At 60.1% G+C, this 55,354-nt stretch carries 61 protein-coding genes and 1 pseudogene (1 of these 62 cut by a window edge); 28 read left to right on the top strand and 34 right to left on the bottom strand.

All coding sequences use genetic code 11. The features are described from left to right. A protein-coding gene (locus F624_RS0128550; protein WP_019577805.1) for a GntR family transcriptional regulator crosses the window boundary here: on the bottom strand, nucleotides 1-331 show its 5' end (the start). It extends 353 nt beyond the left edge of the window; the window shows 331 of its 684 coding nt (coding positions 1-331); the start codon lies at nucleotides 329-331; its stop codon lies beyond the left edge, outside the window. Between the two features lie 126 nt (nucleotides 332-457). Between F624_RS0128550 and F624_RS0128545 the strand changes: the two genes are divergently transcribed. From F624_RS0128545 to F624_RS0128520, 6 genes are all read left to right on the top strand, one after another. Beyond that, nucleotides 458-1,426 carry a Bug family tripartite tricarboxylate transporter substrate binding protein gene (locus F624_RS0128545; RefSeq protein ID WP_031256601.1) on the top strand — a complete coding sequence of 323 codons (969 nt, stop codon included), beginning with the start codon at nucleotides 458-460 and terminating at the stop codon, nucleotides 1,424-1,426. Next, entirely contained in the window at nucleotides 1,423-2,271 is an 849-nt protein-coding gene (locus F624_RS0128540) for an alpha/beta hydrolase family protein (protein WP_019577803.1), read from the top strand. Before F624_RS0128545 ends, F624_RS0128540 begins: the two co-directional genes overlap by 4 nt. A 311-nt stretch (nucleotides 2,272-2,582) precedes the next feature. Further along, on the top strand, nucleotides 2,583-3,653 hold the full coding sequence (locus F624_RS0128535) for an alkene reductase (protein ID WP_019577802.1): 1,071 nt from the start codon (nucleotides 2,583-2,585) through the stop codon (nucleotides 3,651-3,653). Nucleotides 3,654-3,664: 11 nt separating this feature from the next. Continuing rightward, nucleotides 3,665-4,489, top strand: coding sequence for a pirin family protein (locus tag F624_RS0128530; protein WP_019577801.1), 825 nt, complete (start codon nucleotides 3,665-3,667; stop codon nucleotides 4,487-4,489). A gap of 63 nt (nucleotides 4,490-4,552) precedes the next feature. Next, entirely contained in the window at nucleotides 4,553-5,158 is a 606-nt protein-coding gene (locus tag F624_RS0128525) for an isochorismatase family protein (protein ID WP_031256598.1), read from the top strand. A 67-nt stretch (nucleotides 5,159-5,225) separates the two neighbouring features. Then, a complete protein-coding gene (locus F624_RS0128520; RefSeq protein ID WP_031256597.1) occupies nucleotides 5,226-6,371 on the top strand; it encodes an FAD-dependent monooxygenase in 1,146 nt (381 codons plus the stop codon). A gap of 63 nt (nucleotides 6,372-6,434) precedes the next feature. Here the strand turns inward: F624_RS0128520 and F624_RS0128515 are convergent, their stop codons facing one another. Beyond that, a complete protein-coding gene (locus tag F624_RS0128515) occupies nucleotides 6,435-7,322 on the bottom strand; it encodes a LysR family transcriptional regulator (RefSeq protein ID WP_019577798.1) in 888 nt (295 codons plus the stop codon). 159 nt (nucleotides 7,323-7,481) lie between these two features. Here F624_RS0128515 and F624_RS0128510 point away from each other — a divergent pair, with 159 nt between their 5' ends. From F624_RS0128510 to F624_RS0128485, 6 genes are all read left to right on the top strand, one after another. Continuing rightward, entirely contained in the window at nucleotides 7,482-8,066 is a 585-nt protein-coding gene (locus F624_RS0128510) for an isochorismatase family protein (RefSeq protein ID WP_019577797.1), read from the top strand. 187 nt (nucleotides 8,067-8,253) lie between these two features. Further along, nucleotides 8,254-9,828: an efflux transporter outer membrane subunit gene (locus F624_RS32935; protein ID WP_019577796.1), complete on the top strand. Its 1,575-nt coding sequence runs from the start codon at nucleotides 8,254-8,256 to the stop codon at nucleotides 9,826-9,828. Nucleotides 9,829-9,926: 98 nt separating this feature from the next. Then, on the top strand, nucleotides 9,927-11,393 hold the full coding sequence (locus F624_RS0128500; RefSeq protein ID WP_031256595.1) for an MFS transporter: 1,467 nt from the start codon (nucleotides 9,927-9,929) through the stop codon (nucleotides 11,391-11,393). A gap of 39 nt (nucleotides 11,394-11,432) precedes the next feature. Then, on the top strand, nucleotides 11,433-12,530 hold the full coding sequence (locus tag F624_RS0128495) for an HlyD family secretion protein (RefSeq protein ID WP_019577794.1): 1,098 nt from the start codon (nucleotides 11,433-11,435) through the stop codon (nucleotides 12,528-12,530). A 32-nt stretch (nucleotides 12,531-12,562) separates the two neighbouring features. Beyond that, the gene (locus F624_RS0128490; protein WP_051107571.1) at nucleotides 12,563-12,913 is read left to right on the top strand and encodes a DUF190 domain-containing protein; all 351 of its coding nucleotides are present in this window, start codon (nucleotides 12,563-12,565) and stop codon (nucleotides 12,911-12,913) included. After that, entirely contained in the window at nucleotides 12,910-13,437 is a 528-nt protein-coding gene (locus F624_RS0128485; protein ID WP_019577792.1) for a hypothetical protein, read from the top strand. Before F624_RS0128490 ends, F624_RS0128485 begins: the two co-directional genes overlap by 4 nt. A 181-nt stretch (nucleotides 13,438-13,618) precedes the next feature. Here F624_RS0128485 and F624_RS0128480 read toward each other — a convergent pair whose 3' ends face one another. Then, nucleotides 13,619-14,476 (bottom strand): helix-turn-helix transcriptional regulator, encoded by an 858-nt coding sequence (locus tag F624_RS0128480; RefSeq protein WP_019577791.1) that lies wholly within the window; start codon nucleotides 14,474-14,476, stop codon nucleotides 13,619-13,621. Nucleotides 14,477-14,697: 221 nt separating this feature from the next. On the opposite strand from F624_RS0128480, the gene F624_RS0128475 reads away from it, so the two are divergent. The 3 genes from F624_RS0128475 (at nucleotide 14,698) to F624_RS0128465 (ending at nucleotide 17,768) form a co-directional block, all read left to right on the top strand. Beyond that, nucleotides 14,698-15,567: a fumarylacetoacetate hydrolase family protein gene (locus F624_RS0128475; protein ID WP_031256589.1), complete on the top strand. Its 870-nt coding sequence runs from the start codon at nucleotides 14,698-14,700 to the stop codon at nucleotides 15,565-15,567. A 10-nt stretch (nucleotides 15,568-15,577) separates the two neighbouring features. Beyond that, nucleotides 15,578-16,360: an alpha/beta fold hydrolase gene (locus F624_RS0128470; RefSeq protein WP_019577789.1), complete on the top strand. Its 783-nt coding sequence runs from the start codon at nucleotides 15,578-15,580 to the stop codon at nucleotides 16,358-16,360. 64 nt (nucleotides 16,361-16,424) lie between these two features. Then, nucleotides 16,425-17,768, top strand: coding sequence for a metal-dependent hydrolase family protein (locus F624_RS0128465; protein WP_019577788.1), 1,344 nt, complete (start codon nucleotides 16,425-16,427; stop codon nucleotides 17,766-17,768). A gap of 343 nt (nucleotides 17,769-18,111) precedes the next feature. Here F624_RS0128465 and F624_RS35145 read toward each other — a convergent pair whose 3' ends face one another. The 8 genes and pseudogenes from F624_RS35145 to F624_RS36310 all read right to left on the bottom strand — a co-directional run bounded on the left by F624_RS35145 (nucleotide 18,112) and on the right by F624_RS36310 (nucleotide 23,756). Continuing rightward, nucleotides 18,112-18,666, bottom strand: a complete 555-nt coding sequence (locus F624_RS35145; protein ID WP_157443672.1) for a hypothetical protein — start codon at nucleotides 18,664-18,666, stop codon at nucleotides 18,112-18,114. Continuing rightward, nucleotides 18,656-19,024 carry a hypothetical protein gene (locus F624_RS0128460; RefSeq protein ID WP_019577787.1) on the bottom strand — a complete coding sequence of 123 codons (369 nt, stop codon included), beginning with the start codon at nucleotides 19,022-19,024 and terminating at the stop codon, nucleotides 18,656-18,658. Before F624_RS0128460 ends, F624_RS35145 begins: the two co-directional genes overlap by 11 nt. Nucleotides 19,025-19,238: 214 nt before the next feature. Beyond that, on the bottom strand, nucleotides 19,239-20,192 hold the full coding sequence (locus tag F624_RS0128455; protein WP_019577786.1) for a recombination directionality factor: 954 nt from the start codon (nucleotides 20,190-20,192) through the stop codon (nucleotides 19,239-19,241). A gap of 39 nt (nucleotides 20,193-20,231) precedes the next feature. Then, complete coding sequence (locus F624_RS0128450) at nucleotides 20,232-21,278, bottom strand: YqaJ viral recombinase family nuclease (protein ID WP_019577785.1); 1,047 nt, start codon at nucleotides 21,276-21,278, stop codon at nucleotides 20,232-20,234. 247 nt (nucleotides 21,279-21,525) lie between these two features. Further along, nucleotides 21,526-22,521, bottom strand: coding sequence for a DUF932 domain-containing protein (locus F624_RS0128445; RefSeq protein WP_031256587.1), 996 nt, complete (start codon nucleotides 22,519-22,521; stop codon nucleotides 21,526-21,528). A 44-nt stretch (nucleotides 22,522-22,565) separates the two neighbouring features. Continuing rightward, nucleotides 22,566-23,012: pseudogene (locus F624_RS32930) on the bottom strand (JAB domain-containing protein). 284 nt (nucleotides 23,013-23,296) lie between these two features. Further along, the gene (locus F624_RS0128435) at nucleotides 23,297-23,635 is read right to left on the bottom strand and encodes a hypothetical protein (protein WP_019577781.1); all 339 of its coding nucleotides are present in this window, start codon (nucleotides 23,633-23,635) and stop codon (nucleotides 23,297-23,299) included. Beyond that, complete coding sequence (locus F624_RS36310) at nucleotides 23,625-23,756, bottom strand: hypothetical protein (RefSeq protein WP_273425367.1); 132 nt, start codon at nucleotides 23,754-23,756, stop codon at nucleotides 23,625-23,627. The genes F624_RS0128435 and F624_RS36310 overlap by 11 nt, the downstream gene beginning before the upstream one ends. A 278-nt stretch (nucleotides 23,757-24,034) precedes the next feature. Here F624_RS36310 and F624_RS32925 point away from each other — a divergent pair, with 278 nt between their 5' ends. Both F624_RS32925 and F624_RS36085 read left to right on the top strand, forming a co-directional pair. Then, entirely contained in the window at nucleotides 24,035-24,430 is a 396-nt protein-coding gene (locus F624_RS32925; protein WP_245573757.1) for an acyl-CoA dehydrogenase family protein, read from the top strand. Beyond that, nucleotides 24,351-24,524, top strand: a complete 174-nt coding sequence (locus F624_RS36085; RefSeq protein ID WP_245573758.1) for a hypothetical protein — start codon at nucleotides 24,351-24,353, stop codon at nucleotides 24,522-24,524. The genes F624_RS32925 and F624_RS36085 overlap by 80 nt, the downstream gene beginning before the upstream one ends. Nucleotides 24,525-25,025: 501 nt before the next feature. Here the strand turns inward: F624_RS36085 and F624_RS35565 are convergent. Continuing rightward, complete coding sequence (locus tag F624_RS35565; RefSeq protein ID WP_211224186.1) at nucleotides 25,026-25,166, bottom strand: hypothetical protein; 141 nt, start codon at nucleotides 25,164-25,166, stop codon at nucleotides 25,026-25,028. Nucleotides 25,167-25,216: 50 nt separating this feature from the next. On the opposite strand from F624_RS35565, the gene F624_RS36305 reads away from it, so the two are divergent. The 8 genes from F624_RS36305 (at nucleotide 25,217) to F624_RS0128380 (ending at nucleotide 30,481) form a co-directional block, all read left to right on the top strand. Then, complete coding sequence (locus F624_RS36305; RefSeq protein WP_084679752.1) at nucleotides 25,217-25,444, top strand: DUF1302 family protein; 228 nt, start codon at nucleotides 25,217-25,219, stop codon at nucleotides 25,442-25,444. A gap of 13 nt (nucleotides 25,445-25,457) precedes the next feature. Then, nucleotides 25,458-25,922: a DUF1329 domain-containing protein gene (locus tag F624_RS0128410; protein WP_019577778.1), complete on the top strand. Its 465-nt coding sequence runs from the start codon at nucleotides 25,458-25,460 to the stop codon at nucleotides 25,920-25,922. Between the two features lie 84 nt (nucleotides 25,923-26,006). Continuing rightward, nucleotides 26,007-26,969, top strand: a complete 963-nt coding sequence (locus F624_RS0128405) for a chromate resistance protein ChrB domain-containing protein (protein ID WP_031256586.1) — start codon at nucleotides 26,007-26,009, stop codon at nucleotides 26,967-26,969. Between the two features lie 24 nt (nucleotides 26,970-26,993). Further along, nucleotides 26,994-28,196 (top strand): chromate transporter, encoded by a 1,203-nt coding sequence (locus F624_RS0128400; RefSeq protein ID WP_031256584.1) that lies wholly within the window; start codon nucleotides 26,994-26,996, stop codon nucleotides 28,194-28,196. A gap of 27 nt (nucleotides 28,197-28,223) precedes the next feature. Then, complete coding sequence (locus tag F624_RS0128395; protein ID WP_019577775.1) at nucleotides 28,224-29,132, top strand: Fe-Mn family superoxide dismutase; 909 nt, start codon at nucleotides 28,224-28,226, stop codon at nucleotides 29,130-29,132. A 4-nt stretch (nucleotides 29,133-29,136) separates the two neighbouring features. After that, on the top strand, nucleotides 29,137-29,595 hold the full coding sequence (locus F624_RS0128390) for a chromate resistance protein ChrB domain-containing protein (RefSeq protein WP_019577774.1): 459 nt from the start codon (nucleotides 29,137-29,139) through the stop codon (nucleotides 29,593-29,595). Between the two features lie 8 nt (nucleotides 29,596-29,603). Beyond that, nucleotides 29,604-29,984, top strand: coding sequence for a hypothetical protein (locus F624_RS0128385; protein ID WP_031256582.1), 381 nt, complete (start codon nucleotides 29,604-29,606; stop codon nucleotides 29,982-29,984). 98 nt (nucleotides 29,985-30,082) lie between these two features. Continuing rightward, nucleotides 30,083-30,481 carry a hypothetical protein gene (locus F624_RS0128380; RefSeq protein ID WP_019577772.1) on the top strand — a complete coding sequence of 133 codons (399 nt, stop codon included), beginning with the start codon at nucleotides 30,083-30,085 and terminating at the stop codon, nucleotides 30,479-30,481. A gap of 90 nt (nucleotides 30,482-30,571) precedes the next feature. Here the strand turns inward: F624_RS0128380 and F624_RS0128375 are convergent, their stop codons facing one another. The 18 genes from F624_RS0128375 to F624_RS0128300 form a co-directional block, all read right to left on the bottom strand. Further along, the gene (locus F624_RS0128375) at nucleotides 30,572-31,615 is read right to left on the bottom strand and encodes an EamA family transporter (RefSeq protein ID WP_019577771.1); all 1,044 of its coding nucleotides are present in this window, start codon (nucleotides 31,613-31,615) and stop codon (nucleotides 30,572-30,574) included. Nucleotides 31,616-31,739: 124 nt separating this feature from the next. Beyond that, nucleotides 31,740-32,237: a TPM domain-containing protein gene (locus F624_RS34435; protein ID WP_084679762.1), complete on the bottom strand. Its 498-nt coding sequence runs from the start codon at nucleotides 32,235-32,237 to the stop codon at nucleotides 31,740-31,742. A 2-nt stretch (nucleotides 32,238-32,239) separates the two neighbouring features. After that, nucleotides 32,240-33,067 carry a TPM domain-containing protein gene (locus F624_RS0128365; protein WP_051107569.1) on the bottom strand — a complete coding sequence of 276 codons (828 nt, stop codon included), beginning with the start codon at nucleotides 33,065-33,067 and terminating at the stop codon, nucleotides 32,240-32,242. A gap of 35 nt (nucleotides 33,068-33,102) precedes the next feature. Further along, entirely contained in the window at nucleotides 33,103-33,720 is a 618-nt protein-coding gene (locus F624_RS0128360; protein ID WP_031256576.1) for a LemA family protein, read from the bottom strand. Nucleotides 33,721-33,916: 196 nt separating this feature from the next. Further along, a complete protein-coding gene (locus F624_RS35140) occupies nucleotides 33,917-34,192 on the bottom strand; it encodes a hypothetical protein (RefSeq protein WP_157443670.1) in 276 nt (91 codons plus the stop codon). A gap of 102 nt (nucleotides 34,193-34,294) precedes the next feature. Beyond that, nucleotides 34,295-37,450, bottom strand: a complete 3,156-nt coding sequence (locus tag F624_RS0128355) for an efflux RND transporter permease subunit (protein WP_019577767.1) — start codon at nucleotides 37,448-37,450, stop codon at nucleotides 34,295-34,297. A gap of 15 nt (nucleotides 37,451-37,465) precedes the next feature. Next, nucleotides 37,466-39,076 (bottom strand): efflux RND transporter periplasmic adaptor subunit, encoded by a 1,611-nt coding sequence (locus tag F624_RS0128350; RefSeq protein WP_019577766.1) that lies wholly within the window; start codon nucleotides 39,074-39,076, stop codon nucleotides 37,466-37,468. Further along, on the bottom strand, nucleotides 39,073-40,338 hold the full coding sequence (locus F624_RS0128345; RefSeq protein WP_031256574.1) for a TolC family protein: 1,266 nt from the start codon (nucleotides 40,336-40,338) through the stop codon (nucleotides 39,073-39,075). The genes F624_RS0128350 and F624_RS0128345 overlap by 4 nt, the downstream gene beginning before the upstream one ends. A gap of 8 nt (nucleotides 40,339-40,346) precedes the next feature. Next, on the bottom strand, nucleotides 40,347-40,592 hold the full coding sequence (locus F624_RS0128340) for a DUF2789 domain-containing protein (protein ID WP_019577764.1): 246 nt from the start codon (nucleotides 40,590-40,592) through the stop codon (nucleotides 40,347-40,349). A gap of 94 nt (nucleotides 40,593-40,686) precedes the next feature. Then, nucleotides 40,687-43,092, bottom strand: a complete 2,406-nt coding sequence (locus tag F624_RS0128335) for a heavy metal translocating P-type ATPase (protein ID WP_031256572.1) — start codon at nucleotides 43,090-43,092, stop codon at nucleotides 40,687-40,689. Between the two features lie 5 nt (nucleotides 43,093-43,097). Continuing rightward, entirely contained in the window at nucleotides 43,098-43,754 is a 657-nt protein-coding gene (locus F624_RS0128330; RefSeq protein ID WP_019577761.1) for a methyltransferase family protein, read from the bottom strand. Beyond that, a complete protein-coding gene (locus tag F624_RS34430) occupies nucleotides 43,751-44,026 on the bottom strand; it encodes a DUF2933 domain-containing protein (RefSeq protein WP_084679749.1) in 276 nt (91 codons plus the stop codon). The genes F624_RS0128330 and F624_RS34430 overlap by 4 nt, the downstream gene beginning before the upstream one ends. Nucleotides 44,027-44,056: 30 nt before the next feature. Further along, nucleotides 44,057-44,521, bottom strand: coding sequence for a hypothetical protein (locus F624_RS0128325; protein ID WP_031256570.1), 465 nt, complete (start codon nucleotides 44,519-44,521; stop codon nucleotides 44,057-44,059). Nucleotides 44,522-44,605: 84 nt separating this feature from the next. After that, a complete protein-coding gene (locus tag F624_RS0128320; RefSeq protein ID WP_019577759.1) occupies nucleotides 44,606-44,953 on the bottom strand; it encodes a copper-binding protein in 348 nt (115 codons plus the stop codon). 7 nt (nucleotides 44,954-44,960) lie between these two features. Further along, nucleotides 44,961-45,443, bottom strand: coding sequence for a DUF411 domain-containing protein (locus tag F624_RS0128315; RefSeq protein WP_019577758.1), 483 nt, complete (start codon nucleotides 45,441-45,443; stop codon nucleotides 44,961-44,963). A 29-nt stretch (nucleotides 45,444-45,472) separates the two neighbouring features. Beyond that, complete coding sequence (locus F624_RS0128310; RefSeq protein ID WP_031256568.1) at nucleotides 45,473-45,964, bottom strand: cupredoxin domain-containing protein; 492 nt, start codon at nucleotides 45,962-45,964, stop codon at nucleotides 45,473-45,475. 29 nt (nucleotides 45,965-45,993) lie between these two features. After that, a complete protein-coding gene (locus tag F624_RS0128305) occupies nucleotides 45,994-47,406 on the bottom strand; it encodes a multicopper oxidase family protein (RefSeq protein WP_031256565.1) in 1,413 nt (470 codons plus the stop codon). 17 nt (nucleotides 47,407-47,423) lie between these two features. Then, nucleotides 47,424-48,857: a TolC family protein gene (locus tag F624_RS0128300; RefSeq protein WP_031256563.1), complete on the bottom strand. Its 1,434-nt coding sequence runs from the start codon at nucleotides 48,855-48,857 to the stop codon at nucleotides 47,424-47,426. Between the two features lie 475 nt (nucleotides 48,858-49,332). Here F624_RS0128300 and F624_RS0128290 point away from each other — a divergent pair, with 475 nt between their 5' ends. From F624_RS0128290 to F624_RS0128280, 3 genes are all read left to right on the top strand, one after another. Further along, nucleotides 49,333-50,016 carry a heavy metal response regulator transcription factor gene (locus F624_RS0128290; RefSeq protein ID WP_019577753.1) on the top strand — a complete coding sequence of 228 codons (684 nt, stop codon included), beginning with the start codon at nucleotides 49,333-49,335 and terminating at the stop codon, nucleotides 50,014-50,016. Nucleotides 50,017-50,019: 3 nt separating this feature from the next. Further along, on the top strand, nucleotides 50,020-51,405 hold the full coding sequence (locus F624_RS0128285) for a heavy metal sensor histidine kinase (protein ID WP_019577752.1): 1,386 nt from the start codon (nucleotides 50,020-50,022) through the stop codon (nucleotides 51,403-51,405). A gap of 242 nt (nucleotides 51,406-51,647) precedes the next feature. Beyond that, a complete protein-coding gene (locus F624_RS0128280) occupies nucleotides 51,648-52,670 on the top strand; it encodes an IS30 family transposase (protein ID WP_031256559.1) in 1,023 nt (340 codons plus the stop codon). A gap of 416 nt (nucleotides 52,671-53,086) precedes the next feature. On the opposite strand, the gene F624_RS0128275 is transcribed toward F624_RS0128280, so the two are convergent. The 4 genes from F624_RS0128275 to F624_RS0128255 all read right to left on the bottom strand — a co-directional run bounded on the left by F624_RS0128275 (nucleotide 53,087) and on the right by F624_RS0128255 (nucleotide 55,125). Beyond that, nucleotides 53,087-53,398: an HU family DNA-binding protein gene (locus tag F624_RS0128275; RefSeq protein WP_019577750.1), complete on the bottom strand. Its 312-nt coding sequence runs from the start codon at nucleotides 53,396-53,398 to the stop codon at nucleotides 53,087-53,089. Between the two features lie 177 nt (nucleotides 53,399-53,575). After that, complete coding sequence (locus F624_RS0128270) at nucleotides 53,576-54,349, bottom strand: hypothetical protein (RefSeq protein ID WP_245573752.1); 774 nt, start codon at nucleotides 54,347-54,349, stop codon at nucleotides 53,576-53,578. 50 nt (nucleotides 54,350-54,399) lie between these two features. Then, nucleotides 54,400-54,696, bottom strand: a complete 297-nt coding sequence (locus F624_RS0128265; protein WP_019577748.1) for a hypothetical protein — start codon at nucleotides 54,694-54,696, stop codon at nucleotides 54,400-54,402. A gap of 216 nt (nucleotides 54,697-54,912) precedes the next feature. Then, nucleotides 54,913-55,125, bottom strand: a complete 213-nt coding sequence (locus F624_RS0128255; protein ID WP_019573927.1) for a hypothetical protein — start codon at nucleotides 55,123-55,125, stop codon at nucleotides 54,913-54,915. Nucleotides 55,126-55,354 lie beyond the last annotated feature (229 nt).

Here is a 55,354-nt window from a genome sequence, read left to right as displayed (position 1 = left end):
AGGCCTGCAAGGCCGCATCGCTGGCCTGCTCCACGATGGCTTCCGCCACCAGACTATGCAAGGCAACGCGCAACGCATACAGCTCGCGGATGGCCTTGGCCGACACCGGCGTCACCTGGGGGCGCCTGCGCGCCGCCATGCTCACCAGGCCATAGCGGCTGAGCAGCAACAAGGCCTCGCGCACGGGCGTGCGACTGGTTCCGAAACGGCCCGCAATATCAACCGAGTTGATCACCTGGCCCGGGGCGATATCGCCCGCCAGGATGCGGTCTCGGATCGAGTCGAAGATTTTGGTGACGGTGATGTCGTCGGCGGCGCTGGGCTCGGTCATGGCGCCATTGTCGGGCTGTGGGGGGGCCGATGCTGTCGGCACTTGATCTCGTTTACCCGCATTTCATGGCCTGCCCAGGGTGAAATAAACTGAAAGTGTCGACACTAAAATCAATTGGAGACTTTCATGACATCACGCACCCTGTGCCGCCGCAGTGCCCTCTCGGTCTTGCTGGGCTCAATGAGCATGGCCGTTCTGGCCCAATCCGAGCGGGCCATCCGCGTTGTGGTACCGGGCCCGGCGGGCTCAGCCATGGATGCCTACATGCGCGTAGTGTCGACACCTTTTGCCCAACGCAGCGGCCACCCGGTGGTGGTCGAGAACCTGCCCGGCGCCGGCGGCACCCTGGCTTCGGCCCAGGTGGCACGGGCCACGCCCGATGGGTTCACCTTGCAGATCGTGTCCTCCAACCACGTGGTCAACCCCAGCCTGTTCAAAAGCCTGCCTTACGACGCGATTGGCTGTTTCACCCCCATCACCATCATCGGCGTGGTGCCACTGGTGCTGGTGGCGTCGCCCACGCTGAGTGCCAGAACCGTTCCGGAGTTGATCGCCGACATCAAGGCCAAGCCCCCCGGCACCTACAACTATGGTTCGCTGGGCATTGGCACGGTGTTGCACCTGGCGGGGGAGCTGTTTGACAGCGAGGCGGGCGTCAAGACCACCCACATTCCCTACAAAGATGCCAGCACCCTGATTGCGGATCTGGTCAGCGGCCAGGTTCAGATGGCCTACCTGGCCTTGCCCTCGGTGGCCCAGTTTGTGAAAGCCGGCAAGCTGCGCGCCCTGGGGTTGACGACCAGCAAGCGGTCGCCCGCGCTGCCGGATGTGCCCAGCGTGTCGGACACCCTGCCACGCTACAACTTCGATGCCTGGCTGGCCTTGCTGGGCCCCAAGGGCTTGCCACCGGCGCTGGTCCAAAAATACTACGGCGATCTGAAGGCCTCGATGGACGAGCCCGCGGTGAAAGAGGCCATTGCCTTGCAAGGCCTGACCCCGGTCATGTCAACACCTGAGCAGGCGCGGGCGTATTTGATCAGCGAACTGGACAAGCATGCCGTCCTGGTCAAGCGCTCTGGCGCCACCCCGCAATGAGCCCGACGCCACCCCTGTTCCAGATCGGCCAGCCGACAGGCTATTTCGCCTTTCAGGCCTGCAAGGCTGATCGGCGCTTTTCTTACTGTGCCTACGTGCCCGCGCACTACACGGCGGCCACAGCCCACACCTTCCGCCTGCTGGTGGTGGTGCATGGCTCGGAGCGCGCACCCGAGGCGGCCAGGCAGCTGTTTGCGCCGCTCGCCGATGCCACCAACTGCGTGGTGCTGGCCCCCTTGTTCCCGATGGCCGTCACCGACGACGAGGAGCTGCACAACTACCTGTTTCTCAAGTACCGCGACATACGGTACGACCTCCTGCTGCTGGCCATGGTGGACGAGATGCAGCGGCGCTTCGCGCTGCCGGTGCAGAAATTCTGGCTGGCAGGCTTTTCTGGCGGCGGGCAGTTTGCGCACCGCTTCATGTACCTGCATGCCGCACGCTTGAGTGCGGTGTCCGTCGGGGCACCGGGCATGGTCAATGGCCTGGATCCTCAGCGACCCTGGTTTGTCGGGGTGAAGGATGTGCAGGCCCGGTTTGGCCAAGGCGTAGACCGTGCCGCCATGCACGGTCTGCCGGTGCAGGTGGTGGTTGGAGGTGCCGACACGGACACGGACATCCAAGTCGCGCCAGGGCACCCCTTGTATGTCGAGGGCGTCAACGACACGGGCCTGACGCGAGTGCGGCGCGCGGCCTACCTGCACCAGGTGCTGCTTGGCGCCGGGGCGGCCAGCCAGTGGGATGTGGTGCCCGATGCGAGGCATTCTGCCCACGAGATCCATGCCTCAGTCGAGGCCTTTTTTGTTCACCAACATGAGCAGGCCGCGGCCTGCCATCCCGCTTGAGAAGCGCCAAGGCTGGGTCACAGTTTCCTCATCCTGGGTGAGGCCTTGGCGAACGTAGGCGAGTCCCGGGCAAGGGCACCGCACCAGGGGTTCGCCTCGGGGTCATAAGCAGCCCAGATCTTCACGCTGGCCCACGCCCCCCAGCGCCAAGCCCTTCCCCGCTGACAAAGGCCCCACACAGCCCTCCGTGACCGGATGGGCTGCGTCTTATTGCGCCATTTTTGGATCAGTCAATGCCATTCAGACCACTTTATCTCTAGTGGAAGTTAATCAAAGATGACGCCATCGCACTCAACAAGGAAGTTTTCACCATGTCTACACTCTTCGATCCCGTCCGCATCGGTCGTTACATCGCTCCGAACCGCCTGGTCATGGCGCCCATGACACGCTCACGCTCCGATGCCCAGGGCGTGCCCAGTGATTTGACTGTGACCTACTACGCCCAGCGCGCCAGTGCCGGCTTGATCATCTCGGAAGGGGTGTTCCCGTCCGCCATGGGCAAGGGGTACATCAACACGCCCGGCATCGAGACGCCAGAGCAAGTTGCAGCTTGGAAGAAGGTGACCGAGGCCGTGCATGCCCGCGGTGGCCGGATTTTCATGCAGGTCATGCACTGCGGACGTGTGTCCCATCCCTCGCTGCTGAATGACGCAACCCCGGTGGCTCCGTCGGCCATTCAACCTGCTGGCAAGGCTTGGACACCGGTCGGCCAGGTGGATTTCGTCACCCCCCGTGAACTCAGTACCGCAGAAATCGCTGGCGTGATCAACGAATACCGCCAGGCAACGCGCCGTGCCATCGACGCAGGTTTTGATGGCGTCGAGCTTCACACCGCCTCGGGCTATCTGCCGGAGCAATTCCTGTCCTCTGGCAGCAATCAACGCACGGATGCCTATGGCGGCTCCGTCGAGAACCGCGCTCGCTTTGTGTTGGAAGTTCTCGACGCGATGGTTTCAGAGGCAGGAGCTGATCGTGTCGGCATCAAGATCTCCCCGGAGATGAACTACAACAGCATCGTCGACGCCACACCTCAAGCGACCTACACCTACCTGGTGGACCAAATCCGCGGCAAAGGCCTCGCCTACCTGCATGTGGCGCTCTTCAATGCAGCGTTTGATTACCACGCTCTGTTGCGCCCACGTTTCGACGGGGCCTACTTGATGGGTGGCGGGTTGACACAGGACAGTGCAGAGCAGGCGCTGTCGGAGGGCAAAGCGGATGCCACCGTGTTTGGCAGCGCCTTCCTCGCCAACCCAGACCTGCCGGAACGTTTTCGCGTGGGGGCTGCGCTCAACACAGTGGACCACAGCACCTTCTTTGCCCCGCCTACTGCTAAGGGGTATATCGACTACCCCACCTTGGCAGCTGTTCAGACCGACTGAGGAATTGCATCATGACCACCATCGCCCGCATGCAGCGTGCCAACCGGGGCAGCCAATTCAGCGCCTACCGTTTGCACGGTGCCGATCCGTCGCTGTTGGACCCGTTCATGGGTATTGACCATGCCTGGATGAGCGCGCCGACTTTCCCCCCGCATCCTCATGCGGGTTTCTCCGCCGTCACCTACCTCTTTCTGGATTCGGAAACGGGCATTGCCAATCGGGACTCGAATGGCAACCGGACCTTGATTCAGCCGGGTGGCCTGCATTGGTTGGCAGCCGGGCGCGGGGTGGTTCATGAAGAAAACCCGGCCGTCACGGGCCTGACCACGCACCTGCTGCAGATCTTCATCAACCTACCTCAGGATCGGCAAACTGCCCCTCCATTTGCACTGACCCTGAGCCCTCAAGAGGTGCCCATCGTGCAGCGCCCAGGCGTCCGTATCCGAGTGCCCCTGGGTAGTTTTGACGGAGTGTCTTCGCCCCTGACGCCACCGACCCCGGTGACGCTGTTGGACATCACCCTGGAAGCCGGTGCCGAGTTGGAAGTGCCGGTGCCAGCAGGTCAAAAAGCCTTCTTCATGCCCGTTCACGGCAGCGTCGAACTCAATGGCGAGACCTTTGGTCTTGAAAACCTGGGCGCACCGATCCTGCCAATGGTCAGTGACGCCAGCGCGCACCGATTGGTTGGTAAGGCGGGGGGCGCCAAAGTGGCCGTCTTCATGGGTGAGCCCTTGCAGCAAACCATTTATTCAAACGGGCCGATGGCTTTTGCGAGCCAGGAGAACCTGATGGCGGCCACTGCCGCATACCAGCGTGGCGAGATGGGGGACCTGTAAAGGTAGCCACGCAAACACTGGCGGGTGATTCATCCGCTCTTATCAATGAAAGGAAACATCATCATGAAAATCGAACGATTCACCGCCGAGAACTCGGCACTGCTGCTGATCGACCACCAAGTCGGCACGATGAAGCTGATCAAGAACATCGACAAGGATCTGGCTGCGAAACAGTCGATTGCACTGGCCAAGATGGCGAAGATTTTGAACATGCCGGTCGTGATCACCTCCAGCCAGGAAGAAAACGCCCAAGGCCCGATCCTGCCGGAGATCGCAGAGATCCTCCCGCAGGCATACGAAGCGCGCGTCAAGCGCCCTGGGGTCGTGAATGCCTGGGCCTATGCCGACTTCCGCAATGCCGTGCTGGCCACGGGGCGCAAGAACCTCATCATGGCAGGCGTGACCACGGACGTTTGCTTGATCTTCCCGGCCATCGATGCCGCTGTTGAAGGCTTCAATGTGCAAGCCGTGATGGATGCCTCGGGCTCACCCAGCGATCTGTCCGAGGAGTTCTCGCGTCAACGCATGCACGATGCGGGCGTCGTGCTGACGGCGACCAACACACTCATGGCGGAAATCGCTCAAGACTGGTCTACGCCGGCAGGCCAACAGTTGATCACGTTGTTGTTCACTGATGTGTTCCCGGCCCTGGGTGCCAGCATCGTCTAAATGCCTGGCACAACCCATCGGCATAGGCGGCAGTCAGCTTGTCGTCTTGGTCGGTGGGTGATCTCTGATGAACAACTCAAAGACCTCGATTGCCATCGTCGGCGGCTCCTTAGCAGGTTTGACACTCGCGCTTGCCTGTTCTGCGCGCGGCTTGGCGGTCCATGTGATCGAACGCTCGCAGGCCCGCGTGCAAGGGGGCGATAGCCTCGGTGTGGACCTAGCCGCCATCGCACTCACCACTGGGCACGATCCACGACAGCAACCCGCACTGCCAGTGGTTCCGGCCTATCGGGATCGTCATTTGACGACTTGGCCTGCCCTGTACGCTTGGCTGCATGAACGGGCATCAAAGGCGACAGGCGTCACGTTCCAGCAGGGAGCCAACGTGAGTTCGGTGACCGATCTGGGCGACCAGGTGCAGCTCCAACTCTCTAACGGAGCACAGCACTTCGCTGACGTGGCGATCGGGGCCGATGGTTACAACAGTGTGGTTCGTCGCGCCATAGTGCCTGCAGACCCGCTGGCCCGTTATGCGGGCTACTTGGTCTGGCGAGGCCTGATTGAGGAGCGAATGCTTACGCGACCGGTAGCTTGGCCTTCGCAAGGAGGCTTATGGATCGACTTTGCCGAAGGCTATCGTCTGGTCGCAGCCGTCTTGCCTGGCCGCGATGGATCACTGGCACCCGGTCAGCGGCAAGTCACGTTTGCCTGGTTCGACGCCCACCAGGATGATTTGCTTCGCCGTACAGGCTGCCTGACGGAGGATGGATTCATTGTCGGCACCCTCGGTCGCCACAAGATCACCCCGTTGATTCGAATCGAGTTGCTGCGCCGCGTCGCAGAGCAATGGCCTGATCCATGGGCTGAGGCAGTCAGTGCTGGTGTTCAATCCCTCGATGCGCTAAGCGGAGCGCCCATCGCAGAATACATGCCTAAACGTCTTGCCTCAGGGCGATTAGCGCTCATCGGGGATGCAGCCCATGTCGTCTCACCCATGACCGGGCGAGGGTTTGTGACGGGGGTCGAAGATGCGGCCATGTTGGCGCAAGCGCTGGCCGACCGCCAGACACAGGAGCCCGCGGCCTTGGCGCTGGCACGCTATGAAGAGGCCCGCTTGCCGTTTGTTCAAGGACTGGTGCGCCAATCACGACAGATCAGCGCCGAGTATCTGCACCTTGCCGTATCGCGACGCCGGTTAGAGCATCACTTTTGAAGGAGCGGTGGCCGTCACGCGTCTTCGTATCAGTGCCAAGCAGCACTGGCCACCATCAAACACTTAACCGGGATGCAAGCGCTCCCGCAGAAACTCAATGAAGCGCTGTGTCTTGGCAGGCAGCAAACGGGTTTCGGTCATGGCGTAGACCGGCACTGGTGGGCCTTGCCAAGCCGGCAGAACACGGACCAATCGGCCCTGCTGAACATCTCGGGCCGCCAGCGCATCGACCGACAACACAAAGCCCAGATCAAGGGTTGCCATGCGGCGCAGCATCCCCACGCTGTTGAGCTGAAAACGCCCACCGACCTCCACGCTTTCGACGGCCCCGGAGTCTTCGCGCGTCAGCGTCCAGACCATGGCTTTGGCAGCCTTGAAGCCCAGACATTCATGGTTCACCAGGTCTGCGGGTGCTTGGGGCTCGCCGGCACGTTCCAGGTAGGTTGGCGAAGCGTAGAGGTGAGTGGGGAGCTGAGCCAACAGTCGGGCGATCAGGTTCGAGTCCTGCGATTCGCCCATGCGGATGGCCACATCGAACGGCTCGCTGACCAAGTCCACGCGCCTCGGCGTCAGATCAAATTCGAAACGGATCCCCGGGTAGATCGCCGCAAATTCTGCAATCAACGGCGCCAGTGTGCTGGTCGCAAAGTCCACCGGCAATGACGCGCGCAGCACGCCACTGGGCTGGGCCAGCAACTCACCCAATTGCTCATGGGCCAGCTTGGCCTCGTCCACGATGCGTTTGCAACGCTCGAAGTAAATCTGGCCGGCCTCGGTCAGTTCCAGTCTGCGGGTCGTTCGGTGCATCAGGCGCAGGCCAATGGCCTTTTCCAGCGCACTGACGCGGCGCGACAGCGTTGAATTGGGCACCCCGATCGCATCGGCCGCACGGCGAAAACTCATCGCCTTTACGACCTCCACAAACAGCGCCATGTCGTTCAGCAGTTCCATGTTTTATTGCTGCAATTTTGAAGCACTCAAATCCATTTTGCCATCTTTATCCCGAAAGTAGATTGCCAGAAGATAGCGTCCATGCACCGAGCACAGCGAGTGATCCGAGAAATCCATCCGCTGAATCGGAGTTCAACAACCCTATCAAGGAACCTCATCATGACTTTCAAGAAATTCAACGCCGAAGACACCGCCCTGCTGATGATCGACCACCAGGTCGGCACCATGGGCTGGGTCAAGTCCATCTCGTTCGAGGCCATGAAGCGCAACGCCATCATGCTGGCAGAGACCGCCCGCATCCTGAAGATCCCCGCCGTGCTGACCTCCAGCATGGAGGAGTACACCCAGGGCCCGCTGCTCAGCGAACTGCAGACCAGCCTGCCCGCCGCCTTCGAGCAGCGCGTCAAGCGCATGGGCATCGTGAACGCCATGGACGACGCCAACTTTGCTGCAGCGGTGCAGGCCACGGGCCGCAAGAAGCTGGTCGTTGCCGGCGTGACCAACGACGTGTGCACGGTGTACCCGGTGCTGACCCTGCTGAGCCAGGGCTACGAAGTGCAAGTGGTGGCAGACGCCGGTGGCTCGCCCACCCAGGTGGCCGACGACATCTCGCTGCGCCGCATGGAACGCGCGGGTGCCACGCTGACCACCACCAACCAGCTGATCGCCGAATTGGCCGGTACCTGGGCCACGCCTGAAGGCGGTGAACTGGTGCAACTGATCATCGGCGCATTGCAGGCCTGAACGCCTGACAGGAGACTGGTGTGCATCGGTTGACCGATCACACGGGCCTCGATCAAGGCGACCTGGCCCCATCGGCCAGGCCAAGCCATGACCCATGTGTTCTGTGCCCACCAGGCCTCACCCAGGCCTGGACAGCGGCACTTCATGGCGCTTGACGCGCCAGAGCTGGCAGGGAGCGATTGCGCCAATGAAACCAACACCCCACCCATCCCACAACGGCCTGTGGCCTTCCGAGCTGCGGCTGTCCAGCCTGGCGGCGCTTTGTCTCGTCGGGCTCACAGGTTGTGCCACGCTGGCCTCCGGACCGGAACTCAACCTGACCACGGCCGTACAGCCCCAAGCCGCCAGCTGGTCTTTCAAGGCATCGGCCCAAGACTCCGGCCTGCTGAACCCCGCCCGGTCTGCCGCTGGCCTCTCGTTGAGCGCGGACAACGCGCCCTCCCAATGGTGGACCTTGTTTGAAGACCCCCTGCTGACAACTCTGCAGGCCGAGGCCGTGGGCGGCAATCTGGACTTGCAGACCGCGCTGCTGCGCATTCAAGAAAGCCAGGCCCGCCTGGGCCTGACCCAAGCCAGTGCCTTGCCAGTGCTGAACTTTGACGCAGGCTATGCCCGTGCCGGTCTCAGCGCCGACTCGCCGCTGGCCAAACTGGGGGTCCCGACCAAGCCTTACGACCAATGGCAGTGGGGCCTGCAGGCCAGCTGGGAGCTGGACCTTTGGGGCCACCATGAACGCCTGACCGAATCCGCCCGAGCCCAACTGGCGGCTACCCACTGGGCGCTGAGTGCGGCCCGTGTGACGCTGGCGGCTGATGTGGCTCGCAGCTACCTGCTGCTGCGCGGTGTGCAGGCCCAACAGCGCCTCATCAACGAACATCGGACGATTGCCACCGAGCTGCTGCGCCTGACCGAGAGCCGCGAACGCCATGGCGTCGCCACGCAATTTGATTCAGCAGCGGCTCGCGCTGAACTGGCCACCGTTCAAGCCCGCACCGTGCAACTGGAGCAACAACAGGATGCCCTGCTGAGCCAGCTGGCACTGCTGCTGGGACAGGCTCCACACGATCTGGACACGCGCCTCATGGGCAGCACCCACCCGGTGCCCACGCCGATCAAGCTGCCTGTCGGTGTGCCCAGCGACCTCGTTCGCCAGCGCCCCGACATCCTGCAGGCGGAAGCCCTGCTGCGAGCCGCCACGGCCGACAAGGGTGCCGCCCAGGCCGATTTCTACCCCCGAGTCAGCCTGAACGCCGGCTGGAGCCTGCTGACCTCCCATTCGGGCGAGGTGACCAACTGGGACATGCGCCAGTTCAGCGTCGGCCCGGTGGTGCACCTGCCCATTTTTGATGGTGGTCGCCTCAAGCGCAGCCTGGACCTGACCGATGCGCGTCAGCGTGGCGCAGCCCTGCACTGGCGGCAGACCGTGCTGAAGGCCTGGCACGAGGTGGCGTCAGCACTGGACAGCAGTGCCAACGAGCAAGCCCGCCAGGAGCAGCTGGCACAAGCCGTTCACTTCAACACCGAAGCGCTGAACAGCGCCCGCCATGCCTGGAAAGCAGGCAGCGCGGAATTCACCACGGTGCTGGTGGCGCAACGCACCTTGCTCAATGCCCAGGCCACGCTGGTGGACAGCCAAACGGCCTCGGGGTTGGCTGTGGTGGCTTTGTACCGTGCGCTGGGACAAGGGGCGGCAGAGGTGCGTCCTGAACAGCTCGCCCAAGTCACCACGCGCATGACCCCCAGTGCAGAGGTGCCGAGATGAGCGCGGCAACCCCCGCTTTGGCGGGCCCTGTATCTGCGCCACCGCCAGCACCCCCAGCTGCTGCGGCCCCGGTGTTCGGGGCCCGGTTGGCCACGGGCATGGCAGGCATTCTGCTGGCCGCCATGGTGGCCGGTCTGAACGCACGCGTGCCGAGCCTGGCCTTGCCCGATGTGCGCGGTGCGCTGGGTTGGGGGCTGGATGAAGCTTCCTGGATCAGCACCGCATACACCGCCGGTGAGCTGACTGTGATGCCCTTTGCCACCTGGTTTGCGGTGACGTTCTCGCTGCGACGGTTTCACGGCGGGATGCTGGCGGCGGTGCTGCTGCTCGCGGCACTGGTGCCCGAGGTGCACAACCTGGAGGCCCTGATCGCCTTGCGGTATGTGCACGGCCTGTTGTCTGGGGCCTTGATTCCGCTGCTGATGATGGCAGCGCTGCGCTTCCTGCCGCCCCCCATCCGCCTGCATGGCCTGGCCTTGTATGCCCTGACGGCCACCTTTGCCCCCAACGTGGCGCTGTGGATCACCTCCTTGTGGGTGGATCGGGTCGAGGATTGGCGCTGGGCCTACTGGCACCTGATCCCCCTGGGCGCCCTGGCCTGGAGTCTGGTGATGTGGGGCATCCCCAAAATGCCGCCCGCACTGCCCCGACTTCGGCAGGGCAACTGGCCTGGCATGGTGCTGGGCATCCCGGGGCTGAGCCTGCTGGCCGCCGGGCTGGACCAAGGTCAGCGCCTGGACTGGTTTCATTCGCCCCTGATCGTGTCCATGCTGGCGGCGGGTGCCGTGCTGACGGCCTTGTTCCTGCTCAGCGAATGGTTTCACCCTGGGCCCTTCATCAAGCTGCAATTGCTGGCCCGACGCAACCTGGGGCTGGGCTTCGTGGTGTTCTTCCTGCTGCTGGTGGCCATGGCATCGGGTGTGGCGCTGCCTTCGTTGGACCTCAGCGTGCAACACGGCTTCAGGGTAGAGCAGCAGTTGCCTCTCGGGCTGGTGGTGGGCTTGCCGCAGTTGATCCTGGGCCCGCTGGTGGCCTTGCTGCTGTACCAGAAATGGGTGGATGCCCGCCATGTGTTTGCACTGGGCCTGGTGCTGATCGCCGTGGCCTGTGGCCTGGGTTCGCGGGTGGACGTGGACTGGATGGTGCCGCAATTCATGACCGCCCAAGTGCTGCAGGCCCTGGGTCAGCCCATGGCAGTGGTGTCGCTGCTGTTTCTCAGCACCAGCGTGGTCCAGCCGATGGAGGGCCCTTTTGTGGCCGGCATCGTCAACACGTTGCGGGCTTGCGGCTCGCTGGTGGGCTCGGTGGTGGTGGGACGAGAAGTGAGCGAGCGCAGCAGCTTCCATGCGGAGGTCCTGATGGGTGACCTGGGTCACCACCTGGGCCAGAACCTGGCAGCGACAGACCCTTCGACCCTGGGCCCGGTACTGGCTCACCACGCCTCGGTGCTGGCCGTGGCCGATGTGTACCGGATGCTGGGCCTGTTGGCCTTGCTGTTGATCCCCCTGGTACTGCGACTGCAGCACATTTCCGCCCCAGTGGTTCAGCGCTCTGCGGCTTCTTGAATTGAACCGACACGCCTTATTTTTGAAAGACATACCTCCATGAATTTCTCTCTTCCTGTGCGCCTGGCAGGCGCTGCGGTGCTGGTCGCCCTGGTGGCGGGTGGCGCCTACCTCTACAACCAACAAGGTGCCAATGCACCCACCCAGGCCACCGATGACGCCTATGTGGAAGCCGACTACACCCAGGTGGCGTCTCGGCTGGCAGGGACCGTGTCCAAGGTGCTGGTGGAAGACAACCAGGCGGTCAAGGCAGGTGACCTGCTGGCCGTGCTCGACGAGCGCGACCTGCGCGTGGCACTCGACAGTGCCAAGGCCCAGGTACTCAGCGCCCAGGCCGCACTGAACAGCCTCAAAGCCCAGTTGCTGCGCCAGGAAAGCCTGCGTCAGCAGGCACGTGCCACCTTGTCGGCCGATGACGCCGCCTTGACCCTGGCGGAAGCCAATCGGGCTCGTTTCAACGACATGGCACGCGATGGCTCGGGCACCTTGCAGGCGCAACAACAGGCTGATGCCCAGTTCCGTATCCAGCAGGCCCATCGCGAACGTGACGCGGCGGCTCTGCTGGCCGTGGAACAGCAAAGCACGGTGATCCAGGCCGATGTCGAGAAGGCTCAGGCCAGCGTTCAATCGGCCCAGGCGGCCCTGCGTGCGGCGGAATTGAACCTGTCCTATGCCCGCATCACTGCGCCTGTAGACGGCGTGGTGGCCCAGCGCAGCGTGCGCGTTGGGGCCTATGTGCAGCCCGGCAAGCCCTTGCTGGCCGTGGTTCCGCTCAAGGATGTGTACGTGACTGCCAATTACCGCGAAACCCAGCTGGCCCAGATGCGCCCAGGGCAGGCGGTGCGCCTGAAGGTCGATGCGCTGCCCGGCGTGCAGTTCACGGGGCGGGTGAGCAGCCTGGCGCCGGCCAGCGGGGTGAGTTTCTCGCCGCTGCCTGCGCACAATGCGAGTGGCAATTTCACCAAGATCGTGCAACGCCTGCCGGTGCGCATCGAAATCGACGTCGACCAAGCCCAGCGCGACTTGCTGCGTGTGGGCATGTCAGTGAGACCCGAAGTGGACGTGCGCGGCCCGACCGTGGCACAGAGCACGGGGCAGGCCATGTCGGCCACGGCCACCGCGGATGCCACCCAATGACATCGGATCAACCCCAGATTGCGGAGCGCACCATGCATGGCTATCAACTCACCTTCTACACCCAGCAGGATCGCACCCAGGGTCACGAGCCCCTGGCGCAATGGTTGCTGGCTCAGGCCCAGTCCTTGGGAATTCGCGGAGCAACCTTGAGCGGTTCCTTGGAGGGCCTGGACCACCAGGGGCGCATCCATGCGATCAACATGTTCGATGTTGGGGACCAGCCCGTTCAGCTGACCCTGATCGTGTCGGAGGTGGAAGACCGGCGCCTGTTCAATCACCTCAAGGCCAGCGGGGTGCAGGTGTTCTACACCCGCAGCCCAGTGGAGTTTGGCACCCTGGGCCCGAGTGCCAGTGCGGACAATCCCCAGGAGCCTTCAGCATGATGAACACACCACACCCGAACGGCGGCAGACGCGGCACCGTGGCCCGGCAACTGCTGAGGAGCGCTCTGATGTGCATGTCGCTTTGCGCCGCCCTGGCGAGCGCACAGCCTGCGTCAGTGGGCGACTCCCTCACGCCTGTCACTTGGCAGGATCAGTTCGAGCATGCTGTGCCTCTCACTGACGCTACCCATGTGGTAATTTTTGTATCTGAAAAAACTGTCAGTGAATGGGTCAACACCTGCCTGAGTGTCCTTCCTACGGACACCCTGGATCGAATGAAGGCAGTTTATGTGTCAGACATCAGCGCCATGCCGGTACTTATCACTAAAGCCTTCGCCTTACCCAAGCTGCGAAAACTGCCGTTCCCTATTGCCTTGGCCCGCGACACGTCCGAGGTTTCCTTTTTACCTCGTAGACCTGGTACTGCCACATGGATCCGGATTCAGGGCAGACAGGTGCAATCGATTCAGTATCTTCGCGACGCTGCGGAGTTGAACAAGGCGATTGCAGCTGCACAACCATGATCCGAACATTCCTAGTTGAATGGCAGATCTGAGTCGATTGGCTGAGCTGAATCAGTCGCTACCGCACACCTAGATCACGACGAGCACAATCAGGGTGCAGTCTCGCTTTGACATGCCGCCTACTACGCGACATATTGCTCCCATCAGCAGTCTCCGCGAAAGTAATGCGACATCGTGTGCCCTATCCCCTCGCGACACCGGTCACAGGATGTTGATCTGGTCCAGAAGCTACCCGCCTGAATTTGGAGGGGGTGACCCCCATGTGTTCCCGAAAGAAGCGCGAGAAGTTTCCGGGTGAAGAAAACCCCAGTTCCATGGCGACGGAGGTCAGCGGCTCGTCCTGTAGCACCAGACGCTTGACGGCCTCCTCCACGCGCACCGCGCTCCAGAACACTTGGGGGGTGGTGTGCAACTGATCCCGAAACAGCGAGAAATAGTGCGCGCGTGACAGGCCGACCTTGCCCGCGACGTCTTCCACCGCGATGGGGTCGGCCACGTGCTCCCGCATGTAGGCGATGGCGGCGCGCAAGCGGTGATCCAACATGGGCGAGCGACTGCGTGGTGGCTCGATCACGGGGGCCAGCGTGGCATCGATCGCGGTGATGATTAGCGCTTCGACCTCTTGTTCCAGCCTGTCCAGGGCGTTGGCGTTCACCGAGATGATCAGATCCAGCAAACGCCAGCAGGCTTGGCGCAGCGCCGGACTGATGGGAACCCGAGGCGATGGGAAGAAGAACGGTCGGCCGCTGGCAGCGCGACGCTCGTCCAGCCACGGCTTGCTGATGTAGAGCACCAGGAAGATGGCGGGTTGGGTCTTGTCCAGCAGGCGTGCATCGTGCGATTCGTAGGCGTTGGTTCCCAGTGCGACGTTCTCGCTGTAGGACACAAGTTCTGCCCCCAAATGGGCTTGCACGCGGCCGCCGCCCAGCCAAAAGGCGAACTGGGTTTCAGCGTGTGCATGGGCCACGAGATCGCCGCGCAGGTCGAGCACAACTGCACGCCCGAAGGCGCCTTCGCGCAGGGCATAGGCTTCACTCATATCTTGTTGGGTCTCCTGGGAGTGGACTATCGCCGAGCGATGCTTCGCATGAAAGGCCCGAAATATCCAGTTTAGGGAAAGCACCAAGGACCGGATCAGACTTTGCGATAAGTCAACGGATTGGACGATAAGCGCGCTGGAGCTTGAGTTCCTACAGTCAAGCCATCGTGACCCGCTACTTCAGCAGGTCGTTCCTCAAGGTTCAAACGAAGGAGAACTCAGTGCGCATCGCAACCTATTTTTCTGGTGGGCTACGGCAAGTGGGCACCGTATCAGCCGATGGTCAATCCATCACGCCTTTGGCTCTGACGCCACAACAGGCTGAGCGGGGTGTTTTGGCCATCATTGAGTTGCTGAACGAAGGGCACGCGCTGCCCGAGGCCGGCGGAGCCCCGATTCCAGTCAGCGACGTGACCCTGGACGCCCCTATCCCCACGCCGCGCCGCAACGTCTGGTGTGTGGGACGCAACTACCACGCCCATGCCAAAGAGCTGCAGGCCTCGGTGTTCAAGGACAACGACGCCAACCCCGAGTCCTGGCCCATCGTTTTCACCAAGGTGCCCGACTGTGTGGTGGGCCCGTTCGATGATATTCAATTGCCGGTGGGTGTGTCCGACCAGATTGACTACGAGGCCGAGTTGATGGTGATCATCGGCAAGGGGGGCAAGAACATCAGCCGAGCAGACGCCATGGGCCATGTCTGGGGCTACACCGTCGTCAACGACGTGACCGCTCGGGATGTTCAGATGCGCCACCAACAGTGGGACATGGGCAAGTCGTTCGACACCTTTTGCCCAACCGGCCCCTGGGCCGTGACAGCCGATGAGCTGGACGGTACCCGGACCCGGGTGCGCTGCTGGGTCAATGGCGAGTTGCGCCAGGACGGCCCCACAGAAAACATGATCTTCGACATTCCCGCGTTGATCGAAACCGTCTCGCGTGGCATCACGCTGTTTCCGGGCGACATGATCGCCACCGGCACGCCTGCTGGTGTGGGCATGGGTCTGAAGCCACCGCGTTACCTCCAGGCGGGTGATGTGGTACGGGTCGAGATCGATGGCATCGGCGCCATCGAAAACAAGTTCGTTTGAGGCTGACACCATGAGCACTCAGTTCATTCACGGCCTGGCGGTCGAGGTCGATGGTGACGGCACCCCCGTGCTGTGCATCCACGGCCTGGGCGGATCGTCCAACACCTGGACGCCTCTTTTGGAAGCCTTCAAAGGTTGCAAGGTGATCCGACCCGATCTGCCGGGCAGTGCCCGTTCAGCTCTGACGGTACAACCGTTGTCGATCGATCTGTATGTTGCAGCGCTGACGCAGATGCTGGACGAGATGAAGATCGGCGCCGTGCACCTGGTTGCCCATTCGCTGGGCACCATCGTTGCGCAACACCTCGCGGTGCAGCACCCTGGTCGGGTGAAGTCCTTGGCGCTGTTGGGTCCTTTGGGGGCGCCTCCTGAAGCGGCGCGCCCGAACATCCTTGCGCGTGCCGCCCTGGCGCGTACCGGCATGGATGCGATGCAGGAGATCGCAGATGCCATCGTCAAAGGTGCGACCAGCGCTGAGACGAAGGCTCAGCAGCCCGCTGTGCTGGCCTTGGTACGCGAAAGCTTGATGCGTCAGCCTCCTGAAGGCTACGCACAGAGCTGCCAGGCGCTGGCCGAGGCCCAGTCCGCTGCCATCGAAAGTCTCAACGTGCCCACGCTGCTGCTCACCGGTGACCAAGATGGCGTGGCGCCGGTGGCCAACGTGACGGTGATGCACCAGCGCATCCCCGGCAGCCGAATGACCGTGTTCGGTGCTTGCGGCCATTGGACACCGTTCGAGCAGCCTCAGGCCTGCGTGCAGGCCCTGCAGGCGTTTTACGCCGAAGTTCGCTAGTCCTTTCCGATTTCCTTTTCAACCACAAAAAACGACCCCCTTTGAGGGGCCGTAGGAGACTGTCATGTCCAAAATTGCATTCACCAACGTCAACATCTTCGACGGCAGCGGCGAAGACACCTTCCTGGGCGAGGTGCTGGTCGAAGGCCAGCGCATCGTCAACGTGGTGCGCGCACCGCAGCATGTCAACACCGATTGCGCTCGCGTCATCGATGGCAAGGGGCGATTCCTGATGCCGGGCATGACAGAGGCCCACACGCACTTCTCGTGGAATGACCAACCCTCGCTGGCTGCGATCCAGTTCATGCCGCCAGAAGAGCACATCTTGTGGTGCGTGCGAGTGGCCAAACGCTACCTGGACATGGGCTGGACCTCCGCGATCGGCGCTGCTGCCGCCAAGCCGCGACTGGATGTGGTGCTGCGCAATGCCGTCAACGCCGGCGAGTTTCCCGGCCCACGTTATTTGGCGGGCAGCCAGGAGATCACCACCATCGGGGCATTGGGCGACAACAGCCTGCCGCACATGAAGTTCGACGAACTGAGCTTCGGCAGCGTTTGCGCCGGCCCCGAGGAAATCCGAAAGTCGGCCCGCACCTTCATCAAGTACGGCGTTGACCACCTGAAGATCAACCTCTCGGGCGAGTACATCGCCGGCATTGCCGCCGAGCAATCCCCGTTTGCCGAAGATGAGGTGGCGATGCTGGCTGCTGAGGCCCGCCGGTACGGCAAGCGCATCGCAGCGCATGCCCGCTCGGCCGAATCGGTGAAGCAGTGCGTGCGTCACGGCATCGAGCTGATCTACCACGCCAGCTTTGCGGACGAAGAAGCACTGGATTTGCTGGAAGCCAACAAGGACAAGCATTTCGTCGCACCCGGTATTGCCTGGCTGGTCCGCACCAACTTCAATGCGTCGGAGTACGGTATCAGCCCAGCGGTGGCCGAGGCCATGGGCTACAGGCGCGAACTGGAGATTGCCGCGGAAACCCTGCGCAAGATGCACAAGCGTGGCATCCGCATCCTGCCCGGTGGCGACTACGGCTTTGCCTGGATGCCGCACGGCACGAATGCCAACGATTTGCAATACTTTGTCGACTACATCGGCATGACGCCAGCCGAGGCCCTGCGCTCGGCCACCCAACTGGGCGGCCAGATCATGCAACGGCCTGACGAGCTGGGCATGTTGAAGCCAGGCTACCTCGCTGACATCGTGCTGGTGGAAGGCAATCCGCTGAAAAACCTGGCCTTGCTGCTGGACCCCGCCAAGGTGCAACTGGTGATGAAGGATGGCGCCATCCACAAAGACTGTGCCACGCCCGTGCCCTCTGAAGCAGCGCTGCACCTGCCTGGCGCGGACCGTCCATTGCAAGAGGAAGGTGTCAAGGAGGCACTGGCTGATCTCGCGAGCTGATGCTGCAGGTACCACCGGCTCGTTTCGCCGAGCTGCATCGCCAATGCGCTGGCGATGCAGCTCAACGCCCTTCAACTCCAAAATAAATCGATTAACCTTGAACTTGGACTTCCACTTTTGATTGGTGCGTCTGCAGGAGGCAGGTCAATAGGGCTTCAAGAAATATTCCTAGGAATTGGGCTGTGGTGAGAATCAAATTGGGAGTTCTGGAGCAAGGCAATGGGGTGCGGAGCCTATGCTTGTGCAGGTTGGTGGTGTTTGGTGAGGACAACTACATTTCCTCCAAAAAAAGAAGATCTGTGCCTCTCCCGACCCAGCCAAAGCTGAGTCGGGAGTTATGCAGTCAAGCAGTTTGAGGGGCGCAGATTTCAAGCCATCGCAAGATGTTGACCTTCAGGTGCGCCCCATCAATGGACTGCCAGTTCAGCGCCCCTCGATCTGAATTGGCGATGCCAGCCATTCGCGCGTTGTACCCGGCACTCCAAGGCAGACTCTGCGTGACATCCAGCAGTAACAGCGCCGTGACGTTTCCGCAGGCGCGATCCAACTCCACTCCCGTCACAACGGCCCACCAGTTGGAATACCCATCTCCTAATTGAATCAAAGCCAACCCTCCGTTCCGAACGAGTTGCTCTATCAATGCTGAATCAGTTGTCACCCAACCAGAGTGATGGATCGCATGTTCCGTCAGTGGCCAGACACCCAAAATGCTCGCCGCAACGGCTGAGCACCAAGCCAGTCCTACATCCCGGCGCACCTTCGGCATCTTCACCTCCCGGAAGGTGGCCTTGTGATTTCCAGAAGCCTTCGACAGATACTGCAACTCCCCCTCAAACCGCAGCCCCCGAACAAACAGGTGCTCGGTCTGAGGAGGTGTTGTCACGGTCTCAGTAATCATCAGGCAACAGCACCGTCGTCACCGACCGGTCTGCCTCCGTGATCACCCACACCTTCTCGGTTCTTGGCTGCCCATCGATCACCCGCTTGAGCGTGTAGACCGACAGGACGCGCAGCCCCAAGATCACGGCCCGTCGATTCATCTCTGCATCGTCGCCGTCAACGTCACCCCAGTCCCCGCGCACATGCTGGGCCAACAACCTCAGCGGTGAGAACCGAAGCAACTGCAGCGCGTCCATGGCCGCAGGTGTCGCCGTGATCCTCCCCAAGGTAAAAAGGGGCGATCCTGGAGACCGCCCCTGGTGTTTTTCTGTCGTTCCAGCGACCTTCTGTTCGATCGCGTGGTTGATGTCTTCCATGGTGATTCCAATCCCAATGTTTCAAAGTTGATTTGGTCCACCGCTCCTTTCACCCGCGCACGGCTGCGCCTCGCCAGAGGCGATGCCAGTCATGCAAACAGGGCAGGGGAGAAGTGGGGGAGGTAAGAAAGAGCAAAGGGCACCATCGCTTGCGCAACGTGCCCCTTGTCGATTGCCAGCAGGCCTTGCACCCGCCGCCGTTTCAGTGCCGCTGTCAGTGCCGGAGCAATGCGGCCTTGGCTTCCAGCTTGTTGCTCAACGTCGGCCGGGCCGGTATGGTTTGCGCTTCAGATTGATCGGCACCTGGTGATGAATTCGCCTCACCCCCTGTTACCGGGTAAAACTCCTCCACCACAGCAGCCCCATCCTCGGCCGATTCTTCAAACGCCCCAAGTGCCAGTCCGGCCTTGGCCGCCGCATCGAGCGCCGCCTGGTCAAGCCCAGCCGCCTCCCGCTCAGCCCAAGTGGCCTTGGTTTGGGCCATGGCCTCCAGCAGCGTCATCCCACCCCTGACCGTGAGATCCACGTAGAAGATCGCCGACCGGTGAGATTGGGCTGTCGACTTGCCCCTCAGCCGAAGCTCCAGCGGCATGGCAGACAACTTCCCCCCTGTGATCGCCTGGAAGTACTGAAGCCGCGCCGCCAGCGTCCGAATGCTGTTGAACCCCGTCGTCCTAAACACAAAGCTCCCCAGTTCATCCGTGTGTTCGACACTGTCCACATCGATGCGCACGTTGAGCCGGCCGTAGGGCTTGCACCCCTGGTCCATGCCCAGCTCGCATCCTTCAGGCGAAGCGCATTCCAGCGTTTGAACACCGGCGGAGGTCGAACGCCGGCAGGTCTCTCCATTGCCCACACAGAGTGGCCGACCGGTCTTGCGATCGAACAGGCTGTAGTTCGCCCGCAGGTTCAGATCCGGATCATCAAACAGCAGCCGCACCGGAATGCTGCGCAGTTTGATGCTGGCCTGGTCTGAGCCTGTGGAATTCGCTGCCTTGCGCAGTTCCGCATCTACCGGATGGTTCACCCAAGCCCCCCGGGTCTGCACTTGGGAGGTGATGGTGAACTCGTCATCCTTCTCGGGCAATCTCTTGCCCGCCTTCTCCACCACCCGTCCGATGGAGATACGCCCCAGCACCGGGGGCGTCAAAGCCAATCCTTTGAGCATGATTGTTTCCCTATGGTGTGAATTGAATGAGATGGAGCATTAACTGTCGGAGCTGACCAGGAAGCGACGGCTTCCAGGTTTGGACACCTGGTACTGGGTCATCAGTTCAGGGTGATCGGCGCCCAGGCGCTCTTCATCCAAAGTCAAGCCGTCCTTGGACCGCTTGAAACTCACCACCCCAGCATCGAACAAGACCTTGGACGCCTCTCCCATGCGTTGAACAATGGCTTGCTTCAACTGGGCTTCGCGCTCGCCTTGAGACTTCAGCGCAGCGCGCACAGCGACCAGGTCGGAGAACACCGCCTCCATCACCAGGTCCCCGCGAAGATCGAGCGTCTGACCCGCGTCCCGAGGGTACAGAGCACGCAACGCCTCGTTTGATGACTCAGATCCATCGGCCACTGGTGCGGTATCTGTGTCGACGAAGCGTTTGAACGCGTGCTCCAACTCCACCAGCTGGCGGATCATGACCTCGTCGCGCGCCACCCGATGCACCCGAAGCTCCTGGCCACAGATCAGCACCGCCACGTCGGCGGCCTGCTTGCCTGTGACCGCGAGCTGGTGCATCACCTGCAGTTGAACGTACTCCGGCACCCCGTCACGCCAGAGGCGCTCCCCGTGGTAGCCGGCCGTCTTGCACTCCAGGATCTGGACATCAGGACAACCAATCACCTCCCGGTCCAGGTTGGCCAGCATCCAGGGATGATCCGGATGCTGCAGTACCACATTCACCTTGCGCACCCGGTTGCCGGTTCGCTTGGTGTAGTGGGCCGCCACGATGGGCTCCAGCAAGGTGCCCCAGTACAGGGGCGAGGCTTCAGATTCATCGACCGCTGGCAGCATGTATCCGCGCCCGGTCTTGATCATCCAAAGCTCCAGCTGCGATTGGTAAGGGTTGAGACCCACCGCAGCAGCTGCATCGGAGCTGCCAATGCCGCCCCGACGCACCTCAAGCCACTGCTCGCGCGACAGACCTTGGGTCTTGACCAGGCGCAGGGCAGGGCGGGGGCGTGAGGAGCTTGAAACAGAAGAAGCAGCAACGGAAGAAGCAGGCGAGGTGCCTGCAGAAGAAATGGCGTGTGCCATGAGAAATCCTTTCGAATGGGGTGAACGTAGACCTGACCCCAACAAACCACTCACCCAACAAAACTCTCACCCAACAAAGCAAAAGCCCCGCGCCATCCATCAAGGGTGGGCGGGGCTTATGCAGCGGGGTTTGGATCTGGAACGTGGGAATGAGGGGAGGCGAAGACGCTGCTGCGATGGGAACGGGTGTATCTGGCGACTGTCCGTAAGACCAGTCCTACACCTAGGCGCAAGCCTGTCTGACAAATCAAGCGACCAATTGCAATGCCTGATCCAATGCCCGCTGCTTGAGGTTGGCCCCCTGGCCGAACCAGGCGCTGTCGAGTCGGTACTCCTGAGACCGGGCCCGGCGTTCGTGATCCACGAACTCGGTCACGGCGTTCAGCAGACCCCAAGCCGTTCCTTGGGCTGAAGTCAGCTCAGCCCCGCGCCCTTGCCCGTCATACAGCGCTTGCACCTTCTTCAAGGCCCGCTCATTGACCAGCTTGGCCGCAGGATCGAGGTGGCCCTGATGCCAGTGATAGCTGTCCATCCCAGACGGCTGGCAAATCACCTTGAGGAAATAGTTCATCGCCTCGTGGGTCTTGACCTTGCGCTCGGCCAGGGTCTTCATGCGGTACATGAAGCTGTCCCAGTTGGACACGGCCACCCCCAACTGCTTCTTGACTGCCTGGGCATCAAATGCCGTGGAATGCGGCACCCGGATGGCACTGGTGGCTCCATTCAGGGCAATGGTCAAGGTGTTGTGACACACCACCCGGATCGTGGTGGGTGTGGCCGTGGTGGCCAAGGTGCCGTCGCATGATGTTGCCAACAGCAGGTAGCCATTGACCACATCGGAACCCTTCAAGGCCGTCGACTTGCCCGTCTTGGCCAAAGCCCAGAACTTGCGGCCTTCCTTGAGAACACCCGCGGTTTCCAGCTCGAAGCCAGAAACCTCGGTCAGATCCCGGTAAAACTCCAGCACCTCCTTGGGTTGCACCACCTGGTAGCGGCCACCGACAACGGAAAGTGCCGTCTTGGTGTCGCTGCGGTACAGCACCTTCTGGTCTTCGAAGGTCTGGATGGCACCCAGACCACCGGCTTCACCGGCCATGAAGCGAACCGGGGTCTCGCAGATCTTCCAGTCCATGCCGGCCTTCTCGGCCCAGACGTCGATGGATTGGCGAGCGGGCAGGGCGTTGCCCAGGGAATGCCAGGGCGTCTCGCCAACATAGGCCATGGATTGCATCAAATGAGCCATGATGAAAATCTCCAAAAAAGGTGGGATGAAGAAACGAAGCAAACTCAGATCAAGCCGCGCTCGGCCAGGCTGACCAGACCGCTGCGGGTGACGATGAAGTGATCAAGCACGCGCACATCCACCAAGGACAGGGCGGACTGCAGGGTTTTGGTGAGAGCGATGTCGGCGGTGGAGGGCTCGGGTGAGCCGCTGGGGTGGTTGTGGGCCAGAATCACGCCACTGGCCTGGCGGGCCAGGGACTAGATCACCACCTCTCGGGGGTAGACCGAGGTCTGGGTCAGGGAGCCACGGAACATCTCCAAGGCATCAATGACCTGGTTCTGGGCGTCCAGGAACACCACGGTGAACACCTCGTGGGGCCGATCAGCCAGCAGCACCCGCAGAAAATCCCGAACGGCACAGGGGCCATGCAGGAAGTAGCTGTGCCGCACCGAGCGCTCCAGGTGGGACAGAGCTTCCTGCACCACGGGCGCGCGGGAATAGGTGGGCATGCCAGAACAAACCACCGATGACGCACAAGCAGAACTGGCAGCCGCAACAGCACTACCAGAGGAACAAGAACCGTCCATGAAAACCTCCTTGGCCCAAGGCCAGAGCAGTGGGAAACAAATGGAAGAAGGCCCCCAAACATCGCAACCCAGACGGCATAAGGCCCCGAGTACCCAAGGGGCACGCGGGGCCTGACAACTGAGAGGATTGAAATGCAGGGGGCTGGGGAGGGCGCAAAGCCCGCGAATTTGGAGCCAACTGCCCAGGATTCAACGGTGAACGCCCGTCAGCAGCTTCGGCTGACGCTGTAGCGGTGACCGCATTCCAGGCAGCGGCGGTTGTGCAGCAGGTGCTCGTCGATGGCTTCACCCAGGCGGGCGCCTATTGCACAACCCGCGGTGGCACCGACCAGTGCGCTCAGGATCAACTGTCCAACCGGGCTGGAGGATGAGGCTGATCCGGCCAAGGCCGGAATGTCCCAGTCGGGACCGGTGGACGCGACAGCACCGAGGCCGACCGAGCCAGCGGCAACCCCGGCCAGCAGGCCAATGACGCCGCCGGTCTTGCGGCCCCAGGCCAGTTCGGCAGATTGTTCGCTGTGGCAGCGAGGGCATTCAGTTCGCATGGGGGCAACCGGGCCGCGAAGAGGTGGTCATGCGCTGAGCCGCCAGAGCGGTGAGCGTGCCCAAGGCGAACACCACGACGAAGGCGGACAGGCAGTCCATGGGGGAGGGGCTTGGAAACATCACAAATTTCTCCTGAGGTGAGGGGACAAAAGAAACCCCGCTGGGCATAAGGCCGAGCGGGGCATGGGGCTGGAGACAGGCTGGAATGGGGCCTACCTAGTTCAGCTCAAGAGGGGGATATGTGATTGAAAAATTCTAGGATTGACTTTGGTGACGGTTGTTCAGTCCACGGTATTCTTCGAAGAAACCAATTTCTTGGGGTCGGCGGCGGCAGGGATTGGACCGCACTGCTCACGCATCCAGGTCCCATCGTGGGCAAACCTGGCGATGGCATTGCCATGGTGGAGGGCGCCTTCGCCTGGACGGCAGCCCTCATTGGCGCGGCATGCGTGGGCGTGATGCGCACGGCCTTCGACATAGCGCTGCAGTTCTCGCGGACCGACAAGCGCTCCGGCACTGTGCCTGTGATTGAGCACCAGAACGTCGGTTTCATGCTTGCCGACATCAAGATGCGCATCGAGGCCGCGCGCTACCTGACCTGGAAAGCCTGCCACCAGCTCGATCTCACAGAGGGGCGTAGCCGTGAACCGGCCATCATTGCCAAAGTCCACTGTTCGGAGCTGTGCGTGCAGGCCGTCTACGACACCACTGCGAGTGGTCGGCGTGGACGCCTACACCGACCTGTACCCGCTGGCCGGTCTTATGCAGGACGCTCTGTGCTTCCCCCTGTATGACGGCGGCAACATGGGCGTGCGCCGCCGCCAGCTCCATGCGCTGCTGCGCTCGCCGGACTACGACGCCATGGCGTCGGCCGAGGCGCGTGGATGAAGTCGATCTGATGCCGCTTTAGGCGTGGTGCCCACGCCAAGCCTCTGTCTTTCCAAACACAAGGAATGACAGTCCCGACAAAACCACCGAGGGGTTCGCCCCTTGGCTTTGCCGAGTGGGCTGTAGTGGGTTGGTTGCAAGGTCAGCATCCGAACAAGGCCCATCTTGCCAATGCGTAGTGCTTCTCAGCGGGTGCACTGGGCTTGTTGCTCATGATCTGTGGGACAACCCCTGCAGGGATGTCGAGCCATTCAGTGAGGGGCTGGAAAGATCGACGAAGACCGTGCAAGGTGATGTGAGGGAGTCCCGCTCGCATGCAGATTTTGCCGATTCATTTTAGATTCAGCTTCATCCAGAAGGTCGCCTGGCTATGAGGCATGCCAGACGATTCCGAGGTTCAGTCAGACTCTGGATTCGACCGGCCTCAATAGATTCCCAAGAACTTCCATGAAGGACTTGGCGTCAGTTGGAAGGCTGGGCTTGTTCAGACGCTTGAAGACATCATCCAGTCGCCTTTCGAGTGCTGGTGGCGCTGGAAAAGTGACTACTGAGTTGGCCAAAGCCAGCCTCGAGAATGATGTTGGCTGTTTGCCAAAAATGGTCTTCAAGGATCTTGCAGGCCAGGCCTGCATCCTTGCCCATGACCGCTTCCATCAACTGTCGGTGTTCATCTGTAATGTTCCGTCCCTGGCTTGTCGGTACGTCAGTTGAACTGTTTCGGTACTTCTCTGCCAGATTTCTATCTATCCATTGGGGTCAATGCCATCTACCGCGACGCGTGGCGTTTCTCGATGGCCTACACCCACTATTTCGGTCCAGCGAACACGTTCAACAACGCGAATCAGAACGGCGCCTATACCTGGGCCCAAACCCTCAAGGATCGCGACTTTGTGTCGGCTTCCCTCACGTACACCTTTTGACCCTGTGATCACCATGAACCGTAACCACAAACTGAGCGGCCTCGCCGCTTTATCGATTGCTCTGACTCTTGCATATGCCGCGGCCCATGCAGCCGTTTCGGCCGAAGAAGCCGCAGCCCTCAAGGCCGCTCTTACCCCGATGGGGGCAGAAAAGGCCGCCAACAAGGACGGCACCATCCCGGCCTGGAACGGAGGTCTGACGACCGTCACGCCTGGATTCATCAATGGCGGTCGTCGGCCCGATCCGTTCGCCTCAGACAAGGCTGTTTACAGCGTGGACGCAAAAAATGTCCAAGAGCACGCAGCGCGCCTCCCGGACGGCGTCAAGCAGTTGATGCAACGCTACCCAAACAGCTTCCGTGTGGATGTCTATCCGACAGCCTCGGATCTGAAAGTCCGTGGGACCGCAAAGGCAGGAGAAGAGGTTCGAGTAGCAATGGAACGAGGAACCTACTTAAGGATTCTGTTCGAGCCCTAACTTGACGCGAATCAAGAAAGACTCGTAATTTGTAGAGATCACTACAGCATTGCAGCAATCGCAACGGCAAACTAAGCTGCCGCCATGATTCGTCCCATAGACTCTTGGTTGGCGTTGGTCGTCAGCCTTCCCTCAGCAAGCGCCACGGCTCGTATGCGGATTTGGCGTGCCGTCAAAACACTGGGCTGTGCTGCACTGCGTGACGGTACCTATCTGCTGCCCGCGCACGTGGAACAGGCCAACCAGCTGCAAGCACTGGCCGACGATGCACTGCAGGATGGCGGGCAAGCCTGGCTGTTGCAGGTGCACGCCAAGAACATGGCCGAGCAAGCTGCCTTTCAAGCCCTGTTTGATCGGTCGGCCGACTACACGCCCTGGCTGGAGGAGTTGGCACAAGCCCGCCAGCCTCTACCCACGCTTCCCGCAGCCGAACGTCAGCGATTGCTGCGTCGGCACGGGCGTGCCTACGAGTCCATCCGCAAGATCGATTTCTTTCCAGGCGAAGCCTCCATCCGCGCCGAGGCCCAGTGGCGGGACTTCACGAATGCCGTAGAAGCCTTGCAGTCACCCGGCGAACCTCAAGCTGCGGCTGGCCGCATCGCCAGACGCGATCGCATGCAGTACCAGGGGCGACTCTGGGCAACACGCCGCCATCTCTGGGTCGATCGTGTGGCAAGTGCCTGGCTCATCCAGCGCTTCATCGACCCAAGCGCACGCTTTCTTTGGCTGGAATCCCCTGCCGACTGTCCCCCTGAAGCATTGGGCTTTGATTTCGACGGTGCGACCTTCTCCCATGTTGGCGACCGGGTGACGTTTGAGGTGCTGTTGGCAAGTTTTGGTCTCGACGGTGATCGTGGTCTCTTGCGTTTGGGAGCCATGGTGCATGCCCTTGATGTAGGGGGCGCAACAACACCGGAGGCGGGGGGCTTTGAGGCTGTACTGGCCGGTGCGCGCAAGCGCTGGCCGGATGACGACGCCCTGTTATCCGATGTGGGTGGCGTGCTGGACTCGCTTTATGCCCATTTCTCGACCCACCGAAATACATAGCAACTTACAACCGCAGGAACGAATATGACCAATCTCAACCCAACGGAGGAGCCTGCTTCCGGCGCCCCATCCGCCCCTGGCTACACCCTGTGGCAACTTGTGCGCTACATGCTGGCCCTGGGCACCTGGGGCTTTGGCGGACCTGTCGCCCTGGCGGGCTACATGTATCGCGACCTGGTGGAGCAGCGTAAGTGGATCACGGACACGGGCTACAAGGAAGGCTTGGCCTTGGCCCAGCTGATGCCCGGGCCGCTCGCCGCTCAGTTGGCGATCTACCTCGGCTATGTCCACTTTCGCTTCATCGGAGCCTCCTTGGTCGGTGTGGCCTTCGTGCTGCCGTCCTTCCTGATGGTGGTCGGGCTGGGCGCCGCCTACACGGCCTACGGAGGCATCGGCTGGATGCAGTCCGTGTTCTATGGCGTGGGCGCAGCCGTGATCGGCATCATCGCCATGAGCGCGTACAAGTTAACCAGTAAAAGCATCGGCAAGGACAAATTGCTATGGCCTATTTTTCTGGTGAGCGCGGCCGTCACCGTGATCACCCGGTCCGAAGAGGTCTGGCTGTTCCTCGCAGCCGGTGTTCTGGTGTGGTTCTGGCGTGCGCCTCCAGCATGGCTCAAACGCGGCGGCAACCTGAACGAGGCAGCAACGCCGTTGCTTGGATTGCTGGCATTGAACACCGTCGATTGGACAAAGCTCAAGCAGATCGGCCTCTATTTCGCATACGCCGGTAGCTTCGTCTTCGGTAGCGGCCTGGCGATCGTGCCCTTCCTGTATGGCGGTGTCGTCAAGGAATACGGCTGGTTGACTGACCGTCAGTTCGTGGACGCTGTGGCCGTGGCCATGATCACGCCGGGGCCGGTGGTCATCACGACGGGCTTCATCGGCTTTCTAGTGTCAGGCTTTTGGGGTGCTGTGACGGCTGCCCTGGCCACTTTTGTGCCTTGCTATCTGTTCACCGTGATCCCTGCCCCCTACTTCAAGAAGTACGGCAAGCGTCCAGATGTTGTCGCCTTTGTTGATGGCGTTACCGCTGCAGCCATTGGCTCAATTGCCGGTGCCGTGGTCGTGATCGGGCAGCGTTCGATCACGGATTGGATCACGGCAGCACTGGCCTTGGCGACCGCAGCAGTCCTGTGGCGCTTCAAAAAGATTCCTGAGCCGGCCGTTGTGGCGGTGGCTGCGGTGATCGGACTGATCGTGCATCCGCTGGTCACGCCCATCTGACCAAAAAGCACACCAAGGAGCGATCAAATGGAACTGCAACTGCGCCCCCTCACCCTCGATCCAACAGCCCTCAGCGGCTTGTCGGAGAAACTGATCGTCAGCCACCATGCCAACAACTACACCGGCGCTGTCAAACGCCTGGGCGCCATTCGACAGCAATTGGCACAGTTGGATTGGCCTACCGCATCGGGCTTTGTCGTCAATGGGCTCAAGCGAGAGGAATTGATCGCTGCCAACTCAGCCTGGCTCCACGAGCTGTATTTCGACGCGTTGGGCGGCGGCGGGGCCTTAGCCGACTCGGGCCTGAGCGTGGCCCTGACGCGCGACTTTGGCAGCGCTGACCGTTGGCAAGCGGAATTCACCGCGCTGGCCAAGGCCATGGGAGGGGGCTCAGGCTGGGCATTGCTGTCTTGGTCAACCCGAGAGGCGCGACTGATCACCCATTGGGCCGCCGATCACACGCACCTGCTGGCCGGAGCCACGCCGATTCTGGCGTTGGACATGTACGAGCACGCCTACCACATGGATTTCGGCGCCAAGGCGGCCGCCTATGTGGATGCCTTCATGCAAAACATCCGGTGGGAGTCCGTTGCGCGGCGTTATGCCGCTGCTGTCGAGGCGGACGCGCGGTCCTTCTCAGCAACGCCTCACGAAATCGATGACGGCGCGCAGCTCATCGACGTGCGTCGTTCGGCTGCCTACACACAGACACCTGACCGCTTGGCAGGAGCCATCTGGCGCGACCCCGCGCTATTGGCCCAATGGAGCCCGGAACTCGATGCTTCCAAACCCGTCCTCGTGTACTGCGTTCGCGGCCACGAGGTCAGTCAGTCGGTGGCACTTGCACTTCAAGCACGTGGCCTGGACGCGCGTTTTGTGGCGGGTGGTATCGAAGCCTGTCGTGCCGCAGGCGTGAAGTTGGAAACAAAGGAGTAGCACCATGAAATGGATCACCCGCGAACGACCAAAGATCGATCGGATCGCCTGCCCCTGGCTGATTGCGCGATTCATCGACCAGGAGCCCCAGTTTCTTTATGTGCCGACCGGTGAGGTGCTCAGCATTGCCCAGACCACTGGCGCCATTCCCTACGATATCCCGGACGTCGAACTGAGCCATGTTGGTGAGTTGTGCAGCTTTGATGCGTTTCTCACCAAGTACGGTTTGGATGACCCGGCGCTGCGCCAGTTGGCCGAGATCGTGCGCGGCGCAGACACTTCCAGGCTCGACCTGACGCCTCAATCGGCGGGGCTCTATGCGCTCTCGCTTGGGCTGTCACGCAACTTCAGTGACGACCACGAAATGCTTCAGCATGGGATGGTGATGTACGACGCCCTTTATGCCTGGTGCCGTTCATGCCAGGCAGAAACGCACAATTGGCCACCTGTCATAGCGGCCTGACTTGCACGATGACTTCTACAGCCCGCTTTTCTCTGGCTGCACTCGTGCTCTTCTCAATCTGCACAGGGGCATCGGGCGCCCCCAGCCTCACGGAACTCACCGGCCCGCAGATCAAAGCAGCCTTTGCGGGCAAAGTGATTTCAGAAGGGGCGCACTGGTCCGCCTATCTGCTTCCCGATGGACGAACAAAGTCCATTGAACTCGGACACCCGCACCGAGGGCGTTGGAAGATTGTTGGCAACGAACTGTGCGTGAGGATCAACGAGAGCGCCGCCCCCGAATGCTGGACCGTGTTGCGCAAGGGCAAGACCTATGTGTTGCGCGCCCAGGGACAAGACCTCTACGAGGTCACCCCAGAACCGTTGTCACCCAAATTCCCATTCGATTGAGTCCCCGAGCCGGAGCGACTGCACCCCTGCATCCCCACAGTGGCCACCCAAACGACCACCGGTATCAGGGGGCCCCGCGATGCAAGCCCCCTATCGTCATGAAACTATTTGAAGTTCTGAATCAGGTCGGCAAGCCCCTTGCCCGAACCTTCCTGCACATGTCCATCGCAGGGGCCCTGCTGCCCGCGATCTCGAAGGAGGTCGCACTCACCGGTCCGCAGATCCGTGCGGCCATCAGCGACAAGTACGTGACTGATGAGCACCATTGGGGGCACAAATACTTTTCGGATGGGCACGTCGAACGCTCAGAGAACGGCCGGCGCAGGCCCGCGCGCTGGTCGATCAGGGGCGACAGACTCTGCTTGCTGCACCCCGAGATCAGCAAGGACGAACCTGTGTGTTATCGCGTCGTGCGTATCGGTGATGAACTTCAATATCGGGACGACCATTTCGTGGCGTACCGAGGTTTGATACGGCCGATGCCACAGAAAGATTGATGCCCGCGCCGTGATCTGTTTGCCCGCAGCCCCTGGGTTCTTGATTGACTCGGTCGAACGGCAGGTGCAGGAGCAACCCGCGCGGGCACGTCAGTGGGGATGCGCGTGGTGAACGTCGGGCACATGAGCATGGCTGTGTCGCATCGGCGTGTGGGTATGAAGGTGGCTGTGTTGCCCCGTCGGCATGGGGTCGTGAACATGGTCATGGTGGCCATCCGCATGGGTGTGGGCATGCTCATGTTCCAAGGCCACATGATCATGCTCGTGGTGATGGGACTCCATCAGGTGGACGAGAACGCCGGCCAACATCAGAGCACCCCCCAACACCATGCCCCATCCACCAGATCGATCTCCCAACAGGATCGCCAAGGCGGCGCCGATGAAGGGTGCGAACGCGAAAACAGATCCCGTGCGGGCGGCTCCGAAGGCCCGTTGCGCCAACAGGTAAAAGCGCAGGCTCAGCCCGTAGCAGCTCACCCCAACAGCCATCAGGCCCAAGGCGGCCCCTGCGCCCGGTACGGGCTCCCCAGTCAGCACGGCGAGGCTACCCGTGGCGGCGACGCCCAGCACAGCTTTAGCGAGTACCACCTGCCCGGGATCGCGCTCAGCCAGGGCTCGCGACAACGTGTTATCCATCCCCCAGGCAACGGTGGCTACCATAACCGCCACCAAGCCCCAGAGCTGGCTGCTGCCGCTCTGACTTTGATCCAAAACCAAAGCGATGCCACCACCGAGCAACAGCAGCACGGCTGCCCAGACTCTGCGGTCCATGGTCTCGCCATAAAGACGCCATGCAAGCACTGCCGTGAACAGTGCCTCCAGGGTCAACATCAGCGAGGCTCCGGTGCCGCTGGCTCGCTGCAGGCCCCACGCCATGGCCACGGGTGCGATCACCGCTCCGAACAATGCCACGGCGATCAGGCGAGGCCAATCCGAACGCAGCAAGCGAGCCTCGTTTTCTGCCGGTTGGCGAAGCAGCGCTCCAATGCCGGCAGCTCCGGCATAGAGCAGTGCTGCCGTCGAGAAGGGACCCATGCCCATGCCCAATTTCTGCACCAGCGGCGTGCTCACACCGAAGAGTGCTGCGGCAAGCAGCGCCAGAAAGCCGCCTTGTAGTGCAGGAAGGTTGGGCATGTGTCGGTTCATTGGGGCCGTATTTCACCGAAAAGCGATAGCGACTTTGCCGTGGATGTTGTTGTTGGATACTGTCTACAAAATGCTGTGGAGGGTCTCCTTGACCGTGCGGAATAAGACACTCTTAGAGAACAGTCGGCGCGTCGGACAGCTCGTTAAAGTTAACTTCCCGAGTTGGGAAATGCTCAGCAAGCAAATCGCCGATGGCGGCGATACCTTGTAAAGAGCCTGCGTGGAACTCTCCATCTGCAAATTTAGCCTCCATCCCACGGCAAATTGCAGACCAAGCCTGGGACCCGCAACAAGCATGGATACCTCGGTCAGCGACGATCTCTACACTGCGATCCGCCAGCAATACATAGATGAGAACCCCGGAGTTATGTTCGGTATCCCAGATGCGCAGTTGGCTGAAAAGATCAATGGCGCGATCACGAGCCGATTGATCTCGCCACAGAGGAGCGCCGTCAAGCGAGCCCTCGATAACGAAGCGCAACTCCCCCACATGGGCGGATTCGCAGGCCCCGATGGTCTGCTCAATCGCACGCAAAGTCGCTGCGGGAAATGCGCGCTTCACATGGCACGTTGGCGTCAACAAATGACGAATGAGGCGAGAAAGTTTCATCGTCACCATCTCCCAGAAGCACCGCCGCCACCGAAACCGCCGCCGCCGCCGCGGAACCCACCGCCACCTATACCGCCACCTCCGGGCCATCCACCTCTCCCGTGGTGGCCCCCAAGGCCGATACCCAGCAATGTGACGAAAAATCCGGCCAATCCTGCGACCAACACAGCCGTCAGTGTTCCTACGGCAAGCCAGGCAAGTGCACTGAGTACACCGCCTGCCACCAACGCACCGGGCAGCCTGCCCAGCACCCGTCGAAGTATTCCTCCCAGTACCAACGTGACCACAAGCACGGCAGGCCATGCCTGACGGATATCGCCCTCGCGGTCAGCGCTACGTGATGGGGTTGGAAGAGCCTCACCGTCCAGAATTCGCTGAATCTGCTCCATACCTGCCGTAACGCCACCGTAGAAGTCGCCCTGGCGAAAGTACGGGGTGATGATTTCGGCAATCACACGACGGGCTTTCACGTCATCCAAAGCGCCCTCCAAGCCATATCCGACCTCCAGTCGGACCTCTCGGTCATTCTTGGCCACGAGCAGTAACGCACCGTCGTCGATTTTTCGGCGTCCCAGCTTCCATTGTTCGACCACGCGCATTGCGTATTGCTCAATGGCCTCGGGGCGCGTGGTCTGCACCATCAGTATGGCCAGTTGGATACCCTTGCGCTCCTCGTACGAGCTGAGTGATTTGTTCAAAGAGGAGACCTGGTCCGCCGTGAGCGTCCCCGTCAAGTCGGTGACACGACCTTTCAGTGGGGGGACAGGCTGAAGCTCCTGCGCCGCAGCCCCAAGTGCGACAACCAGCGACAGCGCCATGCTCAAGAGCATGCGCAGCCACTGACGGATCAAGCCCCGGTCGGAGTTCACTTGGCTGCACCAGAGGCATTGCCTGGTACCCCGAAATCGACTTTGGGTGGCACTGCAATGGCTTTCTCATCCGACACAGAGAAATTTGGCTTCACGTTGTAGCCAAACACCATGGCCGTCAGGTTGGTCGGAAAGCTACGGACAGTGACGTTGTAGTCCTGCACGGCCTTGACGTACCGGCCACGAGCGACAGCAATCCGGTTTTCTGTGCCATCCAACTGTGCCCGCAAATCCTGAAATCCTTGATTGGCTTTCAGGCTGGGGTAGCTCTCTGACACCACCAACAATCGCGATAGCGCACCCGACAATTGGCCTTGTGCGGCCTGGAATTTCTGGAATGCTTCAGGGTCATTGATCAGTTCAGGGGTCGCCTGAATGGCAGTCGCTTTCGCCCGGGCCTCAACCACCTTGGTCAGCGTCTCTTGCTCAAAATTGGCTTCGCCTTTGACGGTGGCCACAATGTTTGGAATGAGGTCGGCTCGGCGTTGGTATTGATTGAGCACCTCGGACCAACTTGCCTTGATCTGCTCATCCGTTGACTGAAAGGTGTTGTAACCGCACCCCGACAACGAAATCGTGAGGGCAGCCAAGGGGATGAAAGACAACTTGCGCATGGTCATGACTCCTGTGGCGGCCCGATGGGCCGGGAACAACATAGTGAAAGGCTGGACACGGCGATCTCAACCCATTGAAACAACCACGAAGTTTGCTCAGTGACAGGCATCAGATGCCGAGCCGCTTCGTCGGGGTGGACCCAATGTCGCCGACTTTGAGCAATTGTGATCGTGGTTGGATCAAATGACTTGAATTTCAGCGGTCACGCGGATGGAAGTGCTTGGAGCGATCCTTTGCAGGATCTTTGTGAGCGTCGGTAGATTTCGCCGAGCCATTGTCAGATTTCTCAGTGGATGCCGGCTTTGCTGCGGGGACGTAGCCCTTGTCCTGCGGGTGGGAGTGCGGAGTCACCGCAGCCTTGGAAGGCTGCGCAGCGGCGCTATTGCCATCGGTTTCTGCAGCCATCGAGCTCAGAGAAAAGGTGGCCGCTCCAGCCATTGCCAATGCGGCAACCATCAGTTTGGTCTTCATATCACGCTCCGTTTCAATTGATGTTCGACATGAACAACTGCATGTTCACACCCAGCACCTAACGGGGAGATGGCGACAAAATTACAAATCTGTCACCTTGTCTCAAACTAGGTTGGCCAAGGTGTTCATGCTGGTTGGCCTCCTGATTTCGGCTTGCTTGACCAAGGCATAGATGGCGGGAATGACCGCCAACGTCAGAACTGTCGACGAGATCATTCCACCCACCATAGGAGCTGCAATCCGACTCATGACCTCGGCCCCCGTTCCGGTTCCCCACATGATCGGAAGTAGCCCCGCCATGATGGCCACCACGGTCATCATTTTTGGGCGCACGCGTTCAACCGCACCATCCATGACCGCTTCGTACAGATCGGCTACCTCAGGGATCTTTCCTTCCGCTTGGCGCCGACGTTTGATCTGATCCCAGGCATGGTCCAGATAGATCAACATCACAACCCCCGTTTCGGCGGCCACACCCGCCAAGGCGATGAAGCCCACCGCCACGGCCACCGACAGGTTGTAGCCCAGTATCCACATCAACCAGACGCCACCGACCAATGCAAACGGAACCGACAGCATCACGATCAAGGTTTCCGTCAGGCGTTTGAAATTCAAATACAGCAACAAGAAGATGAGCAGCAAAGTCACCGGAACCACGATCTTCATTTTCTCCACAGCGCGCTCCATGGACTCGAATTGACCACTCCAGGTCGCGTAGTAGCCCGGCGGAAACTTGACCTGCTCGTTCACGGCCTTTCGCGCATCGGCCACATAACTGCCGATATCCCGTCCCCGGATGTCCACGAAGATGTAGGCTGACAGCAGCGCATTCTCGGTACGGATGCCTGGGGCACCTTTGCCGACCTCGACCCGGGCCAATTGACCCAACGGGATCATGGAGCCATCCATGGTCGGAACCAGCACCTGCTGGGCGATCTGCTGCGGGGTGGATCTCAATTCACGCGGATAGCGCACCGTCACGCCAAACCGCTCCCGACCTTCAATTGTCGTGGTGACCATCTCTCCACCCAGTGCGGTGCCGATCACATCCTGCAGTTCGCCCACCCCCAGTCCATATCGGGCCAGTTGCATGCGATCAGGTTCGATGTTGAGGTAGTACGCGCCCGTGAGCCGCTCTGCAAACGCCGAGGTCGTGCCGGGAACTTGCTTGACCACCGTCTCGATCTCCCGTGCCAGGCGCTCCATTTCGCCGAGGTCCTTGCCAAACACTTTGATCCCGATGGGCGTCCGGATGCCTGTGGACAGCATGTCGATGCGTGCTTTGATGGGCATCGTCCAGGCGTTGGAGACGCCAGGAATTTGCAAGGCCTTGTCCATTTCCGCAATCAACTTGTCGGTGGTCATGCCGGGCCGCCAATCTTTCTCTGGCTTGAGGTTGATGACAGTCTCAAACATCTCGGTCGGCGCTGGATCCGTGGCCGTTGCAGCGCGCCCCGCCTTGCCGTACACAGACGCCACCTCAGGGAAGCTCTTGATGATCTTGTCTTGGGTCTGCAGCAGTTCAGCAGCTTTGGTGATGGACATGCCAGGCAAGGATGCCGGCATGTACAGGAGCGTGCCTTCATTGAGGGTGGGCATGAATTCCGACCCCAATCGGCTGGCCGGGTAAAGCGAGGCCGCCAGAATAATCAATGCGACCGCCACGGTGGCCTTCTTCCAGCGCATCACTCCGGCGATGATGGGGCGATAGAGCCAGATCAATAGCCGATTCACTGGATTGCGCGCCTCCGGCATGATCCGGCCTCGGATGAACAGCATCATGAGGACAGGCACCAAAGTCACCGACAAGATGGCCGCCCCCGCCATAGCGAAGGTCTTGGTGAAAGCCAAGGGGGAGAACAGGCGCCCCTCCTGAGACTCCAGCGTGAACACCGGCAGGAACGAAACGGTGATGATCAACAATGAGAAAAACAGCGCGGGCCCCACCTCTTTGCAGGCCGCGATCATGGCTTCAGCTCGTTGGCGGTGGTCGTGTTCGGGGGGGAGGCGCTCCAAATGCTTGTGCGCGTTCTCGATCATCACAATCGCTGCGTCCACCATGGCGCCAATGGCAATGGCGATTCCCCCGAGGCTCATGAGGTTGGAGTTCATGCCCAACAGCCGCATGGCGATGAAGGCCATCAACACCCCAACTGGCAGCATCACAATGGCGACCAGGGCCGAGCGCACATGCATCAGGAAGACGACACAGACCAGCGCCACGATCAGGCTTTCCTCCAGTAGCGTTCGTTTGAGGGTGTCAATGGCCCGATGAATCAGGTCAGAGCGATCGTAAACCGCTTCAATGCTCACGCCAGCGGGAAGCCCGGCAGACACCTCCTCGATCTTGTCTTTGAGGTTGTGGATGACCTCCAGTGCATTCTGGCCATAGCGGGCCATGGCAATGCCTGAGACCACCTCTCCGTCGCCATTGAGCTCAGAAAGCCCACGGCGCTCATCAGGAACCAGCTCCACGCGAGCAATGTCGCGCACCAGGACCGGGGTGCCCTTGTCGGCTTTCAGCACCAGGTTCTCGATGTCGGACGTGCCTCGCAGATAACCTTTGCCGCGCACCATGTACTCGGCCTCAGCCATCTCCACCACCCGACCGCCGACATCTCGATTGGAATCACGCACCACCTGCGCCACTTTGGCCAAGGAGATGCCATACGCTCGCAACTTGATCGGGTCGACCGTGACTTGATAGGTCTGCACAAAGCCGCCCAATGAAGCGACCTCGGCCACACCGTGCGCCTTGGTCAATTGGTAACGCAGATACCAGTCTTGCAGAGTGCGCAACTCGGCCAGCGTCTTGTCCTTCGCGAGCACAGCGTACTGATAGACCCACCCCACACCCGTGGCATCCGGCCCAATTTGAGGAGTGACCCCTTTGGGCATGCGACCCGCTGCGAAGTTGAGGTACTCCAGGACACGCGATCGTGCCCAATAGATGTCGGTGCCATCTTCGAAGATGATGTAAACAAATGAGGCGCCAAAAAACGAGAAGCCTCGCACCACCTTGGATTTGGGTACTGACAGCATCGCGGTGGTCAATGGATAGGTGACCTGGTCCTCGACCACCTGAGGTGCCTGACCTGGATACTCCGTGTAGACGATAACCTGCACGTCCGACAAATCGGGCAGTGCATCCAGTGGGGTTCGGAACACAGCCAACACACCACCGACGACGACAAAAAGGGTCGCCAGGAGCACCAAAAATCGATTCCGTCCAGACCAATCAATGATCTTCGCCAGCATGTCGTCTCCTGAAGATCACTGATGCCCAGCGTGGGCGTTGGTCGCAGCGGGGACTTGCGGCTGAATCGATGTGATGACCCAATCACCTTGTCCGCGCTCTACAAATTCGAACCGCACTTTGGCCCCAGGCTTCAGGCCTGCCAACAGGCCGCCATGACTCACCTTGAACTCCATGGACATGGCTGGCCATTTGAGGCTGGGCACTTCGCCATGGGCGATGGTCACGGTCGCGGCCTTCGCATCGATTTCTTCCACTTGGCCTTGGGTCTGATGCGTGACGGTCGCAGCCGTCTTGGCACCCGCCGCACCCTCCTGCACAGGGCGTGTGCCGTGCCCTTCATGCCCTAAACCACCGATGGCGGCCTTGAGATTGCTTTCCGCATCGATCAGGAAATTGGCCGCAACCACCACCATCTCGCCTTCTTTGACGCCATCGAGAACCTCGATGCGATCTTCGCTTCGAGCCCCGAGCTTGACGTCGCGCGGCTCAAACCGCCCCTCGCCTTGCTGAATCAGGACGATCTGACGCGTGCCGCTGTCAATGACAGCCGACGACGGTACGCTGAGCACGGCCCCCCTCGCCTGAGCAGGTAGTTCCACCTGGGCATACATCCCCGGCTTCAGCAGCCCCGCCGAATTGGATAACTCGACGCGCACGGGGACCGTACGTGTTTCGCTCTTCAGCGTGGGGTAGACATAAGTGATAGCGCCGGAAAACGTCTTGTCCGGGTAGGCATCAACGCGTACTTTGGCTTGCGCACCTGCCTTGACCAGACCAATGTCTTGCTCAAACACATCGGCAAGTACCCACACGGAAGACAGGTTGGTGACCTGATACAAAGCCTCTCCGGGCATGAAGCGCATTCCCTGAATTGCCTTTTTTTCCGTGACGACACCGGCCACTGGGGATCGGAAAGTCAGGGTGCGGCGAGTGGATCCCGAGGGGGACAAGGCCTTGATCTGCTCCTCGGAGACATCCCAGTTGCGTAGCCGCATCAAGCTTGATTCGGCCAATTCACGCATGCCACGTTGTGCCTCGTCGCTCGCCCCTTTCAGGGCATCGATACCTTGAGTCGCGATGAGGTACTCGCGTTGTGCAGACACCAGTTCCGGACTGTAGACCTCAAACAGGGGCTGGCCCTTGCTCACGACTTGTCCGGTGACATTGACATGCAGTCGCTCGACATAGCCCTCGAATTTTGGGGCGATGGCATACGTCAGTCGCTCGTCGGGTTCAATGCGTGCGGCCGCACGAACCAACTTGTTCCAAGGCCCCGAAGTAACGGCCTCCACACGGACGCCAAGCTTTTGGACTTTCTCGGTGCTGATCCGCAGGGTGTTGGGGGTGTTGCCCTGAGCCTCCGCCTCGGGCTCACCCGCGTAGACAGGAACATAGTCCATGCCCATCGGGTCCTTCTTGGGCGTTGGAGAGGTGTCCGGCAAACCCATGGGGTTGCGATAGTAGAGAACCTTGCGCTCTTTTGGAGCGTCGCCCTTCATATCGGTCGAGACTGACGACTCGGTGATGTGGCCCGACACTTGGCGAGTGCCAAGCCAATACCCACCGCCTGCAGCCAGCAAGGAAACTGCCAGTGCACTGACGCCTACCGCGAACGGCGTGCTCATAGATCTTCTCCCACAATGCGTTCAATTTCTGCCAGCCGCATCTGTGCGTTCATGCCTGCGGCAACCTGGTTCAACTTGGCTTGGCGAATCTGCTTCTGAGCATCCAACAACGTGGCGAAGTCGACCTTGCCGGACTCATACCCGGCCAGAGCCGATCGAAACGTCAATTCGGACTGTGGCAACAGGCTGTCGGCAATCAACGCCAGCGTCCGCCTGGAGGCCTCCAGGCCCACTACGTTCTCATAGAGGTCGGCCAAGATTTGAGTGCTGACCTGTTCTTGTCGAGAGCGGGCTGCATCCAGCATGGCTTCAGATTCGCGCTCCTGCGCGCGCCGGCTGTCTTGCTGCAGGGGGATATTGAGTTCGAGCATCAGCTCCCACTCTCGGAACGAGCCGCCGTACTGAATGGGGGAGACTCCAACCGTGAAATCGGGATATCGGTTCTTGTAGACCAACTCCCGGTTCTTTTCAGCAGCCCTGATTTGAAAGGCTTCTGTTCTGAGAAGCGGGTTGTGCTCACGTGCGCGTTGCTCCAATGCAGGAAAGCTGGAGCGCTCGGGCGCAGGCAAAGATCGGATCTGCTCAGGCTCAGCCAAGGCTTCGGCAGCAGAGCGGCCGATGAGCGCATTCAACTTGCCCAGGAGTTGCCTGTGCTCGGTGTCCAGACTGATCAACTCGGTGCGCATGGCTGTTTGCTCCAACTGAGCCCGAATCACATCCTGCTGGGCCGCCAGACCACCGGCATAGCGCGCTTGTGCAACCTTTTCGAGTCGAACCATCAGATCAAGGATCTCCTGGTTCAATCGCCTGTTTTGACCGTGGTAGTAAAGCTGCGCGTAAGTCGCCTTGATTTTGGATGCCAGCTCGTTCCATGTGCCTTCAGCACGCCCTCGCGCAGCATCCGCTTGCGATGTGGCCACCTCTCGTTTCAGTTCGCGCTTGCCTGTCCATGGCAGATCCTGCATCAACAGGTATCGCGTGCTGCCCACGCGCCCAGGGAGAAGTGTCGGATTTTGATCGCCGGCACGCGTGATGTCTCGCCACTCTGTGCGGAACTTCGGGTCAGGCAAGGCGCCTGCAGGATCTATTCGCGCTTGGGCTGCCACCACATCAAAGCGCATGCTGGCGTATTCAGGGTTGCTGTCCCTCGCATACTTCAACAGACTTTCGACACTTTGTCCGAGTCGTGCGTCCTGGGCAAAGCTTGCCGATGCAAGACCAACAGTGAGCGCAATTGCGCACAAATGGATGCGGTGTCTCATGCTGAGGGTCAATCCTGCTTGGTGCTTCTCAAAGCGGCATTCAGTTGATCAACAACCTCTGCCCAGTCGGCGTCTCGCATCAACTCGTCGCGCAAGAGTGCCGATTGAGCCGGGCTCCAAAAGAGCGCGTTTTCCAAGGCGACCTCGGATGCCAACGGGCTGTGCACCCTCAAAAAGATCTTGATGCTCTCGATATCCGAGGGCAGGCCCAATTGCTTGAACAACTCGGAAAAGCGATGAAAAAACGGATCCATGGCAGGAAGCCCTCCAAATCGAAGTTGTTGAATTCTCGAATGCGCTGCCTGACGGGAAGATGTGCGGCAGATGACAAACCCGTCAGGTCAACGATCAATCGGCTTGCCGCAACCGCAAGGCATTGCCGATCACAGAGGCTGAGCTGAAACTCATGGCCAGGGCTGCGATCAGCGGGGATAACAGCCAGCCAGTGGCGGGATACAGAACACCGGCCGCAATCGGGATCCCCAGGGCGTTGTAGAGAAAGGCAAACATCAGGTTCTGTTTCATGTTGCGCACGGTGTCCTCGGACAAGCCGCGCGCAACCACGATGCCTCTCAAATCACCTTTGACCAACGTGACCTGGGCGCTGTTCATCGCCACATCCGTGCCTGTCCCCATGGCAATGCCCACATCAGCTTTGGCCAAGGCCGGTGCATCGTTGATGCCATCACCAGCCATCGCGACCACCCGCCCTTCGCTTTGCAGGCGCTGGACCAGTTCCAGCTTGTCCGCAGGCTTGACCTCGCCGTGCACCTCGTCAATGCCCAGCCGATTGCCAACGGATCGCGCCGTGGTCAGCCCATCACCCGTGGCCATCACAATGCGCAGCCCCGCTGCTTTGAGCGCCGCCAGGGCTTCGGGGGTGCTGGACTTGATCGGGTCAGAGACAGCCAACAAACCGATCAGTTTGCCGTCTGAGGCCAAATGCATGACGCTGGCTCCCTCAGAACGCAAGGCCTCGGCCTGTTCGACCATGGGTTCGACCGAGATGCCAAGTTGCTCCATCAGCGCCGTGTTTCCCAACGCCAGTCGCCGATCACCGACCTTGCCTTGAACGCCAATGCCGGTAGCCGATTCAAACTGCTCAGGCTTTTGCAATAGCAGACCACGCTCGCGTGCTGCTCGCACAATTGCGTCGGCCAGAGGATGTTCACTGCCCTGATCCAGGCTCGCGGCCAAGAGCAATACCTCATTGATCTCGAGTCCCGGCACTGGAATGGCGCGATCAAAAGCCGGACGACCTTCGGTCAGCGTTCCGGTCTTGTCGATGATGAGGGTGTCGATCTTGCGCAGGTTCTCGATGGCAGCTGCGTCGCGGAACAGCACTCCGTGTGTTGCTCCGCGCCCGGTGGCAACCATGATGGACATGGGAGTCGCCAGGCCCAGCGCACAAGGACAGGCGATGATCAGGACCGCGACCGCATTAATAAGCCCGTAGACCCATCGAGGTTCTGGACCAAACAACCCCCAGGCAAAGAAAGTGAGCACGGCAACGGCGATCACGGCCGTCACAAAGTAGCCTGCAACCATATCGGCCATGCGTTGCATCGGAGCCCGGGACCGCTGCGCTTGCGCCACCATTTGGACAATTTGGGCCAGCATCGTGGCCGAGCCTATGCGCTCAGAGCGCATCACGAGTGCGCCGCTGGTGTTGAGCGTCGCGCCGATGACCTTGTCACCCACTCTCTTGGTCACCGGTACTGGTTCCCCGGTCAACATGGACTCATCGATTGAGCTGCTGCCTTCGATGACCACGCCGTCCACAGGCACCTTCTCGCCTGGCCGAATCCGCAGGCGGTCGCCCACGTGCACATGTGTCAGCGGCACGTCCTCTTCCGTTCCGTCCTCTCTGATGCGCCGTGCGGTCTTGGGGGCCAGGCCCAACAAGGACTTGATGGCTGCAGAGGTCTGCGAGCGCGCCTTCAGCTCCAGCATCTGCCCCAGCAAGGTCAGCGAGATGATGACCGCCGCAGCCTCGAAATAGACGGCCACGCGCCCCATGGAGATGAAGGAGGCCGGAAACACCTGCGGAGCTATCGTGGCAACGACACTGTAGACAAAGGCCGCACCGGTTCCCAGCCCAATCAAGGTCCACATATTGGGGCTGCGGTTGAGCAGCGACTGCCAGGCTCGCGCGAAAAACGGGCTTGCACCCCACAACACGATGGGCAGTGAAAGACCTAACTCAATCCAACTTTGAACCGACATGTCGAACCAGTTGAGCTGGTGACCGAACATGGCCAGCACAAACACGGCTGACGTCAGTGGCAATGTCCACCAAAAGCGATGGCGAAAATCCCGAAGCTCTGGGTTGTCGTCCTCTTCCAATTCGGGCAACAAGGGCTCCAACGTCATCCCGCATTTGGGACAGTTCCCTGGATGATCCTGCCGGATTTCAGGGTGCATAGGGCAGGTGTAGAGGGCTCCTTTGACGGGGGCCACGTCAACTTCGGTGGCAGCCCCGGAAGGGGCGTGATCTAGGCATGCTGCGTCACCAGTCTCATGATGGTGGTGTGCATGTTCATGGGTGTGAACCGCTTCCGAAGGCCCCGGATGGACATAGCGAGCCGGATCCTCAGTGAATTTGGAATGGCAATGGGCGCTACAGAAGTAGTAGGTCCGCCCCTCATAGCTCTGGAGATGGCTTGAAGTCGCCGTCACTGGCATCCCGCAAACGGGATCATGAAGTGCATCGTCGCTACGTTCGCCTTGCTCGACGTGGTGTTGGTGTGTCATCCGTCCTACTCCTGTGCACCTGAGCCGGCCGCCCGGAAACTTGGAATGAACCGGGGCGTTTTCTGGGCATACGCGTCGAAAGCAGCGCCGAACTCTTTGCGCATTTCGGCCTCCTCCGTCACCGCCAGTCGCCCATACATCAGGAGCAACACGGGAAACATCAACAGCGTCAACAACGTGGGCCATTGCAGCAAAAAGCCCAGCAAGATCATCACGAAGGCAACGTACTGTGGGTGGCGCACTCGTGCATAGGGCCCAGCAGTCGCCAATTCGTGGCGACGTTGGGCGTGGTACAGAACATGCCAGGCTACGGAAAGAAGATAGAACCCGTAGCCCAGAAAGACATAGCTGGCAATATGCAGAACACCGAAATGAGGATCGCCTTTCTCACCAAGCAAGGTGGACCAAAGATGGCCTGCGTTGTGAGACAAGACGTCGAGGTTGGGGTAAAGCGTTTGCAGCCAACCAGACAACAGATAGATCGTCAACGGGAAGCCATACATCTCGACAAAGAGGGCCACCACAAAGGCGGAAAAGGCACCAAAGGTTCGCCAGTCGCGTGCAGTCGCAGGCTTGAAGAAACTGAAGGCGAACATGATGAAGATCGCCGAATTGATGACCACCAATGACCACAAACCGTAAGCCGACTCCGTGTGATTCATGATGGATCTCCTGGGCGTTGAGATTCTGAGCTGTTGGTGTCATCCGGTTTGTGATGCCGATGATGTCCGTGGCTCCCATGGCCGTGATGCATGAAGACATGCATGAGTGGGCAGGCCAGCAGCAACAAAAATGGCAGCGCACCGACGACGTGCGCCAAGTGCTCTGTCAACAGGAAATATGCGGCAATACCACCAATCACGATCCACCCGATGGCATAGCGCGAGGACCAGAAGCTGGGGGGGTTATCGTGCCCCTCATGATGATCATCCATGGCGATTCTCCTGTTGAAGTTGGGAGTCAGTCAGTTGGCTGGGGCTGGAGCTGGCATGCGGTCCATCATCATCTGCATCATGGACTCCATCATGTCCATTCGCTTTTCCATCATCTGCTGACTGCTCGGCATGCCCGCTTTTTTTGTCTTGTCTGAAGACATCCCCGACATTGCAGACGCTCCCCCCATTTGCTTCATCATGCTCATGCCGTCTTGCATGAGCTTCATGTGTTCGGCCATCAGTGCCTGCCGCTCCTCAGGCGTCTTCGCCGCAGCCATCTTGTCGTGCATGGCTTGCATCGCTTTCATGTGCTGATCCATCACCCCCATCTTGCCGCCCCCCATGGCGCCAGATGTGGGCTTTGGGGCCGGCGTTGCAGCGGGTGCCGCTGCCTCCGGATGGTGGCCCTTGTGTTCGTCTGCAGTTTGTGCCGATGCCGCCAGTGCGGCTGCAGCGATGCAGAGTCCGATCAATGTTTGACGAGTGTTGGTCATGGCTTTCTCCATTCACGGGTTGACGACGATGAAATTCAAATGGGAATCAATGGGCTGGAGGCTCAGCGCCAGCCCGTTGACGCCTTATTTCGGCGAGGGCTGAATGTCCGTAACGATGAGCTTTCCGCTCTCGTTCATCACCATAAATCGGACCTTGTCGCCGGCCTTGATATTGGTCAAAAGACTCTTGTCTTTGGCGGTGAACACCATGGTCATACCGGGCATGTCCAGGTGCTTGATGTCGCCATGTTTGATCGTGACCTTGCCAGTGTCCTGGTCGACCTTCTTGACTTCACCGTCGGTCATGGATGCAGACATCTGTGTCGTCGGCATCTTGCTGGTATCCATCGCGGCCTGTGCAAAGGTGCCCACAGGCAAGGCTGTGCCCAGCACCATTGCGGAAATCGCCAAAAATCGAGTGATAGCGTTCATGGTTTCCTCATGAGTAAGAACTGAAGGTTTGAGCTGATCCGTCCTTTTGGATCAGCAGAACTCGGAAGGGATCGCGGCGTCCCCCGTACCCGGGCCCATCCATTCCAGGTGACCCGATCGGCATGCCCGGTACGGCCAGGCCCAAAGCGTTAGGGCGCTCCTTGAGGAGTCGCAGGATGTCGGTGGCCGGTACGTGACCCTCGATCACGTATCCTTGAACGACCGCGGTGTGACAGGAGCCAAATTGCGCAGGCATGCCCAGGCGGGACCTGGTAGCGGTGTTGCCCTGCTCAATGACCGCGACCCTGAAGCCGCTCTTTTCGAGGGTGGAGACCCAGTCTTTGCAGCAACCGCAGCTAGGGTCCTTCCAGACCTGCATCGCCACAGACGCCGATGTCGCAGCGCCCGCTACAGACATCGCGCCCATGGCAGCAAGGCCCAACAGCAGAGAGCGTCTTGTCGGCAAACTCGGGATGAACAGATTTGTCATGCTGTATTCGCTCCTTCGTGCGCCAAAACTCACTTCTTTCCAACCTGGACCGAGCCCTTCATGCCGGCCTCGTAGTGACCCGGCATCAGGCAGGCGAAGTTCACCGTTCCAGATTTGGTGAATTGCCAGAGGATTTCCCCCTCCTTGCCGGGGGCGACCGTGACCTTGTTCGGTTCATCGTGCTCCATGTCAGGGAACTTCTTCATCAGCTCCAGGTGTTCCAACAATTCCTGCTGAGTACCCAGGCTCAATTCGTGTTTGACCTGGCCGGTGTTCTTGACAACGATGCGAACGGTCTCCCCCTTCTTGACCTGGATGTCTGAGGGCGTGAAACGCATGTTGTCACCCATCTCAACCGTGATGGTTCGGCTGGCCTTGGTGGCCAAGCCAGGCTTTCCAATGGCCGACTCTTCATCAGTGTGTGAATGACCACCGGAGTGGTTGCCATTGGCGAAGGAGGCACCGGACATGGCGAGCAAGGCCATCAATACAAGACTGCGAGTGCTGCGGGTTGTTTTCATTTTCTTTTCCTGGGTAGGTGTGGGTCGGCTCAGTGGCCGTTGTGGGATGTGGGTTTGCGCACCTGCACTTCTGTGGATGCATTGGGCTTCTTTGCAAGGGGCATCGATTGGCCGCCTTCGGCGCTGAAGCGGGCGGGCTGAGCCAAAGGCCCTGTGTATTCGTGGGCCACAGTTCCAGGGGGATGCTTGAACCAACCCGGGTCCTTGTAGTCCCCAGGCTTTTGATCCTTGCGGACTTTCAAGACGCTGAACATGCCGCCCATTTCCACGGGACCGAAGGGGCCTTCTCCAGTCATCATGGGAGCGGTGTTGTCCGGGATGGGCATCTCCATTTCGGACATGTCCGACATCCCCCGCTCGCCCATGACCATGTAGTCGGGGATGAGCTTGTTGATCTTTTTGGCCAGGCCACTGTGGTCAACACCAATCAGATTGGGGACGTTGTGCCCCATGGCATTCATCGTGTGATGGCTCTTGTGGCAATGGAACGACCAGTCGCCTTCCTCGTCCGCCACGAATTCGATCTGCCGCATCTGCCCAACGGCAACATCGGTGGTGACTTCGTACCAGCGCGTGTGAGGAGGCGTAGGTCCACCATCTGTGCCCGTGACAAGGAATTCATGACCATGCAAATGCATGGGGTGGTTCGTCATCGTCAGGTTGCCAACCCGGATGCGCACCTTGTCGCCGAGTCGCACATTGAGGGAATCGATGCCCGGAAAGACCCGGCTATTCCAGGCCCACAGATTGAAGTCCAACATCGTCATCGTCTTTGGCGTGTAACTGCCCGGGTCGATGTCGAAGGCGTTGAGCAAAAAGCAGAAGTCGCGCTGCACCTCATCAATCAGCGGATTCTTGGCCTTGGGATGGGTCACCCAGAAGCCATACATGCCCATCGCCATCTGGACCATCTCGTCAGCATGTGGGTGGTACATGAAGGTCCCCGGCCGACGAGCGACGAATTCATAGACGAAGGTCTTGCCAGGTGGAATGGAGGGTTGCGTCAGCCCAGAAACGCCATCCATGCCGTTTGGAAGGCGCTGCCCATGCCAATGGACGGCGTGGTGCTCAGGTAGCTTGTTGGTGACATAGATCCGCACACGGTCACCCTCGACCACCTCGATCGTGGGGCCTGGGCTTTGACCGTTGTAGCCCCACAGATGCGCCTTGAAGCCAGGAGCCATCTCACGCACCACGGGTTCAGCGACCAGATGGAACTCCTTGACGCCCTGGTTCATGCGCCAAGGCAAGGTCCATCCGTTCAAGGTCACCACGGGGTTGTAGGGTCTGCCGCTGTTGGGCACCAGTGGTGCCATGGTTTCAGCGGAGCTTTGAAGAATCGGCTCGGGCAAAGCGGCCATGGCCACACGGGTGACTGCGGCCGCCGCAACGGCCCCACCGGTCAGACCCGCATACTTGAAAAATTCTCGTCTGGATGTCATTGAATTTACCTTGGTGATCAGTGCCCCGAGTCGCCACTACCGGTGGGCCCGCTCGATACAGACAGGGAGGTTTTGGTGGGACGGCCAATCAAGGAGGCCTGAAGTGCGGCATCGGCCAGCCAGAACTGCTGTTCGGCATTGATCGCGCCGATCACGGTACTGACCTGATCTCTGGCGTCAGCCAGAAGCTCGAAAACACCGATGATCATTCCGTTGTAGCGCAGCTGGTTCTCTTCTGAGATCACTTTGCGAACCGGAACGACCTCATCTCGGAAGTGACGCGCGATGTCATAGGCTGTCCGATAGGCGGAGTAGCTTTCACGCAAACTGGACCCTGCCGACCTGATCGTCGATTCCAGTTGGTTGGCTGCCGCAAGCGTGCGTGCATTCCATGCCTGCCGCTGCATGCCGCCCCAGTCGAAGATGGGAAGCCGCACACCGATTTCATATCCCCGTTGATCGGTCCGAGTGCCTGCTGCACTGTCCCATTTGGTGTTGCGGCGTGCCGTCAGCTCAATGTCGGTGAAGCTGGTCACGGTGTTCAAGCCCTGGGACTTTCCTGCGGACGTCAAGGCGCTTTGCGCCAACCTCACATCCAGGCGACCTCGACTGGCGAGCTGTCCCACGATGCCGGGGGCAAGTGCCTCTTTCGGCAGGTCAGGCAGACGCGCGGGCAGCTGCAATTGCTGGGCCTGAGATTCATCCAAGCCCAGCAGCCGGACGAGCTCTTCGCGGTTCGATGTGAGGTCATGGCCAGCCGCTGCCAGGCGCGACGCCGCATCGGCATAGAAAGCCTGCTCTCGGGCCCGAGTGAGTCGGTTGTAATTTCCAACCGACTGCATCCTGCGTGCGAGCTCGGCACTGGCTTCGGCGCTTTCAAACACCTGCTGTGCGTACGCCAAGGTCTGCTGGCTGGCTACGGCACGAACCCATGCCTGGCGGACTCTGGTGACGTGATCGACAACTTCACCTGTCAAGCGCAGTTGCGCCTGTTCAATGCGACGCTGTGCAATACCCTGCCGAGCTGGCAGGGTCAGGACATCAAGTAAACCGAAGGACAAGGCCCGGTTCAATTCAAGATCACTGCCCGCCGTCAGGCGCTCAAACCCGAAAACAGGGTTGGCAATGCGACCGCTTTGCGCCGCAGATGCCGAGTCCGCCCACCCTTGAGCCACGAGAGCCTGCACAGCAGGGCTGTTGATCAAGGCCAACTGCACGGCCTCTGTGGGGCCCAATGGGCTGGCCAACAGTTTGGCTGAGGCGCTTGCGCGCTGGTCTCGCTCTTCTGTCGTTTGGGCCAAGGACAATTGGCCACCGGTGAAATCAACGGCTTCAGCATTGACCCGGTTCAGGTTTTGCTCCAAGGACACACTGGCGCATCCTGACAAAGCCACAGCCAGGGCGACAGCGGTGAACAAGCGAGTTCGAGAAATGGCTGGTGCTCGACTCATGGCTTCACGCCTCCATGTGTGGCGCTGTGCCCCTCCGTCCCTGAATCCGCAGAAGCCGGCGTCTTGTCCGATACCTCCTTGGTATAGGTCCGCCAGCCCCCGATGCGTTGAACACGATCATTGGCCTCACGCCACGGCCGAACAGCCTGGTCGTTATAGGGCTCATAGGTACTGATCAACGACCGGTACTGCAGGGGTCGAGCCCAAATGGGATTGGCTTCGGTGGTCTGGCTGACAGTGGGAGTCTGAGCGGCCACGGCGCTTGCAAACATGGCCAACGTCAGGGGCAATTGGAGCCTGACGAAATGAAAAAGCATGGGCTGGGGTCCTCTCGGTTTTCTCTCAATGCACCCGGCGATTTTGGAGAGATGAACCTGTCAGAAACCCACCTGAAAGATTACATGTTTGTTATCTTCGGAACAGGCCTGCCCAGAGGCTGCACACTACCAGCAGCGCAGAAACTGGAGCGAGGGTTGTGAAGATCTTGATCGTTGAAGATGAGGCCAAGACAGGCGAATACCTGCACCAGGGCTTGACTGAAGCCGGCTTCGTCGTGGACCTGGCCAAGGACGGTGTCGATGGCTTGCACATGGCCGGTGACCAGGACTACGACCTTGTGATCCTCGATGTCATGTTGCCCGGACTCAATGGATGGCAGGTTCTTCAACGGCTGCGCGAGCGCGGCCAACAAATGCCCGCCATGTTCCTGACCGCGAGAGATCAAGTTGAAGATCGGGTGAAAGGCCTGGAACTGGGTGCCGACGATTACCTGGTGAAACCCTTTTCATTTGCAGAACTGTTGGCCAGAGTGCGGACCATTCTTCGTCGAGGTCGCAGCGGAACCGAGACCACCACGCTGAGGGTGGCTGACCTGGAGTTGGACTTGTTGCGTCGCCGTGTCGCACGAGCTGGCCGCCGCATCGATCTGACCGCCAAAGAGTTCGGCTTGCTTGAATTGCTCATGAGACGCCATGGCGAAGTCCTTCCCCGCTCATTGATCGCCTCTCAAGTGTGGGACATGAATTTCGACAGCGACACCAATGTGATCGAGGTCGCCGTGCGTCGCCTGCGCAGCAAGGTCGATGACGGGCAGGCAGTCAAGCTCATACAGACGGTGCGAGGCATGGGCTACGTGCTTGAAATCCCGGAGGACAGGTGAGAGATGTTGCGTCCCCTTTCATTAACCAGTCGCCTGACGTCGTTTTTCACTCTCGTGGCCGCCATTGTGGTGTTGGGACTTGGGTGGCTCTTCCTGGCGTCTGCCGATCAACACTTCGCCGAATTGGATCGGGTGACGCTGCAGGACAAGAGGGAGCTGATCGAAGAGGTGCTTGCGAACGCGAACTCCGCTGAGGATGCCAAGTGGCGATTGAATGAGGCATTGAATCATCATCATGGGCTTTTTGCCGACGTTGTATCGACCAAAGGGGAAACCTTGTTCCGATCCGAAGGCTTGGTACCGTCCTCTCAGATAACTCAAATATCAACCAACGGAGACAATGAGCCGGTGCTGCAAGTGTGGTCCCCTGACGGTCGAGAGTTGCGGGCACTTCTGTTCACGGTCAAACCCAAGTACGAATTGACTACGGCTCTGGAAGTGACAATCGCAATGGACACTGCGCACCACGCGCAGTTCCTCGCCGAGTTACGTCTGCGATTTGTGCTCTATGCCATTGCGGCCACATTGATCAGCGGTTTGCTGGGTTGGATGGCTGCACACCATGGGCTTGCGCCCCTGCATTCCATGAGAGCCCGTGCGGCGGGAGTGAGCGGGCAGCAATTGAGCGAGCGCATGCCAGTTGATGCTGTGCCAGTAGAAATGGCGGAGTTGGCTGGCGAATTGAATCGCATGCTCGACAGGCTACAAAGCGACTTCACCCGCCTGCAGGACTTTTCTTCAGACTTGGCCCATGAACTGCGCACCCCGATCAGCAATTTGCTGACTCAGACGCAGGTGACGCTCTCCAGTGACCGTGATGCGGCCATCTATCGGGACATCCTGGCTTCGAATGCCGAGGAACTGCAGCGTCTGGCCAGGATGGTGTCCGACATGCTGTTTCTGGCAAAGACCGAGCGCGGGGCCAGCCTGCCTCACAAGGAGAACTTCTCTGCCACGGAGGCGGTGCTGGCACTGCTAGAGTTCTATGAGGCCGTAGCCGATGAGAAGCACATTCGCATGCGCGCGGAGGGTCGTGGGACCATCTTTGGTGATCCACTGATGTTCCGCCGCGCCATCAGCAACCTGCTCTCTAACGCTCTGCGCCATGCGCCCGAAGGCGGGGAAGTCGATGTCATCGTTACCGAATCGGGACAATTCACCGAAGTCTCGGTTGAGAATACAGGCCTGAACATCGATCCACAGGCCTTGCCACGCTTGTTTGACCGCTTCTTTCGCGCAGATCCTGCGAGGTCTAGATCTGCCTCTGATGGTGCCGGCCTGGGTCTTTCTATCACCAAAGCGATCGTTGAGGCACATGGGGGCATGGCTAAAGTCAGTTCTATTAACGGGAGAACGAGGTTCACGCTGTCCTTTCCCCACTTCATTTGACACCGCTGAATATGCTGTTCGTGTTGGCAGAAAACAGGAAAGAGCAATTGAAACGAATAGCCTTCAAAATCGATTGTCGGGACATCAGAAATGTCTACGCTAATTCTGATAGTAGCACCTGAGCAGGGTCGTTTCTAAAGAGAAAAAGCCGATGTACATGCTCTTTGACCTAGTGTGCAGGTGTTATGAACGGCGGTCTCAAACTTGAAGTGCAACACCTGAACCCCAGGTGATTTGCACAGATGACTTCACGATACACGCACTTGCAGCCAGAAGATCGGCTGACGATGGCTTCTCTTTTGCAGCAAGGCTGGAGCCAGCGATCCATTGCCCGCGTCCTTGGCCGCAGCCCCAGCACCATTTGCCGTGAGCTGTGCCGCAATCGGTCTGCTTGCGATGGCTATGCTTTCAAGCCCGCCCAGGCGGCCTGTGAGGCCCGTCGTGTTGCGGCCCGGCCCTTGCCCAAGCTGCACCCGCACAGCGCCCTGTGGCGTGTGGTGTGCGATCTTTTGCTGTGGCGTTGGTCTCCCCAGCAGATTGCCCGCACACTGCGGGGCATGCACCCCGAGGATTCCAGCCAGCATGTGTCTCACGAGACGATCTACAACGCCATCTATGCCTACCCCCGCGGAGAGCTCAAGAAGCAGTTGATTGCGCTGCTGCGCCAGGGGCACGGTGGCCGCCGGCCGCGTTCTGCGGGGCAGGATCGGCGGGGCCAGATTCCCGAGATGGTCAGCATCCATGTGCGCCCTCCCGAGGTCAATGACCGGCTGATGCCTGGGCACTGGGAGGGGGACTTGATCAAGGGGGCCAACAACCAGTCTGCAGTCGGTGTGCTGGTCGAGCGCAGCACGCGCTTGGTGCTGCTGTGCAAGATGCCTGATGCAACGGCCCAGAGCGCCCTGGCGGCCTTCACGGCCAAGCTCAATCAGGTGATTGAGCCCATGCGTCAGACGCTCACCTACGACCAGGGCAGGGAGATGGCGCGCCATCGGGAGTTGACCCAGGCCACGGGGGTTCGGGTCTACTTCTGTGATCCGCACAGTCCCTGGCAGCGGGGCAGTTGCGAGAACACCAATGGCTTGCTGCGCCAGTTTCTGCCCAAGGGCACGGACCTGAGCGTGCACGATCAAGATGCGCTGGACTCCATTGCGGACATGATGAACAACCGGCCGCGCCAGACACTGGGATGGAAGTCACCATACCAGGCGTTCCAGCAGTTCATGCAGGCCATCGCGCAGCGCCAGGACGCTACCATTCACTGAATCTCAATCGAACCGTTTCAACAACTAGTGTTGCGCTTCGGATTTGAGATCGCCAACTTGGTTGTGACGGTCGTCATTTGGGAAATTGATTGATACGTTTTAAGTTGACCACTGTAACTTGTGAGCGCTCGTTGTCTGGTCATGGCGCGCATTATCCTCTGAGTGCAAATAAATACTGGTAGTGGCAATATTTGCATGCCCCAAATTGTCGCGTACTGCCTTTAGACCCATATTGTTACTTTGGTGGGTGCCCGAGGTTTGCCGATGTTCAAGACCTGGTACCTTCACATGCCGGATTCGAGGCCACCATTCGCCAGCAATATGGGCGCAAGACCTCGTTTTGGGGCAAGGTCTAGAACCCGACGGGGCGGTGATCCTCTGGCGGGAATGCCGCCTCCTGTGACCTCTTGGATCTTTTATTTGGCGGCTTTGTCTGCCTTGCGCTTCGCGGCCTTGGGGTCGACGACTGCCTTGAACTTTGCACCAGCAGTGAACTTGGGCAAGGTGGTTGCCGCAATCTTGATGGCTTCGCCGGTCGCCGGGTTCTTGCCCTTGCGTGCAGCACGCTTGACCGACTTGAAGGTACCGAAACCCACGAGCTGGACAGCGTCTCCCTTTTTGACGGTGGTCTGGATGGTCTCGATCAAGGTGTCGAGCACGGCATTGGCTGCAGCCTTGGACAGGTCGTTCTTGGAGGCCAGAATTTCTACGAGTTCAGCGCGGTTCATGGTTTCTATGCGTTGTAGTGGTTGATCCGGCGGTGGTTATATCCCAGGTTCGTCTCCCGCTGACCTGATGTCGGGGAAACGAGGCCCTCGGCCAAGCGAATGCTGATCGCAAACAAAAAAGGAGCTGCCCCAAACCGGGTGCAACTCTTTATGCCGTGATGCGATCCGTACCCAGGCCTACTTCACGACCTTGCCGTTCTCGAAGAGCTGACCGCCCAAGTATCGAAAGACCTTCGTGCTCAACCTGGCTGGCGGTTGCTTGGAGGCCGGCTCGAACGGCCCCGTGAAATCAGGCATCGCCACATTCACAGCACCTTTGTCATCCACAGTCGGATAGATGATGTCCGTGCAAGTCCCAAACTCCGGGCTGACTCGAACTCCTGATGCCGTGATCATCAAGAAGCGAAACAGGGCAGGGCAGGCACTTCCCCCGTCGTTCTGCACCAAGACTACGTCTTGCTTGCCCATCTCGTAGTTGGCCACGATGCTCAGACCGTTGTTGCCTTCGACGGTAGGGGAGATCGGCTTGCCTTTGAACAACAGCAGGTTGTCATCGGGCCGAACGCTGATCACCCCGAAGCGGGTTTTGACGGTCTTCTCATAGCCAAACGTCACGGCTTCCATCCTCGCATCCCTGGCCGCTGTGATTTCGTACCAACCCGAGGGCGAGTCCTTGAACCTCAGAGCGGAAGTGTCGTTCATCAACTTGGCGCTGCCTTTGGGCACCTTGCAGAACAAGCCAGGAGCGCATTTCTGAAGAATGGTGCGGCCTGCAGGAGATTGCGTCTTGAATGCATAGCCAACCAGGTCACCCGATTCGCCGCCGGTCGTGAACAGCGCTGAGTAGGTGGGTCCGACCTCCAGAACCCCTTCAATGCCTTGTGTTTGCGCGTGCCCCAAGGCAGTGAGTCCGGCAAAGGCCAGCGCTGCGCTCCAGTGTTTGCGAGTCATGGTTTCTTCCCTGTGATGTCTGATGTGGCCCTAACGTTCGCCTGAGCACCTCAAAGTCCGTTCTTGCGCACGCAAGCCAGTGCGGCATTCGCCACATCCTCAAAGATCTCTGGCGGAGGCGCTTTGCGTTTGTCGTCGATGGCCATCATCTCTTCGATGGGATGCTTCTCCAGCGTCTTGTCGATGGCGCACTTGCAGTTCTCTTCCGACACGTCGTTGGACATGCAGGCCTTGATCATGTGCTTTCGAGTGCGTGAGGCCTGGTCGGAGCAGCCCAGGGCCAAGGTCAGGGCAGCAATGCCCACCAGCGAGCCGGCCGCTCGCAACAGCGTGTTGTTCATGCTCATGAGAAATATCCAGTGAAGCCCAGCGCGTCATTGCCCAGGCGATGAGTCATCAGGGGCGGCGCGCCACTTACTCCTTCTTGGCCACCGTCGCCAGCCAATACACCACCAAGAGCCCGATGCCCCAGACAAAGCCCAGGGCCCAGAAATAAGCCACAACCGAAAGAACAGTCAGGATGAGTCTGGCAAGCCAAGCCATGGGGGAGGGCGCTGTGACGATCAGCTGTAGACCACCAGGGCAATGAAGGCCACCAGCACCAGCGCGCCAATGACCTTCCCAAGCCCCGGGAACATCACTGCAGGCCATACCACCCCTTGGCCCAGATTGAAGGCGAAGCCGCGGTTGGAGGTGTCGCCGAAGAAGGTGCTGTAGACCGCAAACAGCAAACCGATTGCGAAATAGCCGAGCAAAAGCTTGTGCTTCAACTTCATGAGTCAAAGATCTCCCTAAACGTGCCGATGAACGAATCCGAGGCATGGCGAAGCTGGGCGCCGGCCGGATGTCATGCGGAGATCACGGCTCAATATGAGAAGCAAACTCCGTAGATGCAAATGTATCAGAATCGGATGCTTGGGATGTGTCTGCAAAGCCATCAGGTCCCACCCGTTTGCCCGATCCCGACAACCTCCGTGAGGTGTTCGCGTATTGGGTGCGCCTGCT

Source organism: Curvibacter lanceolatus ATCC 14669, assembly GCF_000381265.1.
Lineage (GTDB): Bacteria > Pseudomonadota > Gammaproteobacteria > Burkholderiales > Burkholderiaceae_C > Curvibacter > Curvibacter lanceolatus.
Note: the sequence above shows the minus strand (reverse complement) of the source record. Positions and strands in the feature narration are given on the sequence as shown.

Coding starts and splice junctions, on each gene's coding strand:
- F624_RS0128545 (WP_031256601.1), top strand. CDS start 458: ATGACATCACGCACCCTGTGCCGCCGCAGTGCCCTCTCGGTCTTGCTG.
- F624_RS0128540 (WP_019577803.1), top strand. CDS start 1,423: ATGAGCCCGACGCCACCCCTGTTCCAGATCGGCCAGCCGACAGGCTAT.
- F624_RS0128535 (WP_019577802.1), top strand. CDS start 2,583: ATGTCTACACTCTTCGATCCCGTCCGCATCGGTCGTTACATCGCTCCG.
- F624_RS0128530 (WP_019577801.1), top strand. CDS start 3,665: ATGACCACCATCGCCCGCATGCAGCGTGCCAACCGGGGCAGCCAATTC.
- F624_RS0128525 (WP_031256598.1), top strand. CDS start 4,553: ATGAAAATCGAACGATTCACCGCCGAGAACTCGGCACTGCTGCTGATC.
- F624_RS0128520 (WP_031256597.1), top strand. CDS start 5,226: ATGAACAACTCAAAGACCTCGATTGCCATCGTCGGCGGCTCCTTAGCA.
- F624_RS0128515 (WP_019577798.1), bottom strand. CDS start 7,322: ATGGAACTGCTGAACGACATGGCGCTGTTTGTGGAGGTCGTAAAGGCG.
- F624_RS0128510 (WP_019577797.1), top strand. CDS start 7,482: ATGACTTTCAAGAAATTCAACGCCGAAGACACCGCCCTGCTGATGATC.
- F624_RS32935 (WP_019577796.1), top strand. CDS start 8,254: ATGAAACCAACACCCCACCCATCCCACAACGGCCTGTGGCCTTCCGAG.
- F624_RS0128500 (WP_031256595.1), top strand. CDS start 9,927: ATGGCAGGCATTCTGCTGGCCGCCATGGTGGCCGGTCTGAACGCACGC.
- F624_RS0128495 (WP_019577794.1), top strand. CDS start 11,433: ATGAATTTCTCTCTTCCTGTGCGCCTGGCAGGCGCTGCGGTGCTGGTC.
- F624_RS0128490 (WP_051107571.1), top strand. CDS start 12,563: ATGCATGGCTATCAACTCACCTTCTACACCCAGCAGGATCGCACCCAG.
- F624_RS0128485 (WP_019577792.1), top strand. CDS start 12,910: ATGATGAACACACCACACCCGAACGGCGGCAGACGCGGCACCGTGGCC.
- F624_RS0128480 (WP_019577791.1), bottom strand. CDS start 14,476: ATGAGTGAAGCCTATGCCCTGCGCGAAGGCGCCTTCGGGCGTGCAGTT.
- F624_RS0128470 (WP_019577789.1), top strand. CDS start 15,578: ATGAGCACTCAGTTCATTCACGGCCTGGCGGTCGAGGTCGATGGTGAC.
- F624_RS0128465 (WP_019577788.1), top strand. CDS start 16,425: ATGTCCAAAATTGCATTCACCAACGTCAACATCTTCGACGGCAGCGGC.
- F624_RS35145 (WP_157443672.1), bottom strand. CDS start 18,666: ATGATTACTGAGACCGTGACAACACCTCCTCAGACCGAGCACCTGTTT.
- F624_RS0128460 (WP_019577787.1), bottom strand. CDS start 19,024: ATGGAAGACATCAACCACGCGATCGAACAGAAGGTCGCTGGAACGACA.
- F624_RS0128455 (WP_019577786.1), bottom strand. CDS start 20,192: ATGCTCAAAGGATTGGCTTTGACGCCCCCGGTGCTGGGGCGTATCTCC.
- F624_RS0128450 (WP_019577785.1), bottom strand. CDS start 21,278: ATGGCACACGCCATTTCTTCTGCAGGCACCTCGCCTGCTTCTTCCGTT.
- F624_RS0128445 (WP_031256587.1), bottom strand. CDS start 22,521: ATGGCTCATTTGATGCAATCCATGGCCTATGTTGGCGAGACGCCCTGG.
- F624_RS0128435 (WP_019577781.1), bottom strand. CDS start 23,635: ATGCGAACTGAATGCCCTCGCTGCCACAGCGAACAATCTGCCGAACTG.
- F624_RS36310 (WP_273425367.1), bottom strand. CDS start 23,756: ATGTTTCCAAGCCCCTCCCCCATGGACTGCCTGTCCGCCTTCGTCGTG.
- F624_RS32925 (WP_245573757.1), top strand. CDS start 24,035: ATGGTGGAGGGCGCCTTCGCCTGGACGGCAGCCCTCATTGGCGCGGCA.
- F624_RS35565 (WP_211224186.1), bottom strand. CDS start 25,166: ATGGGCAAGGATGCAGGCCTGGCCTGCAAGATCCTTGAAGACCATTTT.
- F624_RS0128410 (WP_019577778.1), top strand. CDS start 25,458: ATGAACCGTAACCACAAACTGAGCGGCCTCGCCGCTTTATCGATTGCT.
- F624_RS0128405 (WP_031256586.1), top strand. CDS start 26,007: ATGATTCGTCCCATAGACTCTTGGTTGGCGTTGGTCGTCAGCCTTCCC.
- F624_RS0128400 (WP_031256584.1), top strand. CDS start 26,994: ATGACCAATCTCAACCCAACGGAGGAGCCTGCTTCCGGCGCCCCATCC.
- F624_RS0128395 (WP_019577775.1), top strand. CDS start 28,224: ATGGAACTGCAACTGCGCCCCCTCACCCTCGATCCAACAGCCCTCAGC.
- F624_RS0128390 (WP_019577774.1), top strand. CDS start 29,137: ATGAAATGGATCACCCGCGAACGACCAAAGATCGATCGGATCGCCTGC.
- F624_RS0128385 (WP_031256582.1), top strand. CDS start 29,604: ATGACTTCTACAGCCCGCTTTTCTCTGGCTGCACTCGTGCTCTTCTCA.
- F624_RS0128380 (WP_019577772.1), top strand. CDS start 30,083: ATGAAACTATTTGAAGTTCTGAATCAGGTCGGCAAGCCCCTTGCCCGA.
- F624_RS0128375 (WP_019577771.1), bottom strand. CDS start 31,615: ATGCCCAACCTTCCTGCACTACAAGGCGGCTTTCTGGCGCTGCTTGCC.
- F624_RS34435 (WP_084679762.1), bottom strand. CDS start 32,237: ATGAAACTTTCTCGCCTCATTCGTCATTTGTTGACGCCAACGTGCCAT.
- F624_RS0128365 (WP_051107569.1), bottom strand. CDS start 33,067: ATGCTCTTGAGCATGGCGCTGTCGCTGGTTGTCGCACTTGGGGCTGCG.
- F624_RS0128360 (WP_031256576.1), bottom strand. CDS start 33,720: ATGCGCAAGTTGTCTTTCATCCCCTTGGCTGCCCTCACGATTTCGTTG.
- F624_RS35140 (WP_157443670.1), bottom strand. CDS start 34,192: ATGAAGACCAAACTGATGGTTGCCGCATTGGCAATGGCTGGAGCGGCC.
- F624_RS0128355 (WP_019577767.1), bottom strand. CDS start 37,450: ATGCTGGCGAAGATCATTGATTGGTCTGGACGGAATCGATTTTTGGTG.
- F624_RS0128350 (WP_019577766.1), bottom strand. CDS start 39,076: ATGAGCACGCCGTTCGCGGTAGGCGTCAGTGCACTGGCAGTTTCCTTG.
- F624_RS0128345 (WP_031256574.1), bottom strand. CDS start 40,338: ATGAGACACCGCATCCATTTGTGCGCAATTGCGCTCACTGTTGGTCTT.
- F624_RS0128340 (WP_019577764.1), bottom strand. CDS start 40,592: ATGGATCCGTTTTTTCATCGCTTTTCCGAGTTGTTCAAGCAATTGGGC.
- F624_RS0128335 (WP_031256572.1), bottom strand. CDS start 43,092: ATGACACACCAACACCACGTCGAGCAAGGCGAACGTAGCGACGATGCA.
- F624_RS0128330 (WP_019577761.1), bottom strand. CDS start 43,754: ATGAATCACACGGAGTCGGCTTACGGTTTGTGGTCATTGGTGGTCATC.
- F624_RS34430 (WP_084679749.1), bottom strand. CDS start 44,026: ATGGATGATCATCATGAGGGGCACGATAACCCCCCCAGCTTCTGGTCC.
- F624_RS0128325 (WP_031256570.1), bottom strand. CDS start 44,521: ATGACCAACACTCGTCAAACATTGATCGGACTCTGCATCGCTGCAGCC.
- F624_RS0128320 (WP_019577759.1), bottom strand. CDS start 44,953: ATGAACGCTATCACTCGATTTTTGGCGATTTCCGCAATGGTGCTGGGC.
- F624_RS0128315 (WP_019577758.1), bottom strand. CDS start 45,443: ATGACAAATCTGTTCATCCCGAGTTTGCCGACAAGACGCTCTCTGCTG.
- F624_RS0128310 (WP_031256568.1), bottom strand. CDS start 45,964: ATGAAAACAACCCGCAGCACTCGCAGTCTTGTATTGATGGCCTTGCTC.
- F624_RS0128305 (WP_031256565.1), bottom strand. CDS start 47,406: ATGACATCCAGACGAGAATTTTTCAAGTATGCGGGTCTGACCGGTGGG.
- F624_RS0128300 (WP_031256563.1), bottom strand. CDS start 48,857: ATGAGTCGAGCACCAGCCATTTCTCGAACTCGCTTGTTCACCGCTGTC.
- F624_RS0128285 (WP_019577752.1), top strand. CDS start 50,020: ATGTTGCGTCCCCTTTCATTAACCAGTCGCCTGACGTCGTTTTTCACT.
- F624_RS0128280 (WP_031256559.1), top strand. CDS start 51,648: ATGACTTCACGATACACGCACTTGCAGCCAGAAGATCGGCTGACGATG.
- F624_RS0128275 (WP_019577750.1), bottom strand. CDS start 53,398: ATGAACCGCGCTGAACTCGTAGAAATTCTGGCCTCCAAGAACGACCTG.
- F624_RS0128270 (WP_245573752.1), bottom strand. CDS start 54,349: ATGACTCGCAAACACTGGAGCGCAGCGCTGGCCTTTGCCGGACTCACT.
- F624_RS0128265 (WP_019577748.1), bottom strand. CDS start 54,696: ATGAGCATGAACAACACGCTGTTGCGAGCGGCCGGCTCGCTGGTGGGC.
- F624_RS0128255 (WP_019573927.1), bottom strand. CDS start 55,125: ATGAAGTTGAAGCACAAGCTTTTGCTCGGCTATTTCGCAATCGGTTTG.